Source organism: Micromonospora sp. NPDC051543 (assembly GCF_044454415.1).
Classification (GTDB): domain Bacteria; phylum Actinomycetota; class Actinomycetes; order Mycobacteriales; family Micromonosporaceae; genus Micromonospora.
In genome coordinates this window covers 155,505-213,175 of record NZ_JBITDT010000009.1, presented here as the reverse complement: position 1 = coordinate 213,175, position 57,671 = coordinate 155,505, and the positions used below count along the sequence as shown (strand labels likewise).

The following is a 57,671-nucleotide window of genomic DNA, read 5'->3' as shown; positions in this document are numbered from 1 at the left end:
AGCCGTCGGTGGCGTCGTGCCCGGCGAGTTCGCTGATGGTGTCCCGGATCGGGTCGTACCCGACGGGCTGCCGGGCGCCCGCCACCGTCCAACCGCCCACCAGCAGCACCGGCGCGGCCACCGCCGTGGCGACGCCCCAGTTCGGTACGGCGCGCATCAGGCCACGTTAACCGCCGTCACGCCCCGGCGAGCCGGGTTCGCCGGCTCGCCCACCAGCGAATCACCCGGGCCTGACGGGTGCCCCCCAGCGGGACCGGCCACCCCTGACACAATGCGGGTGAGGACTGTTCCACGATGAGGAGTTGCCAGCCGTGATCCGTACCCACAATGCCGGAAGCCTGCGCGCCGCGGACGCCGGCTCGACGGTGACGCTCGCCGGGTGGGTGGCCCGCCGGCGCGACCACGGCGGTGTCATCTTCGTCGACCTGCGCGACGGCTCCGGCGTCGTGCAGGTGGTGTTCCGCGAGGAGGACGCGCACGCGCTGCGCAACGAGTTCTGCGTGAAGGTCACCGGCGAGGTGACCCGCCGCCCCGAGGGCAACGAGAACCTCGACCTGCCCACCGGCGAGGTCGAGGTGACCGCCGCCGCGCTGGAGGTGCTCTCCGAGGCCGCGCCGCTGCCACTCCCGGTGGACGACCAGGTCGAGGCCGGTGACGACATCCGGCTCAAGTACCGCTACCTGGACCTGCGCCGCAGCGGCCCGGCGAATGCGCTGCGGCTGCGCTCGCGCGCCAGCCAGCTCGCCCGGGGCGTGCTGCACGAGCGGGACTTCCTGGAGATCGAGACGCCGACGCTGACCCGGTCGACCCCGGAGGGCGCCCGCGACTTCCTGGTGCCGGTGCGGTTGCAGCCCGGCAGCTGGTACGCGCTGCCGCAGTCGCCGCAGCTCTTCAAGCAGCTGCTGATGGTCGGCGGCATGGAGCGGTACTACCAGATCGCCCGCTGCTACCGCGACGAGGACTTCCGCGCCGACCGGCAGCCGGAGTTCACCCAGCTCGACATCGAGATGTCCTTCGTCACCGAGGACGACGTGATCGACCTCGGCGAGGCGATCGTCTCGGCGCTCTGGAAGGACCTGGCCGGGCACGAGATCACCCGACCGATCCCGCGGATCACCTGGCACGACGCGATGGCCCGGTACGGCTCGGACAAGCCGGACCTGCGCTACGGCGTCGAGCTGACCGAACTGACCGACTACCTGCGCGGCACCGAGTTCCGGGTGTTCGCCGGCGCGATCGACGCGGGCGGTTACGTGGGCGCGGTGGTGATGCCCGGTGGCGCGGCGCAGACCCGCAAGGAGCTGGACGGCTGGCAGGACTGGGCCAAGGCGCGCGGCGCGCGGGGCCTGGCGTACGTGGTGCTGGACGCCGAGACCGGCGAGGCGCGCGGCCCGGTGGCCAAGAACCTCTCCGCCGAGCACCTGGGCGGGCTCGCCGACGCGGTCGGCGCCAAGCCGGGCGACGCGGTCTTCTTCGCGGCGAGCACGACCACCCGCGAGGCGCAGGAGCTGCTCGGCGCGGCGCGGATCGAGATCGCCAAGCGCTCCGGCCTGATCGACGAGAGCGCCTGGGCGTTCTGCTGGGTGGTCGACGCGCCCATGTTCGAGAAGACGGACGAGGGCGGCTGGACCGCCGTGCACCACCCGTTCACCTCCCCGAACTCGGAGTGGGTGGACCGGTTCGAGGAGGCGCCGGACCGGGCCCTCGCCTACGCGTACGACATCGTCTGCAACGGCAACGAGATCGGCGGCGGCTCGATCCGTATCCACCGGGGTGATGTGCAGCAGCGGGTCTTCGACCTGCTGGGCATCACCCCGGAGGAGGCGCAGGACAAGTTCGGCTTCCTGCTGGAGGCGTTCAAGTACGGCGCACCGCCGCACGGCGGCATCGCGTTCGGCTGGGACCGGGTCTGCATGCTGCTGGCCGGCGCGGACTCCATCCGCGAGGTCATCGCGTTCCCGAAGACCCGGGGCGGCTTCGACCCGCTGACCGGCGCACCGACGCCGATCACGGGCCAGCAGCGCGCCGAGGCCGGCATCGACGCCAAGCCCAAGCCCGCGCCTGCGGCCCACACCGGCACCGCCGGCCCGGCCGCCCCGGTGGCCGACCCGGTCTAGCCCCACCCCGTTTTTGGTTGATCAAGAGGTTCGCGTCATCATCGCCCCGTGAGATGACGCGAACCTCTTGATCAACGGGGGAGTGGGCGGAGATGCGGGTACTTGTCGTCGGGGGTAGTGGGTTTCTCGGCCGGGAGGTTTGTCGGCGGGGTCTACGCGCGGGGCTATCGGTCGTCGGCACGTTCCACGGCGGTGACGTCGGTGTGCCGGGGGTCGCGGCGCGACGGTTGGACGTGACCGACCGCGCCGCCGTGCGCGCGCTGGTCGCCGAGGTGCGGCCGGACGCCGTGGTCTCGACCCCCTACCGGTACGACGACTGGACGGTCACCGCCGACGGCGCCGCCCACGTGGCCCTCGCCGCCGCCGAGGTGGGCGCACGCCTGGTGCACCTGTCCAGCGACGCGCTGCACGGCGGCCGGCCCCAGCCGTACGCCGACGACGATCCGCCCAGCCCGGTCAACGCGTACGGGGCCGCGAAGGCGGCGGCCGAGACCGCCGTGCGCGCGATCGATCCCGGCGCGGCGCTGGTGCGTACCTCGCTGATCCTGGGGGAGGGCAGCAAGCAGATCCAGCTCTGCCGCGACGCGCTCGCCGGGCGAGCCGTCCTGTTCACCGACGAGGTCCGGTGCCCGGTTGACGTCACCGACCTGGCCGACGCCGTGCTGGAGCTGGTCGGCTCGTCGTACGCCGGTCTGCTCAACGTGGCCGGCGCGGACGCCGTCAGCCGGGCCGAGCTGGGCCTGCTGGTCGCCGAGCGGTTCGGGCTGGACGCGACAGGGCTGAAGACCACCACGGCCGCCGCCGTCGGTGTGGTGCGCCCGAGCGACGTACGCCTCGACTTCACCCGCGCCGCCGGTCTGCTGCGGACGCGGTTGCGCGGGGTACGGGAACTGCTGGCCTGACATCCTGCACACTTCCTATGCACAACTCTTGTGCATAGGAAGTGTGCAGCGATAGTGTGCATGCATGGATGCCGACCCCAGTCCCGCGAACAAGCCGCCCGAGCCCCGGCAGGTCCACCTCGACAGCCGACAGGTCCGCACCCTGGCCCACCCACTGCGCATGCGCCTGCTGGGCTCGCTGCGGGTCGACGGCCCTGCGACCGCCACCGCACTGGCCGAGAAGCTGGGCACCAACACCGGCGCGACCAGCTACCACCTCCGGCAGCTCGCCGAGGTGGGTCTGGTGGCCGAGGACCCGGCGCGGGGCAGCGGCCGGCAGCGCTGGTGGCAGGCCGCGCACGACATCAGCAACTTCGAACCCACCGACTTCGACGACGACCCCGACGCCCGGGCCGCCGTGCAGTGGATTCAAGCCGACCAGGTGCGGGTGATGGCCGAACTGGCCGAGCGCTGGATGGGCGTCGAGCACCACCAGTCCCGCGAGTGGCGCGACGCCGCCGGCATGGGTGACCTGGTGTTGCCGCTCGATCCGGCCCGGCTGCGGGCGCTCAACGACGAGCTGTGGGCGGTGCTGATGCGCTACCGCGACCAGCCCGCCCCGGAGGGGGACGTCAAGCCGGTGCACATGTTCGTCGCCGGCTTCCCGCGGTTGGAGGAGCGCTGGTGAGTGAGCCGGGTTCGCGAGCCCCGCAGTCGCGAGCGCAGGTGGCGTCGTGAGCGCGCTGAGCGTACGCCAGGTCCGGCGTCGCTACCTCACGCTGTACGGCCTGCGCTGGCTGCCCACGGGCCTGCTGATCCCGGTGATGATCCTGCTGATGCAGGAGCGCGGCCTGTCGCTGCCGCAGATCGGCCTGGTCACCACCGCACAGGGACTGCTGGTGCTCGCGCTGGAACTGCCCACCGGTGGCGTCGCCGACGCCCTCGGGCGCAAGCCGGTCCTGCTCGCCGCCGGAGTCTTCAACCTCGCCGCCCTCGCGGTGTTCGCGGTGGCCGACTCTTTCGCGCTGTTCTTCCTGGTCTGGGCCCTGCAGGGCGTCTACCGGGCGCTCGACAGCGGCCCCCTCGAGTCCTGGTACGTCGACGCCACGCTGGCCGCCGACCCGCGGGCCGAGTACGAGAAGGGCCTCGGGTACGCCGGCACCGTCATCGGCATCGCCATCGGCGGCGGGGCCCTGCTCAGTGGTGGACTCGTCGCGCTCGGGCCGCTCGGCCCGGTCAGCGCCCTCACCGTGCCGGTGCTGGCCGCGCTCGTCGCGCAGGCGGTGGCGCTCGGCGCGTTGCTGGTCCTGCTGGTCGAGGAGCGTCCGGCCACCGGTCTGGCGGCGGTGCGCGCGTCGGTGACGCAGGCGCCCCGCATGATCGGCCAGGCGGTTGGCCTGCTGCGCCGATCCCGGGTACTTCTCGCGTTGGTGGCGGTGGAGCTGTTCTGGGGCTTCGGCATGATCACCTTCGAATCGCTGCTGCCGGTCCGGCTCGCCGAGGTGGTCGGCGACCCGGAACGCGCCGCCGCGCTGCTCGGGCCGGCCAGCTCCGCCGCCTGGATCGCCAACGCCGCCGGCGCGGCGCTGACCCCGCTGCTGCTGCGCTGGCCCGGGGCGGCGCCGGGCGCGGCCCTGCTGCGCATCCTGCAGGGCGTCACGGTGGTCGGGATGGGCCTGTTCGCCGGCCCGGTCGGGGTGCTCGTCGCCTATCTGGCCTGCTACACCGTGCACGGCGCGTCGAACCCGCTGCACAGTGGCCTGCTGCACCGCCAGGTCGACGGCCCGTACCGCACCAGCGTGCTCTCCCTGAACTCGATGATGGGGCAACCGGCCGCCGCGCTCGGCGGAGTCGTGCTGACCGCGCTCGCGGCCAGCACCAGCGTGGGTACGGCGATGGTGGTCGGCGCGGTAGTGCTGGCCGTCGCCGCCCCGCTCTACCTGCCCGCCTGGCGGGCCGACCGGCGGGCCGTGTCGGACCCGGCCGGCCCCGGCGTTGCTGTGGATCCGCCCGGCCTGCCCGGCCCGCGCGGCGGTTTGGACCCCGCCGGCCCTGCCGGTGACGGCGCGGACCCGACGGGTGGTGGCGTGGCCCCGACGGGTGGTGGCGTGGCCCCCACGGGTGGTGGCGTGGACCCGGCCGTGGCGGCAGTGCCGGTCGAGCGGCCTTAAGAACTGGCTGGCCGGCCGGGACGGCGTACGGCGGCGTTGCGGTGGCGTCCGGATACGACACCGGTATCCGGACCTCACCTCGCCTTCGATCGCCGCCCCGGCTCGACCGCCCTTGTGAAACGGGCCCTAGCGCTCGGAACCGAGGCGGATCGAGGTGCGGGGCAGGGTGTTGGTGAAGCCGAGACGCCGGTAGAGCCGTACCGCCTGGACGTTGTCGGGGTAGACGCCGAGCGCGACGGTGTCGTGCCGGGACAGCAGCGCCCGGGTCATCCCGGCGGTCAGCGCCGCGCCCAGCCCTCGGCCCCGCTCGTCGGGGGCGACGGTCAGGCCCGCCAGGAAGCCGACGTCTCCCCGGCTGCGGTCCGCGCCGCACGCCACCACCCGGTCGCCGGACCGGATGCCGTACCAGTCGACGACCGTCGGGTCACCCGGCCGCGTGGTGGTGGTCGGGAACGCCTCGTCGACCAGCGCCTCCAGCTCCGGGCGGTCGGCGTCGGTCAGCCGAACGACCCGCTGCTCGTCGGGCTGCTCCGGCGGCGCGACGGTGGTCCAGTGGAAGTCCCAGTCGACGTGCTGTGCCACCGCCACCCGCCCGACCGCCAGGGCAGGGTCGAATCGGGGCAGGTGTAGCCGGTTCTCCGGCCGGAGCAGGCCCTCGGCGACCAGCGTGGCGCACAGGTCCAGTACCGGCCCGGCCGGACCCACGGCGTCGGCGCCGAAGCCGCGCTCGGGTGGCAACAACCACAGCACGGCGCCGTCGCGTTGCCAGCCACGCGCCGGAGTGCCCGGCGAGAGCGAGTGCCGGACGAACGGGTGCCCGCCCACGGCGGCCAGGATCGTGGCCCGGTCGTGAAGCGCCTGGGTCTCGATGATCACTCGGCCAGCCTAGGAGCCGGCGTGCCGGCGACCGCGCCAGGCCGGCGACGCGCCCCGCGCCCGTGCCGCGCCCCGCGCCCGCCCCGTGTCCGTGCCGCGTCCCGCGCCCGTGCCCGTGCCGCGCCCCGCGCCCGTGCCCGTGCCGCGCCCCGCGCCCGTGCCCGTGCCTCGACGCGCCCGCCCCGCGCCCAAGGTCCGCGCAACTTCGGGGATGTTGTTGCCTCAGCCGCGGCGGAAGCAGCAGCATCCCTGAAGTTGTGCGGATCTTGATGACGGTGCCCGGCCGACGCACGACCCGCGATGAACTAGCGGCGGCGAGCGCGAGGCGGCCGACCCGGGTCGAGGCCCACCCCCGCAAGATCGCGTTCGATCCTGGATCCAGTGGCATCGGCACGTCGAGGAGACAACTACATCCAGGATCCAGCGCGATCTTGCGATCGGCCCAGCCCGCAGGTGAGCGGCGACCGGCCGGCGGTGTATGGACCCGATCCACGGTGGAGATTGGCGAGTCGACCGATTGGGTACATCACGCGCCGACCTACTGGGAACCCCCACCGGAGGACCGACATGCTCGCCATTCTCGCGGCCATCGTCTTTGGCTTCGCCCTGCTGATTGACCTGTTCGACACCAACTTCGGCGCGCCCGACCTGTTCAACTGGAACACCCTCGTGCTCATCGGCCTCTTCCTGCTCGCGCTCTACCTGGGCGGCGTCGGCAGCGGGCCGCGCGGCGGTGGCGGCGGTCGCTGGTACCGGGGTCGTCGTCCTGGTCGTGGCTGACCGAGACCGATCAGCGGTGGCCCGGCCCGTAGCGCGATTCCGGCGTCTCGGGTCGGGCCCGGTACTGTCTTCGTGATGGAGTCCGACGCTCTCTTCTCCCTCGGTGCCCCCACCGGGTCGCGTGGCGCGCCCGAGGGTCCCGCCGGTGTAGACGGCTTCACTCCGGTAGCGGACGATTCGCCCCTGCCTGTCCGCATGCGACCCGTGAGCCTGGACGAGCTGATCGGGCAGGACCACCTGCTCGCCCCCGGCGCGCCGCTGCGGCAACTGGTGTCCGGCGGTGCGCCGATGTCGGTCATCCTCTGGGGGCCGCCCGGCATTGGCAAGACGACAATCGCGCACCTGGTGGCCGGCGCGACCGACCGCCGTTTCGTCGCCATGTCGGCGCTGTCCGCCGGCGTCAAGGACGTCCGCGCGGTGATCGAGACGGCCCGTCGTCAGCGCCGTTCCGGCGGGCCGCAGACGGTGCTGTTCATCGACGAGGTGCACCGGTTCAGCAAGACCCAGCAGGATTCGCTGCTCTCCGCCGTCGAGGACCGGACGGTCACGCTCCTCGCGGCGACCACCGAGAACCCGTACTTCTCGGTCATCTCACCTCTGCTCTCGCGGTGCGTGCTGCTCACCCTGCAACCGCTCGACGACGACGCCGTACGCCTCCTGCTGCGCCGTGCGGTCGCCGACGAGCGCGGCCTGGGCGGCGCGCTCACCCTGGCCACGGATGCCGAGGACCACCTCGTCCGGCTCGCCGCCGGTGACGTCCGCAAGGCGTTGACCGCGCTGGAGGCGGCGGCGGCCTCCGCCACGGCCCTCGGCGTCGAGCGCATCGACCTGGCCACCGCCGAGCAGGCGGTCGACGTGGCGGCGGTGCGGTACGACCGCGACGGCGACGCCCACTACGACGTGATCAGCGCCTTCATCAAGAGCATGCGCGGCTCGGACGTCGACGCCGCGGTGCACTGGCTGGCCCGGATGCTGGTCGCCGGGGAGGATGCCCGGTTCATCGCCCGACGACTCGTCATCTTCGCGAGCGAGGACGTGGGCATGGCCGACCCCACCGCGCTGAGCGTGGCCACCGCCGCCGCGCACGCGGTGGAGTACGTCGGCCTGCCCGAGGCGCAGCTCAACTTGGCCCAGGCCGTGATCCACCTGGCCACCGCGCCGAAGTCGAACTCGGCCACCACCGCGATCGGCGCCGCCATCGCCGACGTACGGGCCGGGCGGGGCGGGGCGGTGCCCCGGGGTCTGCGCGACGCGCACTACGCCGGCGCCCGCGGGTTGGGCCACGGCACCGGATACCGCTACCCGCACGACGACCAGCGCGGTGTGGTCACCCAGCAGTACGTCCCCGACGACCTGGTGGGCGTCGACTACTACCAGCCCGGCCCGCACGGGGCGGAACGGTCCGTGGCGACGCGGCTGCCGCTGCTGCGCCGGATCGTACGCGGGCTGCCGGTCCCACCGGCCCGCCCGGAAAGCCCGGCCGCCAGGGCGACCGAGGCCGCTGAACCGCCCGCGACAGCCGCTCCGGCCGCCGGGGGACCGGTAACGCCGCAGCCGGCGACGGCGCTTGCTGGTCGGAACGGCCGGGCGGTCACGGGTGTGGACGGTGCCGCTACGACGCAGGACGGCGGCACGAACGCCGCAGGAGAGGGTCAACAGTGAGATCGCGTGGTGCCGACCGCCCCGACGAGGGCCCGGACGAGCGGCGTGATCCCCGCGCCAAGGGCCGCCGCTGGGGTCGAGGCCGAGCCGAGGCCGAGCCGGAGGAACCGGTAGCCGGCGAGGAGTTCGGCTGGATCGACGACCTGCGTTCGGCTAAGCAGCAACGGGGCGAGCTGGGCCCGGACGGGGTTCCGGTCGAGCCGGTGCCCCCGCGTGCCGGCATGCCGACACCCCCGGACGCGCCCCCCGGCCCGCGCCGGCCGGACAGCGAGGCCGCCGGGGCGCGTCGAGGTGTCGACGGACCCTGGCCCGGCGAGACGCCCCCGCCCGGTCGTCGCCCGGACACCCGCCCGCCCGCCGACCGGGCGCCGGTCGAGCGCCCGCGTGAGCCCGGGCCGGGCGGCGTCTCCGGTCCGCCGTCGCCGCGCGGCAATCAACCGGCTCCCGGTGTCGACCCGCGCGCCGCGGGCCCGCGTACGCCGCCGGCCGTCCGCCCGGGCGGCGGTGACCCGGCCGACCCCGCCGGCCCCCGACCGAGGGGCGGCGCTCCCACCGGCCCCGCGCGAGGGCGTCCGACGGTGGGGCCGTCCGGCCCGCCCCTGGGTCCACCGGCCGTGGGCGCTCCGACCGGCCCCCGTCCCGAGGTCGCGCCCACCGGCCGGGCGGAGGCCGTGCCGCCACTGCGCCGGCCCGACGCCGTGCCGCCGGGCCGTCGACCCGCGCCCGAGCCGGGCGCCGGCGGCCGGCCGCTCAGCGGTGACGGCCCGCCGTCCGGACGACGTACGCCCGAACCGGCGCGGCCCGCCGGTGGCGCTGCCCGCTTCGACGGACCCGTGACCGGTGTCGCTCCGCAGGTCGCCGACGGACTGCGACCCGACCCCGCGATCGCCGACGACCCGCGTACGGCCCGGCGTCGTCCCGGGCCGGTCGACCCGGGCGCGCCGGAGCCACCCCGCCCCGCCGGGGGTGGCCGCCGTCGTGCCGCCGAACCGGACGAGCCGGCGGTTCCCCGCTCGGGCAACGCCCCGCCGCTGCCCGACGCGTCGCCAAGTGGCGCTGCCCCCGCCGGCGGCACGGCCACCGACGGCACCGGTCGTCGTCGGGCGGTCCCCGACGAGCAGGACCGACGCACGGCGACCGGCGGTGAGCCGCAGCCGGAACGCCGGGACCGTCCGGAGCGGCCGGCGGACTGGCTTCGTCAGGCCGGCCGACTGCCGCACACCGACCCGGGACTGCCCGTGGTGAACCGTCGAGGGGGCGGCGGGCAGCCCGCGGAGCGGCCCGTCGGCCGCCGTACCGGCCCACCGTCCGCCGGGGACCTGAACGACCGCTCCGGTGCTCCACTCGCCGTACCCGATCCGGGCGCGGAGCGTGCCACCGGCCGCCGGGCCGCCGGACCGCCCGCCGACCCGGGCGCGGACGCTCCCACCGGTCGCCGGGCCGCCCGCGCCTCGGAAACCACCGGTGAGCACCCGAGCGGTCCCGTGCCGCAGCCGCCCGTCCCGGGGGAGCGCCCGGTCGGCCGTCGGAGTGCTCCGGGTACCGCCCCGGACCCGATCAACCGTCGCCGCCGCCCGTCGGCCGAGCCGGCTGCCGAGGGGCGGCCCGGCCCGGCGGGCGAGCGCGGTGACGACCCGTACGTCGGTCCGCCCGGTGGCGGACGACCCGGGCCCGGTGCACCCGTGCGCGGCGCCCGCTCCGGCCCACCCGGTGGCCGGGCCCGGCTCGCGCCCGGCGACGCGCCGGTCTCCGGCGCCGGCCGCCGGGGGCCCGACGGTCCACCCCGGCCCGGCGTGGCCCGCCCTGACGGACCGGCGCGCGCGGCGGTGCCGCCGGGCGTCGGTCCCGGCAGCCCGCCCGGTCCACGCGTGGACGGCCCGCCCCGGTCCCGCCCCGAGGGTCCGGGCCGCGCGGCGGTGCCGCCGAACGCCGATGGTTCCGCTCGCGCGGCGACGCCCCCGGGCATGGGTCCGGACGCTGCGGCCCGCGCCGCTGTCCCACCCGGCGTCGATCCGCAGGGTGCGGCTCGTGCGGTGGTACGGCCCGGCGTCGGTCCGGACGCGCCACCCCGACCCGGTACGGCCCGGCCCCGCCCGGATGGTCCGGCTCGTGCGGCGGTCCCGCCGGGCGTCGGTCCGGACGCGCCGCCCCGACCGGATGGTCCGGCGCGCGCCGCCGTCCGCCCCCCGGGCGTCGCCCAGCCACCCGGTGGCGACGTCCGGACGGGCGCCGAGCAGACCGGCCCCGGATCACCCGTGACCGCGCGTGCCGCCGCCCCGCGTCCGGCGGACCGCGCCGCGGGCCGGGCGCTGCCGCCGCCCCGCGAGGGCGGCCGTCCCGAGCCCGGCGGTGTCGCCCCGGTGCCGCCGTCCGGTCGTGCCGGCGAACCGGTCGCCCGTGCCGCCGTCGTGCCACCGGGCGCGGCTGGCCCGGTGGACCGGCCACCCTCCGAACCGGTCGACGAGCCGGCGCTGCGCGCGGCCGGCGGGGACGTCGCCGACGACGAGGACGCGGCCCCGGGCGCCCGGTCCGAGCAGCACCGGCAGTCGCGTGAACGACGCAGGCTGCGGGTTGCCGTCCTGGCGCTGGTCAGCATCGTGCTGCTCGGCGCGGTGCCGCTCTTCTTCGGCCTCCGCACCCTCAGCAGGGACCCGGTGTTCGACAACCTGGACCAGCTCAGCGTGCCCGCGTGGGCCGCGACGAAGACGGTCGACGACGTCAGCGGCAGCCGCTGGTGCCTGCTCGACTGCCGGCTGCGCGAGCGCACCGTCACCTCCGAGAAGTCGCCGGAAGAGACGGCGAAGGTCTACGAGGAGGCGCTGCGCGGCGACGGTTGGCGGCCGTGGAAGGTGGGCCGCTGCCCCGAGCAGGAGACCAAGGGCAGTTACACGTGCTGGCGTCAGGACGAGTTGACCCTCGACCTGTGGGTGCGCGCGCCGGCCTGCGTACCGCCGCCGGTCGACGGGGAGCCGGCGATCGTGCCGTCCCCCGAGCCGTCGGCCGCTGCGGGGGAGTGCGCCGGCTCGTTGGTGTCGGTGAAGGTGCGCAACGCGATCGACGACGAGCGGACCAGGCCGCAGCCCAGCACCGATCCGTCACTGACCGGGGAGGATCCGTTCCCGACCGTCAGCGGGGATCCGCTGGGCGATGTGACACCCTCACCGTCCTGAGCCGCTCTCCATCACGGACGGTAGGGTCTGGGGCTGGCGGACGCGCCGGCCGGCGACGGTGCGGTGGGTTCGGTGGGCACCACGGTTGTGCGTTCCGGGGACGTCGGGTCCGGCGGAAATCTGCTTGAGGAGGACACGCGTGGGCGACATTCTGGCGGTCGCGGCGCTGATCGCGGCGAGCGCGTTCGCGGTGCTGGTGCTCATCCTGACGCTGCCGATCCTTCGGCTGCGGCACACGGTGGACGCCACCACCCGGATGATCAACGACCTCAACGACCGGACGGGACCGCTGCTCGGCGACGTCAACACCACGGTGAAGAACGTCAACGTGGCGCTGGAGCAGGTGCAGACCTCGCTCGACGGTGTGAACCTGCAGTTGGCGAAGGTCGACACGATGACCAGTCACGCCCAGAACGTCACCGCCAACGTCGCCAACCTGGCGACGGTGGTCTCCGCCGCGGCCGCGAACCCGCTGGTCAAGGTGGCCGCTTTCGGCTACAGCGTGCGCCGGGCCGCCGCCAGCCGCCGGCACGCCGAGACCGAGCGCGAGGTGCGCGACACCATCAAGCAGCAGCGGCGGGCCGCCCGGCGCGGCAGCCGTTGACCGACCCGGCCACAGGAGGTAGCGCGACATGAAGCGGTTGTTCTGGCTCGGCATCGGCGTGGCCGTGGGCGTGGTGGTGGTCCGCAGGGCGACCCGGACCGCGCAGGCGTACACCCCGGCCGGCATCGCCAGCTCGTTGTCGGAATCCGCTGGCAGCCTCGTGGAGTCGGTGCGTAGCTTCGTGGAGGACGTGCGGGTCGGGATGGCCGAGCGCGAGCAGGAGATCCACCAGGCGTTCGTCCAGGGCGAGGCGTTCGACGACCAGTTCGCCGAGCTGCGGGAGTCCCCGCGGATCGGCGATAGAGAGATTTTTCCGGAGGAACACCAGCGATGAAGACGGCGGAGATCAAGCGGCGGTACCTCGCGCACTTCGAGGCGAACGGCCATGCCGTGGTGCCGTCCGCTCCGCTGCCCGCCATCAGCGATCCGAACCTGCTGTTCGTCAACGCCGGCATGGTGCAGTTCGTGCCGTACTTCCTGGGCCAGCAGACCCCGCCGTACCAGCGGGCGGTCAGCGTGCAGAAGTGCATCCGTACGCCGGACATCGACGAGGTCGGCAAGACGAGCCGGCACGGCACGTTCTTTCAGATGAACGGCAACTTCTCCTTCGGCGACTACTTCAAGGCCGGGGCGATTCCCCTGGCGTGGGAGTTGTCCACGAAGTCGATCGCCGAGGGTGGTTACGGGCTGGATCCGGAGCGGATCTGGCCGACGATCTACCTCGATGACGACGAGGCGTACGAGATCTGGCGGTCGGTGGGTGTGCCGGCCGAGCGGATCGTGCGTCGCGGCAAGGCGGACAACTTCTGGTCCATGGGCATTCCCGGGCCGTGCGGTCCGTCGTCGGAGCTGTTCTACGACCGGGGCCCGGAGTACGGTGCCGAGGGTGGTCCGGCGGTCGACGAGGACCGGTACATGGAGTACTGGAACCTCGTGTTCATGCAGTTCGAGCGGGGTCCGGGCACCAACAAGGAGGACTACCCGATCCTGGGTGACCTGCCGGCGAAGAACATCGACACCGGTATGGGCCTGGAGCGGATGGCCTCGATCCTGCAGGGCGTCGACAACCTGTACGAGATCGACGAGGTCCGGCCCATCCTGGCCCGGGCGGCCGAGCTGACCGGCAAGCGGTACGGCGCGCACTCCGGGCACGTGGCGAGTGAGTCGCACCCGGACGACGTCCGGCTGCGGGTGGTCGCGGATCACGTGCGGACCGCGCTGATGCTGATCGGCGACGGCGTGACCCCGTCGAACGAGGGCCGTGGGTACGTGCTGCGGCGGATCATGCGTCGGGCGATCCGGTCGATCCGGCTGCTGGGCTGGCAGGACCGGGCGCTGCCCGAGCTGCTGCCCGTCGCGCGGGACTGCATGGCCCCGTCGTACCCGGAGCTGGCGACCGACTTCGACCGCATCGCGCAGTACGCGTACGCGGAGGAGGAGGCGTTCCTGTCGACGCTGCGCGCCGGGACGACGATCCTGGACACGGCGATCGCCGAGACCCGCTCGGCGGGCGGCACGGCGCTGTCCGGGGCGAAGGCGTTCCAGCTGCACGACACGTACGGCTTCCCGATCGACCTGACCCTTGAGATCGCGGCCGAGCAGGGCCTGAAGGTCGACGACGAGGGTTTCCGCCGGCTGATGGCCGACCAGCGGACCCGGGCCAAGGCGGACGCGCAGGCGCGCAAGACCGGGCACACCGACGTGTCGGCGTACCGGTCGGTGCTCGACGAGGGTGGCCCGGTGACGTTCACCGGCTACAGCGAGGTGGCCCGCGAGTCGCGGGTGCGGGCACTGCTGGGCTCGGACGGCCCGCGCGCGGCGGCGACCGAGGGGGAGATGGTCGAGCTGGTGCTCGACACGACCCCGTTCTACGCCGAGGGCGGCGGCCAGCAGCCCGACCACGGCATCATCACCGTCGGGGACGGCCAGGTCGAGGTGCTCGACGTACAGCAGCCGGTGCCGGGCCTGATCGTGCACCGGGCCCGCGTCATCCGGGGTGAGGTTCACCCCGGCGACACCGGCTACGCCGAGATCGACACCACCCGGCGTCGGGCGATCTCCCGGTCGCACACGGCCACCCACCTGGTGCACCAGACCATGCGTAACTTCCTCGGCGAGTCGGCCACCCAGGCGGGTTCGTTGAACGCGCCGGGCCGGCTGCGGTTCGACTTCAACACCCCGACGGGTGTGTCGCCGACCGTCCTGCGCGACGTGGAGCAGCAGGTCAACGAGGTGTTGCTGGCCGACCTGGAGGTGCACGCCTTCATCACGTCGCTGGACGAGGCGCGGCGGATCGGCGCGATGGCGCTCTTCGGCGAGAAGTACGGCGAGGAGGTGCGGGTCGTCGAGGTGGGCGACTACGCCCGGGAGCTGTGCGGCGGAACGCACGTGGCCCGCTCGGCGCAGCTCGGCCTCGTGAAGATCCTCTCCGAGTCGTCGATCGGCTCCGGCGTGCGCCGGGTCGAGGCGCTGGTCGGCATGGACGCCTTCGGCTTCCTGGCCAAGGAGCACCTGCTGGTCTCCCGGCTGGCCGAGCTGTACCGGGTGCCCAACGACCAGGTCGCCGACCGGGTGGAGCAGACGGTCACCCAGCTCCGGGACGCGGAGAAGGAGCTGGAGAAGCTGCGCGCCCAGCTGGTGCTCGGTGGGGCGGGCGCGCTCGCCGCGCAGGCGAAGGACGTGCGCGGGGTGGCGTACGTGGGAACCGAGGCGCCGGAGGGCGCGGCCGGCAACGACGTACGGACCCTCGCCCAGGAGATTCGCGGCAAGATCGACCCGGCGCGGCCGGCGGTGGTCGCCGTGGCGGCCCGGTCGAACGGCAAGGCGTCGTTGGTGGTGGCGGTCAACGCGGCGGCCCGCAGCCGTGGCCTCACCGCGTCCGACCTGGTGAAGGCGGCCTTCTCCGGGCGCGGCGGGGGGAGCCCCGATCTGGCCCAGGGTGGCGGTCTGCCCGCGACCGAGGCGCCGAACCTGCTGCTCACCGTCGAGAAGGCGATCACCGAGGCGTGATGGACGGTCAGTGTCGACCAGGGCGGACCGAATGGTCCGCCCTGGTTCGTCGACAGCACAGGAGTGACCTAGGGTGAGCGGCTTCACACGCGGAGTTCGCCTCGGTGTGGACGTCGGTCAGGTGCGCGTCGGGGTGTCCCGCTCGGATCCGCACGGGGTGTTGGCCACGCCGCTGGTGACCCTCGCCCGCGATCTCACCGCCGCGCCGGAGGCGGTGCCGAGCGACATTGCCCAGCTCGCGGCCTTGGTGGCCGAGCACGAGGCGGTCGAGGTGGTCGTCGGGCTTCCGATCAATCTGGCCGGCAAACATGGCCCGGCCGCGCTCAGCGTCACGGCGTACGCTGACCGACTGATCAATGTGATAGCGCCGGTCCCGGTAACGCTCACCGACGAGAGGATGTCGACCGTGGTCGCTTCTCGTAGGCTTGCCGAGCGTGGCGTTCGTGGCAAGCGTCAACGTGCGGTTGTCGACCAGGCGGCCGCGGTGGAGATCCTGCAGAGCTGGCTGGACGCGCAGCGGAGGCGGACGTAATGATCGACGATCTGGACCTTGGGTTCGACGAGCCGGAGCGGGGTGAGAAGGGTCGGCACCGGCGCGGCTTCCGCAAGCGCAAGGGAGGCTCCGGCGGCGGCCGGGGCAAGACGTTCCTGGCGTTGTTGATGGCCCTGGTCCTGTTGGGCGCCATCGGTGGTGGCGCGTACTACGGGTTCGACCGGATCCAGAACTACTTCGTCACGCCCGACTACGACGGTGCCGGCTCGGGCGAGGTGCTGGTCGACGTCAAGGCCGGTGACAGCGCGACCGATGTCGGTGCCACGTTGTACGAGGCCGGTGTGGTCAAGAGCGTCAAGGCCTTCATCGAGGCGGCGGACGCAAACTCCCGCAGCAAGAACCTCCAGGTGGGTCGTTACAAGGTCAAGAAGGAGATGAAGGCGTCCGAGGCCCTGCTCCTGCTGCTCGATCCGAAGAGCCGGGTGGTGAACGGGGTGACCATCCCGGAGGGGATGATCACCTTGGCGATCTATGACGAGCTGGCCAAGGCGACGAAGATTCCGGTCGCCGACTTCAAGGCCGCCGCGAAGGACCCGGTCAAGCTGGGCGTGCCGGCCTTCTGGTTCAACCGGGGAGACGGCAAGAAGGGGCCGAAGAGCCTGGAGGGCTTCTTGTTCCCGGCGACGTACGAGCTTCCGCCGAAGGCGACTGCCGCGCAGATCCTGTCGCTGATGGTGGACAAGTTCCTCGAGGTGACCGACCAGATCAAGTTCGTCGACACCGTCCAGGACAAGCGGGGCATCTCCCCGTACGAAGCCTTGATCACCGCCTCCATCGCGCAGGCCGAGTCGGTCAACCACGTCGACTTCCCGAAGGTATCCCGAGTGATCTACAACCGGGTGTACACGGACAAGTACCACTGCAAGTGCCTGGAGATCGACAGTGCGATCAACTACTGGTTGCGGTTGCAGGGCAAGGACCCGAAGGACTCCGACGTCCTGAAGGCCAGCGAGCTCAACGATCCGAAGAACCCGTACCGCACCCATGGCGCCAACGGCCTGACCATCACGCCGATCAGCAACCCGGGCGAGGACGCGCTCAAGGGCGCGATGGACCCGCCGGTGGGCAACTGGATCTACTTCATGACCGTCGACAAGAAGGGCACGATGGGCTACGGCTCCAACGATGCCGACTTCCGGGACCTGCAGCGACAGATGTGCCGCAACGGCGTGCTCAGCGGCGAGAACTGTTAGTGCGGGCCGCCGTGGTCGGTGCGCCGATCGCGCACTCCCTCTCTCCGGTGATCCACAACGCCGGGTACGCCGCCGCCGGGCTGACCGGGTGGTCGTACACCCGGATCGAGTGCGGGGCGGCGGAGCTGCCGGATCTGGTCACTGGCCTGGGCCCGGAGTGGGCCGGACTGTCGGTGACCATGCCGGGTAAGGAGGCGGCGCTCGCCGTGGCCGACGCCGCGTCGCCGGTCGCCGTCGCCGTCGGTGCGGCGAACACGTTGGTACGCCGTGCGGACGGCACGTGGTACGCGGACAACACCGACGTCGGTGGCATGGTGGACGTGCTCACCGAGGCCGGGGTGGTGGCCGGCGCGGCGGTGACGGTGCTCGGCGCGGGTGGAACGGCCCGCGCCGCTCTCGCCGCCGCCGCGCGGTTGGCCTGTTCGTCGGTCATCGTGGTGGCCCGTCGGGCCGAGGCGGTGGACGAGTTGCGGCCGGTGGCGGCGGCGCTGGGTGTCGCCCTGACCGCCGGTCGTTGGGCCGACGCGCAACGGCACGTCTCGGCCGCCGACGTGGTCGTGTCCACCGTGCCGAAGGGGGTCGCCGATCCGCTGGCCGGTGGTGCGACCTGGCGGCCTGGCGCGGTGTTCTTCGACGCGCTCTACGACCCGTGGCCGACGCCGATGGCGGCGTGCGCCCGCGCGGCCGGTCTGCGGGTGGTGTCCGGACTGGACCTGCTGCTGGCACAGGCGGTGGGTCAGTTCGAGCAGTTCACCGGCGTGACCGCGCCCTTCACGGCGATGCGGGAAGCTCTGGTGGCGGCCCGCCGCTGACATTCGTGGCGGGCCAATGGCGCAATTGCTGGAATTTCTTCGCACGTGCCGCGACTCGAATTCAGGCAGACTTCGGGCACTATTCAGGTACGGGGAAAATTGATGCCGGCGGCCCTCGAAAATCGATTGAGTCCATCCTAGCGGTCGGTGCGCTGGCGCGCTGCCCCGTATCGGCATCGTGGCGAATTCTCTTCGACGGTGGTCGGCATTCATGGCCGGGTCAGGCGCGCCGCCCCTGCTAGAGGTACGTACGCAACTCCATGGGAATCAGCTGGGAATCGCCTGAAATTGCGGAGACGGTGACCGGTCTGCCCCAACTGCGACGTATAGGCGACATTTTATAGGCGATTAATTGGGTAGCTAAACTGCCGATCACGCAACACAAATTAATGATTGACGCGCGGCAAGTATCTCTCCTACGGTTCGATCACTGTCGTTTTCGGACTTGGAGGTCCGTAGGTGAGTCATGCCTTTTTCCGACGTGGAACACGTACCACTCGACGATTAGCGGTCGCCGCTTCGCTGGCCTTGGTGGCCGGTACGCTGCCGACCCTGACCGGGCCGGCGGTCGCGGCCCCGGTCGCCGCCCCAGCGCCGGCGTCAGGTCCCGACACCAGCTGCGCCGACCAGCAGCCCGACGAGGCCGCCGCGGTGGACGCCGCGCGCCGGTGCGCCAAGCGGGTGGAGAACCTCGCTGCCCGCAGCGAGACACAGGATGTCTTCGTCAACCCCGATGGCACTTCGACCGCCCAGGTCTATTCCGGCCCGATCCGGATGCGGGACGCCGGGGGTCAGCTCGTTCCGATCGACCTCACCATGCGTGCGGAGGCGGATGGTTCGGTCGCACCGGTCGCCCACCCCAACGGTCTCAAGGTCTCCGGCGCGGTGGGCGCGGGTGAGCACGACCTGCTGAGCGTCGGAGTCGGCGCGCACCGGGCCGCGATCGGGTGGACCGGCGCGCTACCGAAGCCGGTGCTGGTCGCCAACCGCGCGACGTACCCGGAGGTTCGGCCGGGTGTCGACCTCGTGGTCGAGGCCAGCCGCACCGGCGTGCGGCAGTACCTGCTGGTCAAGAACCGGGCCGCCGCCGCCCAGGTGGCGTCGGTGCGGCTGCCGGTGCGGGCGAAGGGCCTGGTCACCACCGGCGACGGCGCCGGCGGTCTGCGCTTCGCCGATGACAAGGGCCGCATCGTGGCCACCTCGGCCACCCCCGAGATGTGGGACTCGTCCGTCGACCCGGCCACCGGCGGCCCGAAGCGGGTGGTCAAGATCGCCGCCAAGCAGACGGCGCGGGCCGGCGCGATGGACCTGGCGCTCACCCCCGACCAGGCGTTCCTCGCGGACCCCTCGACGGTCTACCCGGTGATCGTGGATCCGTCGATCAATCCGGTCTCGTCCACCTTCGCGACCTACGTCAAGTCTGACGACACGGTTGGCCGGTCCGGGGCCAACGACATCCAGATCGGTAAGGCGTCGGGGGAGAACCCCGGCGTCGCCCGAGGGTTCGTCCACTGGGGCACGACGGCGCTGCGCGGCAAGCAGATCACCTCGGCGACCGTCTATTTCTGGAACTGGTACTCCACGACCTGCTCCGCCAAGTCCTGGCAGATCTGGTCGACCGGGGCCGCCAGTTCCACCACGCGCTGGGCGAGCCAGCCGGCGTGGAACTACCAGGAGGCGACCTCCACCGCCACCAAGGGCCTGAACAGCACCTGTGACGACGGCTGGGTGAGCATCACCGGCACCAGCTTCTTCCAGCGGGCCGCCACGGCCAACCAGGCCACCGCCTACATGGGGATCCGGGCCACCAGCGAGACCGACCCGGACAGTTGGAAGCAGTTCCGCTCCGACGACGCGGACATCCAGAGCCAGGTCCCGTACGCGGTCGTGAACTACAACAGCTACCCCAACGCGCTGGACCCGACCAGGCTGCAACCGGGTGACGCGAGCGAGACCGAGACGCGGACGCCGACCATGAAGGGTGTCTTCAGCGACCCGGACGGCGGCAGCGGCCGGGTCGACTTCGAGATCTACGACCGCAGCGGGTCGACGCTCGAGGTCTCCGGTTCCGGTGGCAGCGTCACGAACGGCAGCGAGTCGAGCTGGACGGTGCCCTCCGGCGAACTCGTCGCCAACACCACGTACAAGTGGCGGGCTCGCGGCCACGACGGCAGCGTCGCCGGTCCGTGGTCGGGCTGGCGGTTCATGACCACCTCGGACGGCTCGCCCAACGGCGAGCAGGGCCGGTTCTCCTTCCAGGACCAGGACCTGACCGACCGGTTGCAGCTCAAGGTGAACGTCGCCAACGGCAACCTGCTGCTCAGGGATACCGACTTCAACATCCGTGGCACCGGCACCGACCTGGTGCTGGACCGTTACTACAACTCCCGGTCGACGGCCACGTCGACGCTTGGTAGGGGCTGGGTGCTCGGCACCGGGCAGGACGTGAAGCTGACGTTCTCCAAGACCGACCACGCCACCGCCGACATCACGTACCAGGCGCCCACGGGCTTCACCGCACGGTTCGTCAACGACGGCACCAACTCCTGGCGGACCCCGCCGAGTCTGGACGCCAAGTTGACCCGCAACACCAGCACCGGGGAACTGCGGCTGAAGTTCGACAAGAGCGAGGGCAGCTTCTACTTCGCCGACGCGACCGGCCGGCTGCTGCGCACCCAGGACAAGAACAACAACAAGATCACCTTTGGGTACGACGGCTCGGGGAACGTCACCACCGTCACCGACACCCAGAGCCGGGTGGTGACCCTGTCGTACACCTCGGGTCGGTTGACCTCGATGACCGACTCGACCGGACGCCGGGTGAGCTACACCTACAACTCGGACCAGAACCTGAACACGGTGACCGACACCGCCAACGGCGTCACGGTCTACGAATACACCGGCGATCGACTTACGAAGATCATCACGCCCGAGGGTCGGGTCACCAACCTCGGCTACGAGCCCGACACCTCCCGGATGCTCGACTACTTCGAGTTGACCAACCCGGGCGGCACGCCGGCCGAGGCACGGTGGCTGCTCACCTACTCCACTGGCAAGACCGAGGTGACGGACCCGAACGGCTACGCCACCGCCTCGACCACCGATGGCATCACCACCCACACCTACGAGACCCGCGACCGGGTCACCGAGGTGAAGGACGCCCTCGGCCACAAGCGGGCCAAGAAGTACAACGCCAACGACAACATCGAGACCACCACCGACGCACTGACCAACACCACCACCTTCGGGTACGACGCCAACACCAACAACATGACGTCGGTCGGCATCGCCACCGGGGCGAAGTCCACGATGACCTACAACGACACCTCGCACCCGAATTCGGTGAGCGGGTCGACGGATCCCCAGGGCAACACCAACGCCTACTCCTACGACTCTGCGGGCAACAAGACCGGCACCGAGAGCTCGCAGTATCCGGGGCAGAAGATCGACGAGGCGGAGCACAACTCGAACGGCACGGTCAAGTGGCGCGAGGACGGCAAGGACGTCCGCACCAACTACACCTACGACGCCAAGGGCAATCTGACCCTGGTGGACAACCCGGGGCCGCTGGGGGACACCACCATCCTGCCGGACGCGCTGTCGCGCATGCTCGAACACACCGACGGCAAGGGTCAGAAGACCCAGTACGTCTACGACCAACTGGACCGGGTCGACAAGATCACCTTCAAGGGCGCCGTCGTTGTCGACTACACCTACGACAAGGACGGCAACCTCACCCAGTTGGCCGATCCGACCGGTGTCACGACGTTCGGCTACGACAGGTTCGGCCGACCCAGCAGCAAGTCCGTGCCGGGGGCGGCACCGATCGGCTACGAGTACGACCGTAACGGGAACATGACCAAGTACACCGACGGCGGCGGCTCGGTCACCTATGGCTACAACGCCGTGAACCTGGTGACGTCGCTGCTGGAGCCGGGTGCGTCCAGCGCGGTGACCTTCACCTACGACGAGAACAACCGGCGGCGGTTCATGTACCTGCCGACGTCACCACGGATCACCGTGGAGATGAAGTACGACAAGTCCGGCCGGCAGACGTCGATCACGGCGACCAACGACAGCACGTCGGAGAAGCTGTCCTCCTTCACCTACGACTACAGCAAGACGGTCAACGGGGTCACGACCGACACCGCCCAGCGGCAGAAGCTCACCGATCTGTCCGGCACGACGACGTACACCTACGACAAGCTGAACCGTCTGACGGGTGCGTCGGGTGCGCTGTCGCGCAGCTACGACTACGACGAGAACTACAACCGCACCTCGAAGACGGAGAGCGGCACCACCACGTCGTACAGCTACAACGACGCCCACCAGTTGACGTCGGCGGGCTCGACGACGTACTCGTACGACGCCAACGGCAACACCACCGGCTCGTCGTCGGGCTGGTCGTTCTCCTACAACACGGTGAACAACCAGACCACCTCGATCACCAAGCCGGGCGGGACGGCGTTGACCCCGCTGACCTACGGCGGCGCGGACCAGACCGAGCGGCGGGGCGCGGGCTCGACCACGTACGTCAGCTCGGCCCTGGGTGTCGCCTCGGCCACGGCTCCGGCGGGCTCCGGTGGCACGGTGACCGCGAACTCGACGGACCCCGCGCCGGGGACCACCGACCACTACACCCGGGACAACACCGGTTCGCTGATCGGTTTGCGGGCCAACGGGGTGCGGTACTACTACCTCGTCGATGGCCTCGGCTCGGTGGTGGGTCTGGTGAACGGAAGCGCTACGAAGGTCAACTCCTACAGCTACGACCCGTACGGCATCCAGCTGTCGGCGTCGCAGCAGGTGTCGAACCCCTGGCGGTACGCGTCCGGTCAGCTCGACGGCGCGACCGGTCTGACCAAGTTCGGTGCCCGCTACTACGACCCGGGCCTGGGCCGGTTCACCCAGCGCGACCCGTCCGGTAAGGACTTGCCATACTCATACGGTGGCTGCAACCCCACCAACAACACCGATCCCACAGGGCTGTTGTTCACGCCCGAGTTCAACTGCGCCGTGGCCTCTGTGGCATTCGTCATCGCGATCGGAACTCTCACGGCGGCGACTTTCGGCTTCGGGTCCTTTCTTGGGGCAGCAATTGGCTATGGTCTCGGTGCGGTAGGATTCCTGGGAAGTTGCTACGACGGGGATGGCGATTCGGTCCTATAACTTATCCGCCAAGCCTTCGTGAATTGGAGTAGCTCATCATGAGGAACTCGCCGAAGATCTTCCTGTGGAGCCTGTTGGTGGCGATGATCCTCATAGTGGTGGCCGCCTTGGGAAGTGGCTTCAACCGGCCAGTAATGGTCATTGTCGGTGCTGGTGCAGCCCTCATGGCCGTGGTGTCCGCCTACGCCCTGTGGAGCCGGCGGGCCGGCCGCAGCGCTAGATAGCAGGAAGGTTCCCCGCTGCCACTGGCCGCCGATCGGCGGCCAGTGGCAGCGGCACGGTAGGGCCAGTATGAGGTGCGGTTGCCGCTCAGCTCGGTGAGATCCGACCATGGGCGGAATGCCGGAAAAATCGTCTATCAGTGACTCCAGGGGCGGATTTATGGCCAGTAGACCGGTGGTTGTCAAATGGGTGACGCTTATCGTGGCGCTCGGCGTGCTGGGTTTCTTTCTGATCGGCGGCGTAGACCGCCCGGTGGAAGCCGCCGCTGCAGTGCTGGCCGCGACTCTGGCGATATTCGCCGCAGTTGCCCTGTGGATCGAGCGACATCGGAAGGACCCGAACCGCTGAGAGCGCCGCGGCCTGGCTCGGCAAGGAGCTGTAAGGGGCGGCGCTCATCACAATTCAACGTAAGTCGGATCTTGGTAGACGGCTTCGGCGATGCCTTTGCGTTACTCGGCGGGGCTTCGGCTGGCATTGACGTCATGGTCCCTTCCGCCGGAGGCCTCGATGTCCGTCCTGGTGCTTCTCGCCATCGGCGCCCTCAGCGTCCTGGCGCTGGTCGCTGCGCTCGGATACGGCTCACTCGGCTGGTCCTTTGTGGCCGTCATGGCGGTGTTGGCCGCTGTCATGGTCGTGCAGGTCTGGAGGAAGGGCCGCTCCGGTGTGCCGCTGCCGCATGACGGTGGCAGACAGTATCTGCTGCTCGGCGGCTTGGTCACCGCGCTGTGGCTGGTGGGAGTGGTCTTGTACCTCACCTACGACCTGCCGGTGCCACGGTACGCACTGGCGCTGCTCCTCGTCCCGTGCGTGAGTCTTCTGACCGCCGGCCTCCTGCAACGCCGCAGCTGACGTCCCGGTGGGACTCTCAAGTGGAGGGTCCGGGCGCTATCCGCCGAGACTTCAGCCGAGCGAGTGGGATCCTGGTCAACCATAATCAGGAGGACTGGCTGGCTGAGGAACCGCCGGGCCGGGCACTGCGCGATGTTGAGAGGGGCTGGCTCTGACCCGTCATCCGATCAACGATCAGCCAGGGCATCTGAGAGGGTGATCGGGTGGCGGCACCAGGGAACGGCGCTCGACATCCTCAGTCGCGTGTGATGTTGGTGTTCGTGAGTGGCCTGGGCTGCTCGGTCGTCTTCCGGGTATTCACGTCGTCGTGGTCGCCGGCCGACCGGGCCCTCGTGGTGGCCGGCTTCAGCCTGACCGTCCTGGCGTCGCTCGTCGGGCTGGCCGCCTACAAGAGCCTGCAGAAGTGACGTCCGGAGGGCTTCCGACCTGGGCCGATCCGCCGAGGAGGACGCGACGGACAGTTCGATCCGCTCGGATCCTTAGCTGACGGTTAAGACGCGCTTACGGAAAACTGTCCTACCGACGACGTGCCCTGGTCATCGATACGCTGCTCACGGTTATCGCACCAGACACAGGGAGTTCTCCTTGACCAGGCACGGACTACACCGCATCACCCGGTTCCGCAACGGCCCCCGGCGCAAGGCGATCGCCATCGGCGTCGTCGGCGGCTCGGTGGTGGCCGGCATCGTGGCGACCATGATGCCCCTGTTGGCCAGCGACGACCTGTCGATCCGCGCGGTGGCGGACACCACCGCGACCATCGTCTCGCAGGACGGTGACAACTCCACCAAGGGGACCCTGGCGACCTGCCCGGCGCGCTGCGACGGCAACCCGCGCGGCGGCCGGGAGGCGGTCGTCGAGTTCGCGGTGACCACGCTTCCCGCCGCCGCCGTCAACGTCCGGGCGACCCTGCGCATGCACGCCTGGCAGCAGTTCGCCGCCACGGTGACCGCGCACGCCTCGTCGGTGAGCGCCCGCGAGGCGCGACCGGCCCCGGCGAAGGCGGGAACCGTGTTGGACTCGGTGACCGGTGTGGCCAAGGGCGTCAACGAGTGGGACGTCTCCAAGCTGGTCACCGGAAACGGCACCTGGACGGTGTCGCTGGCCCAGACCGGCCTGGAAACCCGCGTCTACTGGGCGTCGGTCGAGAACCGCAACGCCGACCTGCGGCCCAGCCTGGTGATCAGCTACGACCTGGGTAGCGGGCCGACGTCCGCGCCGACCACCCGACCCGCGCCGACGCCGACGGTCGCGCCGACCACCGCTGCGCCGCGGCCCACGCCGACGGTCGCGCCGACCCGTACGCCGACCCCGACGCAGAGCCCCACCCTCCCGTCCGGCAAGTGCGGCCAGGTGTCCGACACGCTGGTGCCCTCCTGTGGCGCCTGGTGGGGGATGTACTCACCCGCCAACGCCGGCACCGGCTGGGACCACGGCAAGGCGATCACCGATGTGGAGGCCCAGGTCGGGCGCAAGTTCGACATCGTGCACCGCTACCACGACTTCTCCAACGAAGGCAGCAACGGCGCGTTCCCGGACGCCTACGAGCAGGACCAGATGCGCCAGGGCCGGCTGATGTTCTTCGCCTGGGAGTCGCGCGACTTCTCCGCCGGTACGACGCTGAAGTGGTCCGACGTCTACAGCGGCCGGCAGGACGCCACCATCGACGCGGTCGCCGGTCGCATCCGGGCCGCCAAGGTGCCGGTGTTCATGGGCTTCGACCACGAGCCGGAGGACGAGCCGGGCAAGGGTAGCGACGCCGACTTCGTCCGCGCCTGGAAGTACGTGTACGAGCGGTTCGCCAAGGCGGGCGCGGACAACGCCGTTTGGGTGTGGACGATGATGGGCTGGTCCGGGCACTACTCGCGGTACGCCGGTCTCTACCCCGGCGACCGGTACGTCGACTGGGTCGCCTACGACCCGTACAACTTCCACGTCTGCAACGGCAGCACCGTGTGGAAGAGCCCGAGCACGACGATCGGCGGCTTCTACGACTGGCTCGACCAGAACGGCATCGGTGCGGGCAAGCCCCGGATGCTCGCCGAGTTCGGCACGAACTTCGACGCCAAGGACCCGGGCGCGAAGCAGCGCTGGTTCCAGGAGTTCCCGGCGGCCCTGAAGGCGCACCCGAAGATCAAGGCCGCCATTTACTTCAATTCGCCGGGCATGACCAGCCGCACGGCGACCTGTGACATGACGATGAACCACGACGCCTCCGCCGTGGCCGGGTTTTCCCAGGCCGGCAAGGACGCGTACCTGCGGCAGCCCACCGGAGGGAGCCGCTGACACGTTAGACGACACCGTGAAAACAGCCGCCGTTCATCGGAGATCTACCAGCTGATCTTCCGGCGTTCTGTCGGCTAGCAGATTCACGCACCGCCCAATCGGCGGATGCGCCTACCAGGCTGGGCGAGGCACGCTACCTCGGGTTCTCATCCATCTTGGAGGCGTAGCGTGCCCACACTCTCGCACTCATGGCGTTTGTCAGGACGACGTCGTACCCGGGCGGGGGTGGTCGCGCTTGCGGTCCTCGCCGCGGTGCTCAGCGCCCCCACGGCCTCCTCGGCGGCGGTGGTGCCGGTCCCCGGGACCGCGACCCTGGTGTCAGCGAATCCGGCCGACCTCACCCCGCACGCCCGCGACGGTGAGACCCGCGCCTTCGCGCAGGTCGGCAACACCGTGTTCGTCGGCGGCAGCTTCACCCAGCTCCGGCAGACCGCCACGTCCGCGTGGGTCACCCAGCGCTACCTTTTCGCGTACGACCGCACCACGGGCGCGATGTCCACCAGCTTCCTGCCGGTGCTCGACGGCGCGGTCAACACGCTGCTGGCGGGGCCCGGTGGCACGCTGATCGTCGGCGGCGCCTTCAAGAACGTCAACGGGGTCTCCCGCAAGAACCTGGTCGCGTTGAACCCGAGCACCGGCGCGATCATCGACAGTTGGGTGGGGCGCTCCGACGGCGGCACCGTCCGGGATGTGGCGCTGTCAGGCAACTGGCTCTACGTGGCCGGCGCTTTCAACTGGCTCAACGGCACCGCGCACGCCGGTCTCGGCCGGCTGAACGCGACCACCGGGGCGATCGACCCGACCTTCTCCATCGATGCCACCGTCGGACGGCACGGGACCACCTCGTACGTCTGGACCATCGACGTCGCCCCGGACGGCAACACCCTGGCCGTCGGCGGCAACTTCACGCTCCTCAACGACCTGCCGCGTAACCAGATCGCGCTCGTCGACGTGTCCGGCACTCCGGCGGTGCTGGACTGGAGCAGCGAGAAGTACGTCGCGCCGTGCGCCGCCCCGACGACCTTCGTGCACTACGTGCAGGACATCAAGTTCGGCGAGGACGGCACCTGGTTCGTGGTCGGCAGCAACGGCGGCGCCGGCTGGCCGAGCGCGTACTGCGACGCGCTGGTCCGGTTCGAGACCGCGGCCCGGGGCACCGGCCAGCTGGGCACCTGGGTCGACTTCACCGGCAACGACACCATCACCTCGGTCGAGGTGGCCGACAACGTCATCTACCTGGGTGGTCACTTCCGCTGGTTGAACAACCCGAACGCCAGCGACAACGCCGGCCCGGGCGCGATCGACCGGCTCGGTATCGGCGCGGTCACCCCGGCCACCGGTCTGCCGGTGAACTGGAACCCGCGCCGCAGCGGCAGCGCCTCGATGCCGTCCGGCACCACCGCCTGGGGTTCGGCGGTGCCGGTGCTCTGGCGCGGCTCGGACGGTCTCTACTTCGGCCACAACTCCGACGGCATGGGCGAGGAGTACCACGGGCGGCTCGGCATGTTCCCACTCGCCGGCGGTCGCACCTTCACGGCGAAGAACCCGCCGAGTGGCAGCAGTGGCAACCTCTACCTGGGCACCGGCGCGGGCGAGGTGTCGAAGGTGCCGTTCGACGGCGTGACGCTGGGTACCCCCACCACCGTCAGCCAGCCGGCCTACACCGCGTCCGGCGCGACCTGGCGGGTGGACGACCGGATCTACTGGTCGCACACGGTGGCGGGTACGCCCACCGGCAGCCGGATCGACGTCTCGCTGTTCAACGGCGGCGCGATCGGCTCGTCGTGGGAGGCGTCCGGCTACAACGACTGGTTCACCCCGGCGAACCTCACCGGCGCCTTCTACCTCGACGGTCGGCTCTACTACACCCGTACCGGCGCCAACAGCCTCTACTACCGCTACTTCGAGATCGACGGCAACTACCTCGGCGCGACCGAGTTCGCGCTGCCGACGAGCGGTGTCACCTGGTCGAGCGTGCGTGGCATGGCCTGGGTGGACGGTCGGATCGTCTACGGTGCCACAGACGGCGGGTTGCGCAGCGTCCCGTTCGACCCGACGGCCGCGCCGACAGCGGTGGTCAACGGCACCGCGACGACGCTCATCGCCGCAGCGACGCCCGAGTTGTCGTGGTCTGTCCCCTCGATGTTCTTCTCCGTACAGTGACGGTCAACCAAACGTAACGGAGGATCGGTAGATTGTTCACGTCGGGTCGGCGGCGGTACCACCGCCGCCGGCCCCGCGATGTGGGGAGGGGTCGTTGGTCGGCGGCGCTGGATTCCGTGCGAAACGCACGGTCCACCTGGTCTTCACGCTCAAACGTGCCTGGTACGGGTTGCGCTACCGGCGGCTGACCCTCGGACGGGACGTGCAGATCCGCGGCCGGATCCGGCTGCGTCGGGGCGTACGGGTCACCATCGGCGACCGCACCCGCATCAACAAGCTGGTCCGTTTCGCCGGCCCCGGCGAGGTACGCGTGGGCGCCGACTGTCTGCTCAACGCCACCTGGATCGGCACCTGGACGTCGGTGACGGTCGGCGACAGGTGCCTGTTGTCCGACTGCGAGCTGCTCGACAACGACTTCCACAACCTGCCGCCCGACCAACGGCACGCGCCGCCCGGCCCGGCCACCCGCGCTCCGATTGTGCTGGAGGACAACGTCTGGGTCGGCGCGCACGCCCTGGTGCTCAAGGGGGTCCGTGTCGGCCGCGACAGCGTCGTGGGCGCGGCCTCGGTGGTGCGTACCGATGTGCCGCCGGGTGTCGTCGTCGTGGGCAATCCTCAACAGACGGTGAAGAAGTTCCATGACTGATGCCGCGCCCGCTCCCTGGCCAACCGACCCGTCCAGCTCCGGCGGCACCCGGGTGGTGACGCTCTCCGACCTGGTGCGGGTGCCGATGCACCGGCTGCGGCTGGTGGTCGTGGTCGCCCTGGTCGGCCTGCTCGCCGCCCTCGGCTACGTGCTGCTGGTCCCGGCGGCGGTGACCGCCCGCGCGGTCGTGGCGGTCCGACCGGTGGTCACCGACGCCTTCACGCCCAGCGGCGCGGGCGCCGACCGCGCCGTCAACATGAACGTGGAGAGTGGCCTCGCCACCGGCACCGAGGTGGTTCAGCGGCTCGCCGACGCCGTCGGTGGCGAGCCGCGCGACGTCCGCAACGCCCTGGAGGTCGAGGTGCCGACCGGCGGGCAGATCCTGCGCTTCACCTACCAGACACACGACGCGCAGCGGGCGGTGCAGGGCGCCAACCTCGCCGCGCGGGCCTACCTCGACGTGCGGCGGGCCATGTACGAGCAGCAGCGCGCCGAGATGCTGCGCTCCTACGACGCGAGCATCGCCAAGGTCGTCGCCCAGCAGACGGCGGTGCAGAAGCGCGCGAGCAGCGCCAAGGGCACCGCCGCCGGTGACGCGGCGCTGGCCGAGCTGTCCGGCATCAACAACCAGCTCACCCAGCTCAACACGGCCCGCACCGAGATCGCCGCGGTCGACGTCAACCCCGGCTGGGTCACCCAGACCGCCGAGCGGGCGCTGGTGACCTCCTCCGGGCACCGCCCGCTCTACCTGGTCGCCGGCCTGCTCGGCGGCGCGCTGATCGGCGTCGTGCTGGCGTACGCGTGGGAGTCGGCGGACCGGCGGGTCCGCTCGGTCACCGACGGCCGGGACGCCACCGGCCTGCCGTTGCTCGGCACGGTACGTCGGCCACCCTTGCGGGGCAGTCCCCGGGCGGTCGACGCGGACGTCCGCTATGTGGCGATGGCGGTCGCCGAGCGGGTACGCCAGCCGGCCCGGGTCGCGCTTGTCACCTCCCGCGAGGACGTCACGGCGCTCACCGCCGGGCTGGCCGTGGCGCTTGCCGCCGACGGTCGGGAGGTCTTCGTCGCCGACGACAGCGGCCGCGTCGAGCGCCTGCGTGCCGCCGTCCTCGCCGACCGTGGGCGGCTGCCCGTCGACCCGTCCCGCCCGCTGGTGCCCAAGCCGCGTCCGGCCGGCACACCGACGGCGGGCGGTGCTCCCGCCGATACGCCGGCGACTCGGCGGCCCTCCCCGCACCCGCCCGGCAGCCGTCCGTCCACCGACCCGGACGTGACGCTCACCCTGCCGCGGGTGGCGTCCGCCCGGACCGACAACGGCCGTCCAGCGTCGCCGGACGAGGTGACCGTGGGGGTGGGCAGCGTCCGCTTCGGCACCTGGCGGCAGGGCGCCGACCACGGTCTGGTGCTGTTCAACGCGCCACCGGCCGAGTCCGACGAGCGCGGCGTCGCGGTCGCCCGACAGGGCAGCGCGGTGGTGGTCGTCGAGCGGGACCGTAGCCGGCAGAGCGACCTGCGGCGGCTCGTGGAGCGGCTGCGCGCCGCCGGGGTCACCCCGCTGGGCTTCGTCCTCACCCGCAACGGCCGGGCCTGATCGGTGTCGGTCACCCGCGCCCCGGCGACCGAGCCGCCACCCGGTGACACACCGGCCGCCGCCGCAGTGACGCCGCCGACACCGCCACCCGCGCGGCTGCCGCTCTGGCCCCTGGCGTTGATGTTCGGCCTCGTGCCGCTCTGGTGGGCGCTCGGCGCGTTCTACCTGGGCTGGTCCCTGCTGGGCGCGCTGCTGCTGGCGGTGCTGCTCACCCGGGGCCGGGTGCCGCTGCCCCCGATGGCCGGCATCTGGCTGCTGTTCCTGGCGATCGTGGTCGTCAGCGCCACCCAACTTTCCTCACCGGCGTCGCTGCTGACGTTCGCCCTGCGCCTCGCCTTCTACCTGACGGCGCTGGTGGTCGGCGTCTACGTCTACGCCGCCGCCCGGGAACGTGCCGACCTGGTGGCGGTGCTCACCCCGCTCTGCGCGTTCTGGTTCGCGCTGGTGGTGCTGGGCTGGCTCGGGGTGCTCGTACCCCGGTTCGCGCTGGCCACCCCGATGGAGGTGCTGCTGCCCGCCGGCGTCGCCCGTACGCCGTTCATCCAGGACATGGTGCACCTGACCACCGCGGAATACAGCCCTCGCTCGCTCAACCCGATCTACCGGCCCGCCGCGCCGTTCGCGTACACCAACAACTACGGCAGCGCGTACGCGATGACGTTGCCCTGCGTGGTGGCGTACACCATGTTGCGCCGTCGCGGGCTGCTGCGGTGGGCGCTGCTGGCGTCGCTGCCGCTGTCGCTGGCCCCCGCCTTCCTCACCCTGAACCGGGCGATGTTCCTGAGCCTCGGCGCGGGGCTCGCCGTGCTCGGAGTGCGGGCCAGCCTGCGGGGCAACATCCGCGTCGCCGCCTCCATCGTCGGCGTGGTGGTGACCGGGGCGGTGGCCACGCTCTTCATCCCCATCACCGAGTTGATCAACAACCGGGTCGACTCCAGCGACACCAACAGCGATCGGTTGTCGCTCTACTCGGAGGTGATCCGCCGCGTACAGGACTCGCCGTGGCTGGGCTACGGCGCTCCGGTGAACGTGGACACCGTCTCCGCCGACGCGCCGATCGGCACGCAGGGGCAACTGTGGATGGTGCTGTTCAGTCACGGCGTACCGGCGCTGCTCTGTTTCCTGGGTTGGTTCGTGGCCGCCGCGGTGGTCTGCGCGCGGGCGACCTCGGCGGCCGGTCAGTGGTTGGCCGTCGTGCCGGTGGTCTGCCTCGTGCAGATCCCGTTCTACGGCATGGCCAACCAGAACCTGGCTGTCGCGTTCTTCGCGGTCGGCTTCGCCATGGCGCTCACCGAACGCGAACGCGCGCCCCGCCCGTACCGGTGGCATCCGCCGCTCGTCTCCACCACGGCGGTGCCGGCATGACCGCCGCCACCCGACCGCCGGCCGACGCCGGCCGGGACGGCCCGCCGAGCGCGGCCGCGGATACCAGCGCGGCCGAGACGCGCCGCAGCGCCCGCAGCGGGGTGGCCGGGTTGCTCGGCGCGGCCGTCAGCGGCCTGTTCGGGTTCGTGCTGGCCGTGGTGATCACCCGGGGGTACGGGACAGCCGGCGCGGGTGCGTTCTTCGCCGCGATCGGCGTGGTCACCGTGGCCACCGCGGTCTGCACGCTCGGCGCGGAGACCGGGCTCATGTGGGCCGTGCCCCGAAGGCGTCTCGGCGTCCGGGGTGACGCGGCCCGGGTGCTTCCAGTGGCGCTGATCCCACCGCTGCTGGCCGGGCTCGCCGTCGCCGTCGCGGGAGCGCTGAGCGCCGACGCGCTCGCCCCCCGCCTGCTGCGCGGCTCGGGCGACGCGGCCCACGGGTTGCTGACGCTGACCTTCGCCGCCGTGCCGGTGGTGGTGGCGATGACCCTGCTGCTGGCCGCGTTGCGCTGCGTACGGCCCATCCGCGCGTACGTCGGCGTGCAGTTCCTCCTGCTGCCGGTGGCCCGCCCGGCGCTGGTCGGCGCCGCCGCGCTGGCAAGCGGCGGGCTGCTCGCCGGCATGACCGGCTGGCTGGTGCCGGCGACCCTGGCGTTGCTGGCCTGCCTGGTGCTGGTGGCCGGGCCGCTCGGGGTGGGTCGGGGCGCGGCGCTCCGGCCGACCAGGTCCGACTGGTCGACGTTCTGGCGCTTCGCCCTGCCCCGGGCCGCCTCGGCGGCCATCGACGCCGGCAGCATGTGGGTGGGGGTGCTGCTGACGTCGGTGCTGGCCGGACCGGCCGACGCGGGCGTGTTCGGCGCGGTCGGCCGCTACGTGCTGGCCGGTCAGCTCGCCATGCAGGGCCTGCGGGTCGCGGTGTCACCGCAGCTGTCCCGGCTGCTCGGGCGTGGTGAGCGGGCCGCCGCGGCGGCCGTGCACCGGCAGTTGACCATCTGGGGGCTGGTGCTGTCCTGGCCGGTGTACCTGCTGCTGGCGGTGTTCGCGCTCGCGTTCCTGCAGTTGTTCGGCCGGGAGTTCACCGCCGGCGTGCCGGCGATGACGGTGTTGGCGCTGGCGATGTTGGTGAACACCGGTGTGGGCAACGTGCAGAGCCTGCTGCTGATGGGCGGACGCAGCGGCCTGCACCTGGTCTCCACGCTGGCCGGGCTCACCGTGACCGTCTCGCTCGGACTCTGGCTGATCCCCGGTCACGGCGCGACGGGCGCGGCGCTGGCGTGGGCCGCCGGCATCGCCACCGAGAACCTCACCGCCGCCGGCTTCGCCCGGTCGGTGGTCGGCGAACCGCTTGCCGGCAGGGCGACGCTGCGCGCTGCGGCGGCCACCGTCGGCGGTGTGGGCGTCGCGGCGGCGGTCGGCGTGCTCGCCGGGGGGCGTGGCCTGCCCGGCCTGGCGGTGGCGCTCGCCGTGCTGGTGGCCGGCTGCGTCGGCTTGTTGACGTTGCCCCGGGTGCGCGCCGGCATCCGGGTGACCATGAGGCAGATCCGTGGATCCGACGAGGCGGCCACGGCCGCCCGGCCGGCCCCGGCATCGACGAGAGGTAGGTGAGGGCCGTCGTGGCGTCCATCCGTGACCGGGTCAAGCAGTTGGTGCCGACCCAGGTGACCACCCGGGTGAAGGATTCCCTGGTCGACTACGGGGTGCGCACCAGTGACCGGCGACCCCTGCCGGACTTCTTGATCATCGGCACCAAACGGGGTGGCACCACCTCGCTGTGGAACTACCTCATCCAGCACCCGCTGGTGCCCCGGCTCTTCCCCGCGTGGAACACCAAGTCCGCGCACTACTTCGAGGAGCACTGGGGTCGCGGCGAGGCGTGGTACCGCTCGCACTTCCCGACCGAACGGCAGCGCGAGGCCCTCGCGAAGCGGCACGGCGGGCCGGTCCGGGTCGGCGAGGCCGCGCCGCTGTACATGTTCCACCCGCTCGCCGCGCAGCGGGTCGCCTCGCTGATGCCGACCGTGAAGCTGATCGTGCTGCTGCGTGATCCGGTCGAGCGGGCGTACTCGCACTGGAAGGAGCGCCGTACGCACGGCATCGAGCCGCTGGACTTCGCGGACGCGCTGGCCGCCGAGCCGGCGCGTACGGCGGGGGAGCGGGAGCGGCTCATCGCCGAGCCGGAGGCGTTCAGCGAGGCGTACGACTGGTACACGTACCGGGCGCGCGGGCGTTACCTGGAGCACCTGGAGCCGTGGCTGGACCGCTTCGACCCGGCCCAGATCCTCTTTCTGCCCAGCGAGGACCTGTACCGCGACTCCCGGGCCACCTACCGACGCACCCTCGACTTCCTCGGGCTGCCCGCGTACGACCTGCCGAACTTCAAGGTCTACAACGACCGGCGCTCGGCCCCGCTGGAGCCGGCGGTCCGCGCCGAGCTGACCGACTACTACCGCCCGTACAACGACGCGCTGCGCGAACGGCTCGGGTTGGACCTCGACTGGGCGGACCGGGCGGCGTGACGACCGGGGTCACCCCGGCCACGGACCCCCGTTCGCGGACGGACGGGCTGGGCTGGGTCAGTCGTGCGGTGTTTCCGGACGACCGGGTCCACCTGACGGTGGGCGGCGCGGTGCCGGCCGGGCAGCGGGCGGTCGCCCGGTACGCCGTGGTGCCGTCGGTGGCGCGGGCGCGGTTCCTGGTGCCGCTGGGTGCGCCCCGGGCCGGCGCGGCGTCGCTGCTGGCGTACAACGCGTTGCGGCCGCCGAAGGTGCGCGCGTTCCGGGCGGCGCTCGGTGGGCTGGCCCGACTGGGCGGGGCGGGCCTGGCGCCGTTTCCGACGCTGACCGTGTCGGTGCCGGTGGGGGCGCCGGTGGCCGATCTGGTGCTGAGCGAGCGGCTCGCGGCCGCGTTGGGCGGTGCGCCCCTGCTGGCCGCGTGCGGCGTTCGTCCGCCGGACCCGAACGCCAAGCCCACGCTGCAACTGTTCACCGTCGACGGTCGTCCCCGCGGCTACGCGAAGATCGGCTGGAACGACGCCACCCGTGCCCTGGTCACCGCCGAGGCCGCCGCGCTGCGGGCGCTGCGCGTCGTGGCCGGTGTGCCCGACCACCCGGCGCCGCCCGGGCTGCTCACCGAGACGGCGTGGGCCGGTCAGGCCGTCGCGGTGATCGAGCCGCTGCCGCCGGACGTACGGGGAGTGCCGGCCGACGACCCGCCGCGGATCGCGGCGTTGCTCGCGGTCGCCCGGCGGGGCGGTGAGCCCGGTGTGCCGCGCCCGTTGGCCTCGTCGACGTTCCTGGCTCGAATGGTCGCGCAGGCGCAGCGGGCCGCCGTGGCCGGGTCCGCCGGGGCGCGGGCGGTGGCGGCGATCGCCGCGCTGACCCGCCGACACGGCGACACGACCGTCGAGTTCGGTCACTGGCACGGCGACTGGGTGCCGTGGAACCTGGGCACGCACGACGGCCGCCTGGTCGCCTGGGACTGGGAGCACAGCGGCCCGGACGTGCCGGTCGGCTTCGACCTCGCGCACGACGCGTTCCAGCGGTCGCTGGTGCTGCGTGGCGAATCGGCCGAGGTGGCCGCCGCGGCCGTGGACGCGTGCCTGGGGCGACACGGTGGGCGGCTCGGCCTCGACGCGGCGCGGTGCGCGCTGGTGGCCGACGCGTACCTGCTGGAGATGTGGCTACGTACGTGGCGGCTCGCCGACGCCGGCGCCGGGTGGAACCCGGCGCTGCATCCCGCACTGTTGGACGTCATTGAGAAACGACATAGCGAGTGAACAGGAGAATTCCCGACGCCGGGGACGCGTCATAGAGTGATTACATAATGGCAGGTCGTGACGGTGATCGATGGGCTGTGGGGTCGACAGTGGGCCTGAGCATGCCGAAGGGAGATCGTCGCCTCGTCCGGTCGCGCTATTCAACGACCGGAAAACCTGTGATCTGCTTCTGCCTTGCGTGAATCGGAATTCCAAGCGGACTTGTGGGGAGTCGCGTGGACACGAACATCGACGACGAGTCGCCGGTGCTGCTGCTGGTCGGATCCAGCGGTGGTCATCTGGCCCAACTTCTCGCCCTGCGGCCCTGGTACGAACGGTGGCGGCGCTGCTGGGTCACCTTCGACACCCCGGAGGCGGTGTCGCTGCTGACCGGTGAGGACCTGGTGCCGGCGCACCATCCGACCACCCGGAACGTACCGAATCTGCTGCGCAACGCGCGGCTGGCCTGGCGGGTGCTGCGGCGTCGGCGGGTCGCCGCCGTGGTCACCACCGGCGCGGGCGTCGCCGTGCCGTTCGTGGTGCTGGCCCGCCTCCGTCGCATCCCGACGGTCTACATCGAGGTGTACGACCGGATCGACACCCCGACGCTGACCGCTCGGCTCTGCCGCCCGTTCCTGTCCGCGATGCTCGTGCAGTGGGACGAGCAGCGCCGGCAGTACCCGGAGGCCACCGTCGTGGGGACGCTGCTGTGAGCGGGGAGACGGGCACCGCCCGCCGCGCCCAGTCGCCCCGGGCCGACGCCGCCGCCGAGCCGTCGCGGCTGCCGCGCCAGCGCGACACGACGCCCGTCGAGCGGCCCCTGCTGCTCGTCGCCGTCGGTACCGACAAGCATCCCTTCGACCGGCTCGTGGACTGGCTGGCGCAGTGGCACGCGCAGGCCGGCCCGGTCGGGCTGACCCTGCAGCACGGGCACACGGTCGCGCCGTCCCTGCCGGGCGCGGTGCCCTTCCTCGGCCACGACGCCCTGCAACAGGCGATGGCCGACGCCGACCTGGTGGTGTGTCACGGAGGGCCGGCGACGATCCTGGAGGCCCGCCGGCACGGCCACCTGCCCATCGTGGTGCCCCGGGACCCGTCGCGCGGCGAGCACGTCGACGACCATCAGCAGCTCTTCGCGCGCCGCCTCGGCGCGGCGGGTCTGGTGGTGCTCTGCGAGACCCGCGAGGAACTGCACGACGCGCTCGCCGCCGGCCAGGCCGACCCTTCCCGGTACGCGGTCCGGGCCGACCCGGCCGCGCACGAGGCCCGCCGCGCGGCCGTGGCCAGGGTCGGGCAGATCGTGGACGACCTGGTGGCGCGCTCGAACCGGCGCCGACCCCGCTGGCGGACCTGGACCCGCACGGGCCAGCCGACGAAGGAGACCCGATGACCCGGCAGCCGAGCGTCAGCGTGGTGGTGCCCACCCGGGACCGCCCCGAGCTGCTGCGCGCGGCCCTCGCCGCGATCCTCGCCCAGGAGTACCCGGGCACGATCGAGGCCGTGGTCGTGTTCGACCAGTCCACGCCGGACGAGTCGCTGACCGCCCTGGGCGGTCCGGGCCGGACGGTCCGGGTGATCGCGAACGGGCGCACGCCCGGGCTGGCCGGCGCGCGCAACAGCGGCACCCTCGCCGCCGAGGGTGACCTGGTCGCGTTCTGCGACGACGACGACGAGTGGCTGCCCGGCAAACTGGCGGCCCAGGTGGAGGCGTTGGCCGCCGACCCGGGCGCGGAGTTCGTCTGCTGCGGCATCCGGGTCAGCTACGACGGGCACACCGTCGACCGGGTGCTCGACAAGGACCGGATCACCCTCGACGACCTCCTGCGCGACCGGCTGACGGAGCTGCACCCGTCCACCTTCCTGATCCGGGCGACGGCGCTGCGCGACGGCTTCGGCCTGGTCGACGAGGAGATCCCGGGCAGCTACGCGGAGGACTACGAGTTCCTGCTGCGCGCCGCCCGCAGCGCGCCGCTGATCAACCTGCGGACGCCGTCGGTGCTGGTGCGCTGGCACAAGCGGTCGTACTTCGCGCAGCGCTGGGACACCATCTCCGAGGCGTTGCAGTGGCTGCTGCGGCGCTACCCGGAGTTCGCCGGGCAACCGGCCGGCGAGGCCCGGGTCACCGGGCAGATCGCCTTCGCGCGGGCCGCCTCCGGCGACCGGCGCGGGGCCCTGCGCTGGGCCCGGCACACGCTGCGCCGCAATCCTCGCGAGCCACGCGCCTACCTGGCGCTGGCGGTCGCCGGCCGGGTGGTCCGGGCCGACTCGGTGCTGCGCACGCTGCACAAGCGCGGTCGGGGCATCTGATCCGTCCCGCCCTGCGGACGGTCCTCGCCGTCCGCAGGGCGGGACGCGACGGGCAGCGCGACGTGCCCGTCGCGCGCCGTGACAGACTGACCGCTGTGTTGCGCTGGTTGACTGCAGGTGAATCGCACGGTCCCGCCCTCGTCGCGCTGCTGGAGGGGGTGCCGGCCGGCATCGAGGTGAGCACCGCCGAGATCGCGGGCGAGCTGGCCCGCCGCCGGCTGGGCTATGGCCGCGGCGCCCGGATGTCGTTCGAGCGGGACGAGGTCGAGGTGATCGGCGGACTGCGGCACGGCCGCACGCTGGGCAGCCCGGTGGCGATCCGGGTCGGCAACTCCGAGTGGCCCAAGTGGCAGACGGTGATGGCCGCCGACCCGGTCGATCCCGACGAGCTGGCCCGGCAGGCCCGCAATGCGCCGCTGACCCGCCCCCGGCCCGGCCACGCCGACCTGGCCGGCATGCAGAAGTACGGCCACACCGACGCGCGCCCGATCCTGGAGCGCGCCAGCGCCCGGGAGACCGCCGCCCGGGTGGCCGTCGGCACGGTCGCCAAGGCGTTGATCCGGCAGGCGCTCGGCATCGAGATCGTCTCGCACGTGGTCGAGTTGGGTCCGGTGGCCGCGAAGCCCGGGCTGCGTCCGACCCCGCAGGACGCCGACCGCATCGACGCCGACCCGCTGCGCTGCCTCGACCCGGACGCCAGCGCCCTGATGGTCGCCGAGGTCGACGCCGCGAAGAAGGCCGCCGACACGCTCGGCGGCGTGGTGGAGGTGCTGGCGTACGGGGTGCCGCCGGGCCTGGGCAGTCACGTGCAGTGGGACCGCAAGCTCGACGCCCGACTGGCCACCGCGCTGATGTCCATCCAGGCGATCAAGGGCGTCGAGATCGGCGACGGGTGGCAGCAGGCACGCTCCCGTGGCTCCGAGGCGCACGACGAGATCATTCCGTCCGCCACCGGCGTCCGCCGCGTCACCGACCGGGCCGGAGGGCTGGAGGGTGGCATCACCACCGGCGAGCCGTTGCGGGTGCGCGCCGCCATGAAGCCGATCTCGTCGCTCAACCGGGCGCTGGCCACCGTGGATGTCGTCACCGGCGAGCCGGCGACCGCCATCAACCAGCGCTCCGACGTCTGCGCCGTGCCCGCCGCCGCGATCGTCGCCGAGGCGATGGTGGCCCTCGTGCTCGCCGAGGCGGCCACCGAGAAGTTCGGTGGCGACTCGGTCGTCGAGATCCGCCGCAACGTGGCCGGCTACCTCGACGCGCTGGTCATCCGCTGATGGCGCCGGTCGTCGTTCTGGTCGGGGTGCCCGGCTGCGGCAAGACCACCGTGGGGCAGGCGCTCGCCGCCTCCCTCGGGGTGGAGTTCCGGGACACCGACGCCGACATCGAACAGATGGCCGGCAAGAGCATCCCGGAGATCTTCATCGACGAGGGCGAGGAGCACTTCCGGGCCCTGGAGAGGGCGGCCGTGGCGGCGGCGCTCGCGTCCGGCACGGGTGTGCTCGCCCTGGGTGGCGGCGCCGTCCTGGCCGAGGAGAACCGGGCCGCCCTGGTGGGGCATCGGGTCGTCCACCTGTCGGTGGAGCTGCCCGACGCGGTGAAGCGGGTGGGGCTCGGCGCGGGCCGACCGCTGCTGGCGATCAACCCGCGAGCCACCCTCAAGCACCTGATGGACCAGCGCAAGCCACTGTACGCCGAGGTGGCGACCGACACGGTGGTCACCGACGGCCGCACCCCGGCGGCCGTCGTCGCCGACGTCGCCGCCCTGCTCCCACGCTGACGCCGCCCGGGCCGCCCCCGCCCCGCCGCGCGATCTTGCAGTTGCTGCGCCGACGTACCGGGGCATTTCCGGTATCTCGACAACCACAACCGCAAGATCGGCGCGGTGTCAGGCTCGGGCGATCAGGTCGAGGACGTCGGCCAGCGCCTTCGGCTCACTGAGCATCGGCCAGTGCCCGGTGGGCAGCTCGTACAACGGGCCGTCGGCCAGGCCGGTGAAGAACGGGTGCCGTTGGGCGATCATCTCGCGCACCACGGTCAGCGGGAAGGTGCTCGCGACCAGCGCGGTCGGCACCGGGCGGCCACCCGTGCGGCGTACCGGGTCGGTCGCCGTCCGCAGCGGCTGCCCGGTGGAACGCTCACGCAGGAGGGACAGCGTCGACTCGTCCAGGCCGGCCAGGTTGGTCGGGTCGGCCGCCGGGTCCCAGGCCGGCGGTGGCAGCAGGTGGCCGTCGCCGATCGCCGCGCGCAGCCGCTGCTGCTCCTGCGGCGGCACCGTGTCGAACTGCGCCGTACCGTCCGGGAGCGGGCCACTCTCCACGTAGATCACGCGGGCGATTCGGTCCGGCACGAGGTCGGCCGCCTGGGTCACCGGCATACCGCCGCCCGAGTGCCCGACCAGCAGCACGTCGCGCAGATCCTCGACCTCGATCAACCGGACGATGTCGGTGGTGTGCGTCCCCAGGGTCACCTGCGGCCCGGCGAGGTGGTGGCGCTCGGCCACCCCGGTCAACGTCAGTGGGTGCACGTCGTGCCCCTGCGCACGCAGCAGGCCGGTCACCTCCCGCCACGCCCAGGCGCCCAACCAGAACCCCGGCACCAGTACGAACGTCGCCATCTGTCACTCCTTCTCTCGGCTACCGACCGACCGTACGATCGAAACCGGACAGGATCCGCCCGGTTTGAAGGAGTGGCCCGTGTCTCATCCCGCCGGTCGGGTGCTGGCCCTGCTCGAGCTGCTCCAGGCCCGGCACCGGGCGACGGCCGGTGACCTCGCGAGCCGGCTCGGTGTGGACGAACGGACCGTGCGCCGCTATGCGGCCACCCTGGTCGAGCTGGGCATCCCGGTGCTCGCCGACCGGGGCCGCCACGGCGGCTACCGGCTGCATCCCGGGTACAAGCTGCCGCCGCTGATGCTCACCGACGACGAGGCGGTGGCCGTGCTGCTCGGCCTGGTCCTCGCCGAACGGGTGGGACTGGCCACCGAACTGCCGGCCACGGCGACCGCGCTGGCGAAGATTGACCGGGTGCTGCCGGCGGCGCTCGCCGACCGGCTCACCGCTGTGCGGGAGCACCTCGGCTTCACACTGCGGCGGCCCGAGCCCCAGGCGCGACCGGCGTCGGGCACCCTGCTGGCTCTGGCCACGGCCGCCCGGCGGCGGCAGCGGGTGAGCCTGGACTACCGCTCGTGGCGCGGTGAGCGGTCGCATCGTGACCTCGACCCGTACGGGCTGGTCTTCCACGCCGGCCGTTGGTACGTCACCGGTCACGACCACCGGCGCGGCGAGGTGCGCACGTTTCGACTGGACCGGATCGGCGCCGTCACGCCCGGCACGGCGACGTTCACGGTGCCGGACGGCTTCGACGCGGTGGCGTGGCTGACCCGGTCGCTGGCCGGCGTGCCGTACCGGCACGAGGTCGAGGTGCTGCTGGAGACCGATCTGGTCGCCGCCCGGCGGCGCATCCCGGGCAGTGTGGCCGAGCTGACCCCCAGCGGCGACGGCGTGCTGCTGCGCGCCCGTGCCGAGAGCCTGCCCGGCATGGCCGCGCTGCTCGCCGGCCTGGGCTGCCCGTTCACCGTGCGCCACCCGGACGCGTTGCGCACCGCCGTGGCCGAGCACGCCCGTCTGCTGGCCGACTGGGCCGCCCGGCCAGCAGGTGGACAGACGCCCTCGCCACGCCGTCCGCTGGACTAGGCTGCCGGCGATGGACGAGGTGACCCGGATTCCGGTCGGCGGCGAACGACCGTACGACGTGCTGGTAGGACGCGACCTGCTGGGCGCGCTGCCGGGGCTGCTGCCCGGCGCGACCCGGGCGGCGGTGCTGCACACGCCCCCGCTCAAGGCCCTGGCCGACGCGCTCGGTGAACGGCTGCGCGCGGCGGGCGTCGAGCCGCTGCCGATCGAGGTGCCCGACGCGGAGTCGGGCAAGCAGATCGACGTGGCGGCCGCCTGCTGGGACCGGCTCGGCGCGGCCGGTTTCACGCGTACCGACGCGGTGGTCGGGGTCGGCGGCGGCGCGGTGACCGACCTGGCCGGGTTCGTCGCGGCCTGCTGGCTGCGCGGGGTGCGCTGGGTGCCGGTCGCCACCTCCCTGCTGGGCATGGTGGACGCGGCCGTGGGCGGCAAGACGGGGATCAACACCGCCGCCGGCAAGAACCTGGTGGGCGCGTTCCACCCGCCGGTCGGTGTGCTCGCCGACCTGGCCACCCTCGACAGCCTGCCCGCCGTCGACCTGGCGGCCGGGTTGGCCGAGGTGGTCAAGTGCGGGTTCATCGCCGACCCGGTGATCCTGGATCTTGTCGAGCGTGACCCGGCGGCGGCGACCGACCCGCGCGGGCCGGTGACCCGGGAGCTGATCGAGCGGGCGATCCGGGTCAAGGCCGACGTGGTGGCCGGCGACCTGCGTGAGTCGGGCGTCCGGGAGGTGCTCAACTACGGCCACACGCTGGCGCACGCGATCGAGCAGAACGAGGGCTACCGCTGGCGGCACGGTCTAGCGGTCGCGGTCGGCCTGGTGTACGCCGCCACGCTGGCCCGGCTCGCCGGCCGGCTGGACGCCCCGACCGCCGACCGGCACCGGAGCACCCTGACGGCGCTCGGCCTGCCGGTGAGCTACCCCGCCGAGGCCTGGCCGCGGCTGCTGGCCACGATGCGGGTCGACAAGAAGGCCCGGGGCGCCCGGCTGCGGTTCGTGGTGCTGGACGGGCTGGCCCGGCCGGCGATGCTGGAGGGCCCGGATGACGCCCTGCTCGAAGCCGCCTACCGCGAGCTGGCCACTGCATGAGGGTGTACGTGCTGAACGGGCCGAACCTGGGTCGGCTGGGCACCCGGGAGCCCGCCGTGTACGGCTCGACGACCTACGCCGACCTGGTGGCGCTGTGCGAGGCCACCGGTCGGGAGCTGGGACTCGACGTCACGGTCCGGCAGACCGACGCCGAGCACGAGCTGCTCGGCTGGCTGCACGACGCCGCCGACGAGGGCGCGGCCGTGGTGCTCAACCCGGCCGCCTGGTCGCACTACTCGTACGCGGTGCGCGACGCGTGCGCCATGCTGCGTGGGCCGCTGGTGGAGGTGCACATCTCGAACATCCACACCCGCGAGGAGTTCCGGCACCATTCGGTGGTCTCCGCCGTGGCGACCGGGGTGATCTGCGGTCTCGGCATTGACGGCTACCGTCTCGCGCTGCACCACCTCGCCACCCGCACCGCCTGAACGGCAACTGCGTCTCCTGCCCCCCGCCGCGTCGAATCACGCTGCGTAACGACGCTGCTGGACGTGGGCCGTCACTGGCTGTCGCTGACTGTCGGCCGCGCTCCGGCGGTCGCCCCGGTCGTCGCGTCCTTTGCTCTGCTTCAATCACGGAAACACCTGCGGTGAGCTGCGCATAGTCGGTGTCGAGGCAGACGGCTCTCCCTGTCGAATGCCACTCAGGGTGACTGTTGCCTGGGGTGAAGCAGAGCAAAGGCTGCGGGAGTGGTGCGGCCGGGGGCGGCCGGTCGGTAACGGCTTGTAACCAATCTCGGGGTGTTGGCGGCACGGCGGACGTGCACCGGTCGTTCTCGGGGCATCGTGGTCGCGGACGGCCGACCACGGCGGGTAACACATCTCGGCGCAGCTTGTAGACTTGCCAGGTCTGTCCGCCAATTGATGATCAAGGCAGGAAATGGCCTCCACCAACGACCTCAAAAACGGCCTGGTACTCAACCTTGACGGCGAGCTCTGGTCCGTCGTCGAGTTCCAGCACGTCAAGCCCGGTAAGGGTGGTGCGTTCGTCCGCACCACGCTGAAGAACGTGCTGTCCGGGAAGGTGGTCGACAAGACCTTCAACGCGGGCACCAAGGTCGAGACCGCGACCGTGGACAAGCGCACGATGCAGTACCTGTACGCCGACGGTGAGGACTTCGTCTTCATGGATCTGGAGACCTTCGACCAGATCACCGTGCCCGGCGGCACCGTCGGGGAGGCAGCCAACTATCTGCTGCCCGAGGCGGAGGCGACCGTCGCCACCCACGAGGATGTGCCGCTCTACATCGAGCTGCCCACCAGCGTCGTGCTCGAGGTGACCTACACCGAGCCGGGTCTGCAGGGTGACCGCTCGACCGGTGGCACCAAGCCGGCGACCGTCGAGACCGGGGCGACCGTGCCGGTTCCGCTGTTCATCACCACCGGTGAGAAGATCAAGGTCGACACCCGCGACGGCCGTTACCTCGGCCGCGCCTGATGGCTGAGGGTCCCAAGCAGCAGATGCCGGCGCGCCGCAAGGCGCGCAAGCGGGCGCTGGACGTCCTGTACGAGGCCGATCTGCGGGATCGTCCGCCCGTCGAGGTTCTGGCCGGTTACCTCCAGCGCATCGAACAGCCCCGCCCGGAGCACCTTGGCTACACCGTGGGGCTGGTCGAGGGGGTCGCCGAGCACCTTGATCGGATCGACGAGCTGATCGCCAGCTACGCCGAGGGCTGGACCCTCGACCGGATGCCGGTGGTCGACCGCAACCTGGCCCGGATCGCCGTCTACGAGCTGCTCTACGTCGACGAGATCGACGACGCGGTGGCGATCAGCGAGGCGGTCGAGCTGGCCCGGCAGATGTCGACCGATGATTCGCCGCGCTTCCTCAACGGTGTGCTCGGCCGCATCGCCGAGTACGCCACCCGCTGAGCCGACGCGAGCACCGAGCACCGCGAACGAGAAGGGGCCGTGCCAGCTGGCACGGGCCCTTCTCGTCGAACGGCAGATCAGTGAAGCGACAGCTCAGGAGGCGAAGAACGCCCGGGGGTCGGCCACCAGCACGCCGTGCTCGGTGAGCCGCTCGATCAGACCCGACGGTGAGGCGTCGTAGACGATGGCGAGCGCCCGGAGGTCGTCGGCGCGGATGGAGAGCACCCGGCCGTTGTAGTCACCGCGCTGCTGCTGGATCGCGCGGGCGTAGCGGGCGACGTAGGCCAGGTCCTCGGAGGCCTCGTCGTAGAGCCGCTCCAGGTCCAGGACGATCTTGCTGGTGGGCTCGTGCCGGACACCGCTGCCGTCGGGCAGCAGCTCCGAGACGGGGACACGGTAGAACTCGGCCAGCTCGGCCAGACGGGACACCGTCACGGCCCGGTCGCCACGCTCGTACGAGCCGACCACCACGGCCTTCCACCGCCCGTTCGACTTCTCCTCCACACCCTGCAGGGAGAGGCCCTGCTGCTGGCGGATGGAGCGCAGGCGGGCGCCCAGAGATTTGGCGTATTCAGAGGGCATTCGGACACTCCCAGTGCTGCTCGGGGTTCTCCCGTCGATCGCTACGGAGCGTGACGGTACGGGGAATGGGACACCTGGTCAAGTGGTCGTGACCTTACCGTTGGGGAGGGCCGAGGGGGTCAGCGGTGTTTCAGGGATCTGATCCGGTGGTCAGCGGCCGCTGTCGGTCGGCGCGGTGACCACTGGTAACGTGGCGTGAAGCCCCGGCCAGGGCGGCTCACGCTCCCCGGCCGGAGGTGCCCGACATCCTTTAACGACCCGTCCCGTGAGGCGGGGAAGGAGGTCCGCCGTGGCGTCCCCACAGGCTGCCCGCCCGTCACCACCGCGACAACCCTCGGTGAAGGTGATCCTCGCCAGCGCCGACGTGCAGCGGGTGGTCGACCGCATCGCCCACCAGATCCTGGAGAAGACCCAGGGAGCGGCCGACACCGTGCTGCTTGGGATTCCCACCCGCGGCGTCCCCCTCGCGCGGCGGCTCGCCGCCCGGATCAGCACCTTCGAGGACGTCGTCGTCCCGGTCGGTGTGCTCGACATCACGCTCTACCGCGACGACCTGCGCCGGCACGCCACCCGCGCGATCGGCCCGACCCAGGTGCCCAGCGGCGGCATCGACGGCAAGAGGGTGATCCTCGTCGACGACGTGCTCTTCTCCGGCCGCACCGTGCGGGCCGCGCTCGACGCGCTCAACGACGTCGGTCGGCCGGCGTCCGTGCAACTCGCCGTGCTGGTCGACCGCGGCCACCGCGAGCTGCCGATCCGCGCCGACTACGTCGGCAAGAACATCCCCACCGCGCTCGCCGAGAGCGTCAAGGTGACGCTCGCCGAGACCGACGGAACGGACGAGGTCAAGCTCTACGGGGGAGCTCACTCATGATCAGGCACCTGCTCTCCGGCGCGGACCTGGACGCCGACACCGCCACCGAGATCCTGGACACCGCCGCCGAGATGGCCACCGTCGCCGGCCGGGAGATCAAGAAGCTGCCCGCGCTGCGCGGCCGGACGGTGGTGAACCTCTTCTACGAGGACTCCACCCGGACCCGGATCTCGTTCGAGGCGGCGGCGAAGCGACTGAGCGCCGATGTGATCAACTTTTCCGCCAAGGGGTCCAGCGTCGCCAAGGGCGAGAGCCTGAAGGACACGGCGCTGACCCTGCAGGCGATGGGCGCGGACGCGGTCGTCGTACGGCACCCCGCCTCCGGCGCCCCGCACCGCCTGGCCAACTGGGTGGACGGGTCGGTCGTGAACGCGGGCGACGGCACGCACGAGCACCCGACCCAGGCGCTGCTCGACGCGTACACCATGCGGGCCCGGCTGGGCCGGCTCGCCGGCCTGTCGGTCGCGGTGGTCGGGGACGTGCTGCACTCCCGGGTGGCCCGCTCCAACGTGCTGCTCCTGTCGACCCTCGGCGCGAAGGTCACCCTGGTCGGCCCGCCCACGCTCATCCCCGTCGACATCGCCGGAGCGCTCGCCCCGGGCATCGACGTGTCGTACGACCTCGACTCGGTGCTGCCGAACGTGGACGCGGTGATGATGCTGCGCGTGCAGCGGGAGCGGATGCGGGACTCCTACTTCCCCTCCGCCCGCGAGTACGCCCGCCGCTACGGGCTGGACGGTCCCCGGATGCGTCGCCTGCCCGAGCACGCGATCGTCATGCACCCCGGTCCGATGAACCGCGGGATGGAGATCACCCCCGAGGTCGCCGACTCACCCCGCTCCACCATCGTCGAACAGGTCACCAACGGGGTCTCCGTCCGGATGGCTGTTCTGTACCTGCTGCTCGGAGGGAACAACCGGTGACCGCGTACCTCATCACCAGCGTGAGCATCGTCGGCGCCGCGCCGACCGACCTGCTGATCCGCGACGGCGTCGTCGCCGAGGTCGGTCCGGGGCTGTCCGCGCCGGACGCCACCGTCATCGACGGAACCGGCCTGGTGGCCCTGCCCGGCCTGGTCGACCTGCACACCCACCTGCGCGAACCCGGCCGGGAGGACGCCGAGACGGTCGAGTCCGGTTCCCGGGCGGCGGCGCTGGGCGGCTACACGGCGGTCTGCGCGATGGCCAACACGTCGCCGGTCGCGGACACCGCCGGCGTGGTCGAGCAGGTCTGGCGGCTCGGCCGGGAGGCCGGGATGGTCGACGTGCAGCCGATCGGGGCGGTCACCGTCGGGTTGGCCGGCGAGCGCCTCGCCGAGTTGGGGGCGATGGCCGACTCCGCCGCCCGGGTACGGATCTTCTCCGACGACGGGCACTGCGTCGCCGACCCGTTGCTGATGCGCCGGGCCCTGGAGTACGTCAAGGCGTTCGACGGGATCATCGCCCAGCATGCCGAGGAGCCCCGCCTCACCGAGGGCGCCCAGATGCACGAGGGTGAGGTCTCCACCCGGCTCGGGCTGATCGGCTGGCCGGCGGTCGCCGAGGAGGCGATCATCGCCCGGGACGTGCTGCTCGCCGAGCACGTGGGCAGCCGACTGCACGTCTGCCACGTCTCCACCGCCGGCAGCGTCGAGGTGCTGCGCCAGGCCAAGGCCCGCGGGGTGCGCGTCACCGCCGAGGTCACCCCGCACCACCTGTTGCTCACCGACGAGCGCGCGGAGAGCTACGACCCGGTCTTCAAGGTCAACCCGCCGTTGCGTACGGCCGCCGACGTCGCCGCGCTGCGCGCCGCGCTCGCCGACGGCGTGATCGACATCATCGCCACCGACCACGCCCCGCACGCCGTGGAGGACAAGGAGTGCGAGTGGGCGTACGCCCGGCCGGGGATGCTCGGCCTGGAGACGGCGCTGTCCATCGCGCTGGACGTGCTCGGTCCCGAGTGGGACCTGATCGCCGAGCGGATGTCCCGCGTCCCCGCCCGGATCGCCGGCCTGACCGGGCACGGCGTCGATCCCGCCCCGGGCGCCCCGGCCACCCTGACCCTGGTCGACCCGGCCGCCCGCCGCACCATCGAGCCGGCAGAGCTGGCCAGCCGCAGTCGCAACACCCCGTACGCCCGCATGACGCTGCCGGGTCGCATCGTGGCGACCTTCCTGCGCGGCGAGCCGACGGTCCTGGACGGAAAGGCAATCAAGTGACGCGTAGACGTTCCGCGATCCTCGTGCTCGAGGACGGGCGCACGTTCCCCGGTGAGGCGTACGGCAGCGTCGGGGAGACCTTCGGCGAGGCGGTCTTCACCACCGGCATGACCGGTTACCAGGAGACGCTGACCGACCCGTCCTACCACCGTCAGGTGGTCGTGCAGACCGCCCCGCACATCGGCAACACCGGCGTCAACGGCGAGGACGACGAGTCCAGTCGAATCTGGGTGGCCGGGTACGTGGTCCGCGACCCGGCCCGGATCGGCTCGAACTGGCGGGCCACCGGCGGTCTCGAGGACCGCCTCGCCACCGAGGGCGTGGTGGGCATCAGCGGGGTGGACACCCGTGCGCTGACCCGGCACCTGCGCGATCGGGGTGCCATGCGGGTGGGCATCTCCAGTGTCGAGAAGGACCCGCAGAGCCTGCTGGCCCGGGTCCGGCAGTCACCGCAGATGGTCGGCGCGGACCTGTCCACCGAGGTGACCACTCCCGAGCCGTACGTCGTCGACGCGATCGGCGAGCACCGGTTCACGGTGGCCGCGCTCGACCTGGGGATCAAGCGCAACGTGCCGCGCCGGCTCGCCGCGCGCGGGGTGACCACCCACGTGCTGCCGGCCTCGTCGAGCATCGAGGACCTGCTCGCCACCGGCGCCGACGCGATCTTCCTATCGCCCGGACCCGGTGACCCGGCCACGGCCGACGGTCCGGTGGCGGTGGCCCGGGAGGCGCTGCGGCGGCAGGTGCCGCTGTTCGGCATCTGCTTCGGCAGCCAGATCCTCGGTCGGGCGCTCGGGTTCGGCACCTACAAGCTGGGCTACGGCCACCGGGGCATCAACCAGCCGGTGCTCGACCGGGCCACCGGCAAGGTCGAGGTCACCAGCCACAACCACGGCTTCGCGGTCGAGGTGCCGGGTGCCGGCGCGGTGGTTCCCGACCAGGTGATCGACACCGACTTCGGTGGTGTCCAGGTGTCGCACGTCTGCCTCAACGACAACGTGGTCGAGGGGCTGCGGGCCGTGGACGTCCCCGCCTTCACCGTCCAGTACCACCCGGAGGCGGCGGCCGGTCCCCACGACGCGGACTACCTCTTCGACCGCTTCGCCGAGTTGATCGGAAGCCGGAACCACAGCAAGGGGCGCAGCAATGCCTAAGCGGACCGATCTGAAGCACATCCTCGTCATCGGCTCCGGGCCGATCGTCATCGGCCAGGCCTGCGAGTTCGACTACTCCGGCACCCAGGCGTGCCGGGTGCTGCGCAGCGAGGGGATCCGGGTCAGCCTGGTCAACTCCAACCCGGCCACGATCATGACCGACCCGGAGTTCGCCGACGCGACGTACGTCGAGCCGATCACCCCGGAGTTCGTCGAGCTGGTCATCGCCAAGGAGCGCCCGGACGCGATCCTGGCGACCCTCGGCGGGCAGACCGCGCTGAACACCGCCGTCGCCCTGCACTCCAACGGCGTCCTGGAGAAGTACGGCGTCGAGCTGATCGGCGCGAACATCGACGCCATCAACCGGGGTGAGGACCGCCAGCTCTTCAAGGAGATCGTCGCGAAGGCCGGCGTACGCCTCGGCGTCGAGGACCCGGCCACGCTGGTGCCCCGTTCCCGGGTGTGCCACTCGATGGACGAGGTCGAGGCGACCGTCGCCGAGCTGGGCCTGCCGGTGGTGATCCGGCCGTCGTTCACGATGGGCGGCCTGGGCTCCGGCATGGCGCACACCCCGGAGGACCTGGCCCGCATCGCCGGCGACGGCCTGGCGGCCAGCCCGGTGCACGAGGTCCTGATCGAGGAGAGCGTGCTCGGCTGGAAGGAGTACGAGCTGGAGCTGATGCGCGACCGGCACGACAACGTGGTGGTCGTCTGCTCCATCGAGAACATCGACCCGATGGGCGTGCACACCGGCGACAGCGTCACCGTGGCCCCGGCCATGACGCTCACCGACCGGGAGTACCAGCACCTTCGTGACCTGGGTATCGCCGTGCTGCGCGAGGTCGGGGTGGACACCGGCGGCTGCAACATCCAGTTCGCGGTCAACCCGGTCGACGGCCGGATCGTCGTGATCGAGATGAACCCCCGGGTGTCGCGCTCCTCGGCGCTGGCTTCCAAGGCGACCGGTTTCCCGATCGCGAAGATCGCCGCGAAGCTGGCCATCGGCTACACGCTCGACGAGATCCCCAACGACATCACGCTGAAGACCCCGGCGGCGTTCGAGCCGACCCTGGACTACGTGGTGGTGAAGATCCCCCGGTTCGCGTTCGAGAAGTTCCCCGGCGCGGACCCGGAGCTGACCACCACGATGAAGTCGGTGGGCGAGGCCATGAGTCTCGGGCGCAACTTCAGCGAGGCGCTGAACAAGGCCATGCGGTCGATGGAAACCAAGGCGGTCGGCTTCTGGACCACTCCGGATCCGGCGGGCGTCACCCTGGCGGACACCCTCGCCGCGCTGCGCGTGCCGCACGACGGCCGGCTCTACACCGTGGAACGGGCGCTGCGTCTCGGCGCGTCGATCAGCGAGGTGAGCGAGGCGTCCGGCGGCATCGACCCCTGGTTCCTGGACCAGATCGCGGCGTTGATCGAGCTGCGGACCGAGATCGTCGACGCGCCGGTGCTCGACGCCGAGCTGCTGCGCCGTGCCAAGCGGGCCGGGCTCTCCGACCGGCAGCTCGCCGCGCTGCGTCCGGAGCTGGCGGCCGAGGACGGCGTACGCGCCCTGCGGCACCGCCTCGACGTCCGCCCGGTCTACAAGACCGTCGACACCTGCGCGGCCGAGTTCGAGGCCAGCACGCCCTACCACTACTCGTCGTACGACTCCGAGACCGAGGTCGTGCCGTCGGACCGGCCGAAGGTGCTGATCCTCGGCTCCGGCCCGAACCGGATCGGGCAGGGCATCGAGTTCGACTACTCGTGCGTGCACGCCGTGCAGGCGCTGCGGGCGGCCGGCTACGAGACCGTGATGGTCAACTGCAACCCGGAGACGGTGTCGACCGACTACGACACCGCCGACCGGCTCTACTTCGAGCCGCTGACCTTCGAGGACGTCCTGGAGGCCTGGCACGCGGAGGACTCCTCCGGGCGCGCGGCCGGAGGCCCGGGCGTGGTCGGTGTGGTCGTGCAGCTCGGCGGCCAGACCCCGCTGGGATTGGCGCAGCGGCTCAAGGACGCGGGCGTGCCGGTGGTCGGCACTTCGCCGGAGTCGATCCACCTGGCCGAGGAGCGGGGCGCGTTCGGCGCCGTTCTGGCCCGCGCCGGGCTGCGCGCGCCGGCACACGGCATGGCCACCTCGTACGACGAGGCCAAGACGATCGCCGACGAGATCGGCTACCCGGTACTGGTCCGTCCGTCCTACGTGCTCGGTGGGCGCGGCATGGAGATCGTGTACGACGACCCGACGCTGCGTGACTACATCGGCCGGGCCACCGACATCTCCGGCGACCACCCGGTGCTGGTGGACCGGTTCCTCGACGACGCCATCGAGATCGACGTGGACGCCCTGTGCGACGCCGACGGCGAGGTCTACATCGGCGGCGTGATGGAGCACATCGAAGAGGCCGGTATCCACTCCGGAGACTCGTCCTGCGCGTTGCCGCCGATCACCCTGGCGGGCTCGCACCTGGCCGAGGTCCGCCGGTACACCGAGGCCATCGCCCGGGGTGTCGGCGTGCGCGGTCTGCTCAACGTGCAGTACGCGCTCAAGGACGACGTGCTCTACGTGCTGGAGGCCAACCCGCGCGCGTCGCGGACGGTTCCGTTCGTCTCGAAGGCGACGGCGGTGCCGCTGGCCAAGGCGGCGGCCCGGATCGCGCTGGGCGCGACCATCGCCGAGCTGCGTGCCGAGGGTCTGCTCCCGGCGACGGGGGACGGTGGGACGATGCCCGCCGACGCGCCGATCGCGGTCAAGGAGGCGGTGCTGCCGTTCAAGCGCTTCCGTACCCGCGCGGGCAAGGGGATCGACTCGCTGCTCGGCCCGGAGATGAAGTCGACGGGTGAGGTGATGGGCATCGACACCAACTTCGGGCACGCCTTCGCCAAGAGCCAGTCGGCCGCGTACGGGTCGTTGCCGACCGCCGGGAAGATCTTCGTGTCGGTGGCCAACCGCGACAAGCGCGGCATGATCTTCCCGATCAAGCGGCTGGCCGACCTGGGCTTCGAGATCGTGGCGACCGCCGGTACCGCCGAGGTGCTGCGCCGGCACGGCATCGCCTGCGAGCAGATCCGCAAGCACTACCAGGCCGGCGAGGGCGACGACGCCGTGTCGCTGATCCTGCGCGGAGACGTGGCCCTGGTGATCAACACGCCGCAGGGCTCGGGCGCGAGCGCCCGCTCCGACGGGTACGAGATCCGCAGCGCGGCCGTCACCGCCGACATCCCGTGCATCACCACGGTCCCCGGCGCCGCCGCGGCCGTGATGGGGATCGAGGCACGTATCCGGGGCGACATGCGGGTGCGCCCGTTGCAGGATCTACACGCGACCCTGCGGGCGGCGCAGTGACGGTGTTCGAGCGGGTCGTCCGGCCCGGGTTGTTCCGGCTCGGCGGCGGGGACGCCGAGACGGCGCACGAGTGGACGCTGCGGCGGTTGGCCGCACTGTCGCGGCGTCCCGCTGCGCTGGCCGCGCTGCGGGCCCGGTACGTCGTCGAAGCGCCGCGCACGGTCTTCGGCGTGCGATTCCCCAACCCGGTCGGGTTGGCCGCCGGCATGGACAAGGACGGCGCCGCGCTGCCGGCCTGGCCGGCGCTCGGCTTCGGCTTCGTGGAGGTCGGCACGGTCACCGCGCACGCCCAGCCGGGCAATCCGCGGCCCCGGCTGTTCCGGCTGCCGGCCAGCGAGGCGGTGGTCAACCGGATGGGCTTCAACAACGCCGGCGCCGAGGCGTTGGCCGCCCGGCTGGCGGCGTTGCCCCGTCCACTCGGGGTGCCGTTGGGCATCTCGCTGGGCAAGTCCAAGGTGACTCCGCTCGACGAGGCGGTCGAGGACTACCTGGCCTCGTACCGGGCGCTGCGTGGGCACGGCGACTACTTCGCGGTGAACGTGTCGTCGCCGAACACGCCAGGTCTGCGGTCGTTGCAGGACCGTGCCCACCTGGACGCGCTGCTCGGCGCGCTGGTGGGGGAGAAGCCGGTGCTGGTGAAGATCGCGCCGGACCTGACCGAGGCGGCGATCGCCGAGTTGCTGGAGGTCTGCCTGGCCCGAGGCGCCGCCGGGGTGATCGCCACCAACACCACCCTGGCCCGCGACGGGCTGGCCGCCGTGGACACCGACCGTGGCGCAGAGGCCGGCGGCCTGTCCGGTCGGCCGCTGACCGGCCGTGCCCGGGACGTGGTGGCCTTCGTGCACCGCGAGACCGGCGGCCGGCTGCCCATCGTCGGGGTCGGCGGCGTGCTCGACCCGGACGACGCCACCCGGATGTTCGATGCCGGCGCCGCCCTCGTGCAGCTCTACACGGGCTTCATCTACCGGGGCCCGGCCCTGGTCCGGGCGGCGGCCCGCGCGAGCGCCACGGCGGCGACGCCGGATCCGGTCGCCGGCCGGTGACCAGCCGTCGGCCCGGCGGCACCGCCGGGTCCGTCCGTCGGTCGGCCGAGGACCCCGACCGGTCACTGCCGCCTTTGCTCTGCTTCAACCAAGGAGACAGTGGGCGTCCGGTATCCGGACACCAGGTGTCGCCTCCGCTGAAGCAGAGCAAAGGGGGCCGGGGGGAGGTGCGGTCCGGCCGTGCGGCCGTGCGCACGGCCGGCGCCGATCACGCCGGTCGGGCCGGTCGGCCCGGGCCGGTCCGGAAGGAGTACGGGTGACACCCGAGGAGATCCTGGCCGTCGACCGCGCGCACGTCTGGCATCCGTACGCCACGCTGCCGCCGACGAACGCGCCGTTCGTGGTCCGCAGCGCCGAGGGGGTACGGCTGACCCTTGCCGACGGCCGGGAGTTGGTGGACGGGATGTCGTCCTGGTGGGCGGCGGTCCACGGCTACCGGCACCCGGTGCTGGACGCGGCCGTGACCGACCAGCTCGGGCGGATGAGCCACGTGATGTTCGGCGGACTCACCCACGAGCCCGCCGTACGGCTCGCGCGGACGCTGGTCGAGCTGGCCCCGGAAGGGTTGGAGCACGTGTTCCTGGCCGACTCCGGGTCGGTCAGCGTCGAGGTGGCCGTGAAGATGTGCCTGCAGTACCAGCGGGCGGTCGGCCGGCCGGAACGGCGTCGGCTGGCCACCTGGCGGGGCGGGTACCACGGTGACACGTTCCATCCGATGAGCGTCTGCGACCCCGAGGGCGGGATGCACCACCTCTGGGGTGACGTGCTGCCCCGGCAGGTCTTCGCCCCGGTCCCGCCGGGTGGGTTCGCCGATCCGCCGGACGAGGCGTACGTGGCGGCGTTGGTGGACGCCGTCGAGCGGCACGCCCACGAACTGGCCGCGGTCATCGTGGAACCGGTGGTGCAGGGCGCGGGTGGGATGCGCTTCCACCATCCGGGTTACCTGCGGGCGCTGCGCGAGGTGACCCGCGCGCACGGGGTGCTGCTGATCTTCGACGAGATCGCGACCGGGTTCGGTCGTACCGGCACGATGTTCGCCGCCGAGCACGCCGGGGTGTCCCCGGACGTGATGTGCGTGGGCAAGGCGCTCACCGGCGGCTACCTGACCCTGGCCGCGGCGCTGTGCACCCCGGAGATCGCGCGTGGGATCTCCGCTGACGGCGTCCTGGCGCACGGTCCGACGTTCATGGGCAACCCGCTGGCCTGCGCGGTCGCCAACGCCTCCATCGGGCTGCTACGGACGGGCGACTGGGCGGCGCAGGTGTCCCGGATCGGCGCGGGGCTGCGCGCCGGCCTGGAGCCGCTGCGCGCCCTGCCGGGAGTGGCCGATGTGCGGGTGCTCGGGGCGATCGGCGTGGTCCAGCTCGACCACGACGTCGACCTCGGCGCGGCCACCATGGCCGCCGCCGACCGGGGCGTCTGGCTGCGGCCCTTCCGCGACCTGATCTACACGATGCCGCCGTACGTCACGGACGACGCCGACCTGGCCCGGATCGCGGCCGGGGTGGCGGCGGCCGTGGCGGCCGGCTGAGCGGGAACCGACAAGCATCCCGGGAGGCGGCCCGCCGCCCGGGCGACAAGAGGGGAAGTACGCCGATGGAGAGCTTCGGAACCCGGCTGCACCGGGCCGTCACCGAGCGTGGACCGCTCTGCGTGGGCATCGACCCGCATCCCGGGCTGCTGGCCCGCTGGGGTCTCGCCGACGACGTCGACGGTCTGGACCGGTTCGCCCGAACCGTGGTGGATGCGCTCGGTGACCGGGTTGCGGTTGTCAAGCCTCAGTCGGCCTTTTTCGAGCGATTCGGATCCCGCGGTGTGGCGATTCTTGAGTCAACTATCCGACAGTTACGAGAAGCCGGATCGCTCGTTCTGCTCGACGTCAAGCGCGGCGACATCGGCTCAACGGTCAGCGCGTACGCCTCCGCGTACCTGGATCCATCCAGTCCTCTGTATGTCGACGCGGTCACGGCCAGTCCCTACCTGGGAGTAGGTTCGCTGGCGCCGATGTTCGAGTTGGCCACCAAACACGGCGGCGGGGTCTTCGTGCTGGCCCTCACCTCGAACCCCGAGGGCGCGGCCGTGCAGCGGGCCCGGACGGCCGACGGACGCACCGTGGCGCAGACCGTGATCGACGAGATTTCCCAGCTCAACAGCGGTGCTGACCCCCTCGGCAGCTTCGGTCTGGTGGTCGGGGCCACCATCGGTGACACGGGTCATGACCTGTCCACCGTGGGTGGGCCGCTGCTCGCTCCGGGGCTCGGCGCGCAGGGTGCGGGCGCCGCCGATCTGCGTACCGTCTTCGGCTCCAGCCTCGCCGCGGTGCTCCCGTCGTACTCCCGTGAGGTCCTGTCGGCGGGACCGGACACCGACGCCCTGCGGGCCGCCGCCGACCGCGTGCTGGTCGAGTGTCGGGCCGTTCTGGCTGCCCGGTGACTGACTGACGGCTCGGTCACTTTGCGATGATCATCGCGCGCCCACGTTGCCGAAAGCTCCGTTGACCGCTAGTTTTCCCCGCGCTGGGAACCATGGACCCCTTGGTTCACAGCGACACCACGTTTCACAGATGCGGCGGTGCGCCCCGCCCGCCGCGATAGGGACCTGAGGAGAACTGGTGCCGCTCCCGTCACTGACCCCCGAACAGCGCGCTGCCGCGCTCGAGAAGGCCGCGGAGATCCGCAAGGCCCGTGCCGAGCTGAAGGAGCAGCTCAAGCAGGGCAAGACCACCCTTGGCGCCGTCCTCGAGCGCGCCGAGAGCGACGACGTCGTCGGCAAGCTCAAGGTTTCGGCCGTCCTGCAGGCGATGCCGGGCATCGGCAAGATCCGGGCTACCCAGATCATGGAGAAGCTCAAGATCGCCGACAGCCGTCGTCTGCGCGGCCTCGGCGAGCAGCAGCGCAAGGCACTGCTTGGAGAGTTCGCCGCCAACTGAACCTGGCAGCGTGTAGAAACAAGCAGTGAGCACGGATGACGAGGCGCGCCCGGCGGCTCGGCTCACTGTCCTGGCTGGACCTTCGGGTTCCGGCAGGGAGAGTGTCGTCGAGCTCGTCCGGGCGCGTTTCCCGTCCGTGTGGATCCCGGTGCCGGCAACGACCAGGCCGCGCCGGGAGCCGGAGACGGACGGGGAGCAACGGGTCTTTCTCGCCCCGGCCGAGTTCGAGCGCCGGGTGGCCGCCGGCGAGCTGCTGGAGTGGTCCCGGATCGGCGCGTACCGCCGGGGGACCCTGCACCCGCCGCTGCGCGCCCGGCTCGACGCCGGGCAGCAGGTCCTGCTTCCGCTCGACGTGACCGGGGCCCGGCTGGTGCGGCAACGACTGCCCGACGCGCGTCTGGTGCTGCTGATCCCGCCCGGACGCCGGCCCGACGCGGCCGTGGCGGCCGCCTTCGCGGACACCCTCACGCACGACCTCACCGATCGGGTGGCGGACGAGCTGGTAGGCTTACTCGGTTCAACTCATCCGGATCCGGCCTGGTCACGCCTGCGTGGCTGACGGCCGGCCGCCGTCGGGACTCAGCACCGCGTCCGCGCGGCTCGAAAGACGCAGAGGTTAATTCGTGGGATCCATCGCCAACCCCGAAGGCATCACCAACCCGCCGATCGACGAGCTCCTCGAGAAGACGACGTCGAAGTACGCGCTGGTCATCTTCGCCG

The 57,671-nt window shown here is 71.8% G+C and carries 50 protein-coding genes (2 of these 50 cut by a window edge); 46 read left to right on the top strand and 4 right to left on the bottom strand.

Annotated elements, in window-relative coordinates; all coding sequences use genetic code 11:
* On the bottom strand, nt 1-157 hold the start of the coding sequence (locus ACIA3K_RS18375) for a DUF998 domain-containing protein (protein WP_396802377.1). The gene continues 560 nt to the left of window position 1, outside the view; only the first 157 of its 717 coding nucleotides appear in the window; the start codon lies at nt 155-157; its stop codon lies off the left edge, out of view.
* Nucleotides 158-311: 154 nt separating this feature from the next.
* On the opposite strand from ACIA3K_RS18375, the gene aspS reads away from it, so the two are divergent.
* The 4 genes from aspS to ACIA3K_RS18355 all read left to right on the top strand — a co-directional run bounded on the left by aspS (nt 312) and on the right by ACIA3K_RS18355 (nt 5,169).
* On the top strand, nt 312-2,117 hold the full coding sequence (aspS, locus tag ACIA3K_RS18370) for an aspartate--tRNA ligase (protein WP_396802375.1): 1,806 nt from the start codon (nt 312-314) through the stop codon (nt 2,115-2,117).
* A gap of 92 nt (nt 2,118-2,209) precedes the next feature.
* On the top strand, nt 2,210-3,019 hold the full coding sequence (locus ACIA3K_RS18365; RefSeq protein ID WP_396802373.1) for an SDR family oxidoreductase: 810 nt from the start codon (nt 2,210-2,212) through the stop codon (nt 3,017-3,019).
* A gap of 64 nt (nt 3,020-3,083) precedes the next feature.
* A complete protein-coding gene (locus tag ACIA3K_RS18360) occupies nt 3,084-3,686 on the top strand; it encodes an ArsR/SmtB family transcription factor (RefSeq protein WP_396802372.1) in 603 nt (200 codons plus the stop codon).
* Between the two features lie 46 nt (nt 3,687-3,732).
* Nucleotides 3,733-5,169, top strand: coding sequence for an MFS transporter (locus ACIA3K_RS18355; protein ID WP_396802370.1), 1,437 nt, complete (start codon nt 3,733-3,735; stop codon nt 5,167-5,169).
* A gap of 126 nt (nt 5,170-5,295) precedes the next feature.
* Here ACIA3K_RS18355 and ACIA3K_RS18350 read toward each other — a convergent pair whose 3' ends face one another.
* Entirely contained in the window at nt 5,296-6,045 is a 750-nt protein-coding gene (locus ACIA3K_RS18350; protein WP_396802369.1) for a GNAT family N-acetyltransferase, read from the bottom strand.
* A gap of 567 nt (nt 6,046-6,612) precedes the next feature.
* On the opposite strand from ACIA3K_RS18350, the gene ACIA3K_RS18345 reads away from it, so the two are divergent.
* From ACIA3K_RS18345 to ACIA3K_RS18220, 26 genes are all read left to right on the top strand, one after another.
* Complete coding sequence (locus ACIA3K_RS18345; RefSeq protein WP_357133491.1) at nt 6,613-6,825, top strand: hypothetical protein; 213 nt, start codon at nt 6,613-6,615, stop codon at nt 6,823-6,825.
* Between the two features lie 75 nt (nt 6,826-6,900).
* Entirely contained in the window at nt 6,901-8,487 is a 1,587-nt protein-coding gene (locus ACIA3K_RS18340; RefSeq protein WP_396802367.1) for a replication-associated recombination protein A, read from the top strand.
* A 2,471-nt stretch (nt 8,488-10,958) separates the two neighbouring features.
* Nucleotides 10,959-11,657: a hypothetical protein gene (locus ACIA3K_RS18335; RefSeq protein WP_396802525.1), complete on the top strand. Its 699-nt coding sequence runs from the start codon at nt 10,959-10,961 to the stop codon at nt 11,655-11,657.
* Nucleotides 11,658-11,796: 139 nt separating this feature from the next.
* Nucleotides 11,797-12,261 carry a DUF948 domain-containing protein gene (locus ACIA3K_RS18330; RefSeq protein ID WP_396802365.1) on the top strand — a complete coding sequence of 155 codons (465 nt, stop codon included), beginning with the start codon at nt 11,797-11,799 and terminating at the stop codon, nt 12,259-12,261.
* Nucleotides 12,262-12,289: 28 nt separating this feature from the next.
* Nucleotides 12,290-12,595: a hypothetical protein gene (locus ACIA3K_RS18325; RefSeq protein WP_355053621.1), complete on the top strand. Its 306-nt coding sequence runs from the start codon at nt 12,290-12,292 to the stop codon at nt 12,593-12,595.
* Nucleotides 12,592-15,270, top strand: a complete 2,679-nt coding sequence (alaS, locus tag ACIA3K_RS18320; protein ID WP_396802364.1) for an alanine--tRNA ligase — start codon at nt 12,592-12,594, stop codon at nt 15,268-15,270. Before ACIA3K_RS18325 ends, alaS begins: the two co-directional genes overlap by 4 nt.
* 73 nt (nt 15,271-15,343) lie before the next feature.
* Nucleotides 15,344-15,802: a Holliday junction resolvase RuvX gene (ruvX, locus tag ACIA3K_RS18315; protein WP_396802363.1), complete on the top strand. Its 459-nt coding sequence runs from the start codon at nt 15,344-15,346 to the stop codon at nt 15,800-15,802.
* Entirely contained in the window at nt 15,802-17,016 is a 1,215-nt protein-coding gene (gene mltG, locus ACIA3K_RS18310; protein ID WP_396802361.1) for an endolytic transglycosylase MltG, read from the top strand. Before ruvX ends, mltG begins: the two co-directional genes overlap by 1 nt.
* On the top strand, nt 17,016-17,828 hold the full coding sequence (locus ACIA3K_RS18305) for a shikimate dehydrogenase (protein ID WP_396802360.1): 813 nt from the start codon (nt 17,016-17,018) through the stop codon (nt 17,826-17,828). The genes mltG and ACIA3K_RS18305 overlap by 1 nt, the downstream gene beginning before the upstream one ends.
* 531 nt (nt 17,829-18,359) lie before the next feature.
* A complete protein-coding gene (locus ACIA3K_RS18300) occupies nt 18,360-22,997 on the top strand; it encodes an RHS repeat-associated core domain-containing protein (protein WP_396802359.1) in 4,638 nt (1,545 codons plus the stop codon).
* A gap of 330 nt (nt 22,998-23,327) precedes the next feature.
* On the top strand, nt 23,328-23,567 hold the full coding sequence (locus ACIA3K_RS18295) for a hypothetical protein (protein WP_396802357.1): 240 nt from the start codon (nt 23,328-23,330) through the stop codon (nt 23,565-23,567).
* 159 nt (nt 23,568-23,726) lie between these two features.
* Entirely contained in the window at nt 23,727-24,068 is a 342-nt protein-coding gene (locus ACIA3K_RS18290; RefSeq protein ID WP_396802356.1) for a hypothetical protein, read from the top strand.
* A 248-nt stretch (nt 24,069-24,316) separates the two neighbouring features.
* Nucleotides 24,317-24,475, top strand: a complete 159-nt coding sequence (locus ACIA3K_RS18285; RefSeq protein ID WP_396802354.1) for a hypothetical protein — start codon at nt 24,317-24,319, stop codon at nt 24,473-24,475.
* 178 nt (nt 24,476-24,653) lie between these two features.
* Nucleotides 24,654-26,354: a glycosyl hydrolase gene (locus tag ACIA3K_RS18280; protein ID WP_396802352.1), complete on the top strand. Its 1,701-nt coding sequence runs from the start codon at nt 24,654-24,656 to the stop codon at nt 26,352-26,354.
* 225 nt (nt 26,355-26,579) lie between these two features.
* A complete protein-coding gene (locus ACIA3K_RS18275) occupies nt 26,580-28,517 on the top strand; it encodes a hypothetical protein (RefSeq protein ID WP_396802351.1) in 1,938 nt (645 codons plus the stop codon).
* Nucleotides 28,518-28,611: 94 nt separating this feature from the next.
* Nucleotides 28,612-29,163: an acyltransferase gene (locus ACIA3K_RS18270; RefSeq protein WP_396802350.1), complete on the top strand. Its 552-nt coding sequence runs from the start codon at nt 28,612-28,614 to the stop codon at nt 29,161-29,163.
* A complete protein-coding gene (locus ACIA3K_RS18265) occupies nt 29,156-30,754 on the top strand; it encodes a lipopolysaccharide biosynthesis protein (RefSeq protein WP_396802348.1) in 1,599 nt (532 codons plus the stop codon). Before ACIA3K_RS18270 ends, ACIA3K_RS18265 begins: the two co-directional genes overlap by 8 nt.
* A 120-nt stretch (nt 30,755-30,874) precedes the next feature.
* Nucleotides 30,875-32,119, top strand: coding sequence for an O-antigen ligase family protein (locus tag ACIA3K_RS18260; protein ID WP_396802523.1), 1,245 nt, complete (start codon nt 30,875-30,877; stop codon nt 32,117-32,119).
* A complete protein-coding gene (locus ACIA3K_RS18255) occupies nt 32,116-33,723 on the top strand; it encodes a lipopolysaccharide biosynthesis protein (protein WP_396802347.1) in 1,608 nt (535 codons plus the stop codon). Before ACIA3K_RS18260 ends, ACIA3K_RS18255 begins: the two co-directional genes overlap by 4 nt.
* 8 nt (nt 33,724-33,731) lie before the next feature.
* Complete coding sequence (locus ACIA3K_RS18250) at nt 33,732-34,634, top strand: sulfotransferase domain-containing protein (RefSeq protein ID WP_396802522.1); 903 nt, start codon at nt 33,732-33,734, stop codon at nt 34,632-34,634.
* Nucleotides 34,631-35,893, top strand: a complete 1,263-nt coding sequence (locus tag ACIA3K_RS18245) for a hypothetical protein (protein ID WP_396802346.1) — start codon at nt 34,631-34,633, stop codon at nt 35,891-35,893. Before ACIA3K_RS18250 ends, ACIA3K_RS18245 begins: the two co-directional genes overlap by 4 nt.
* A 215-nt stretch (nt 35,894-36,108) precedes the next feature.
* Nucleotides 36,109-36,585, top strand: coding sequence for a UDP-N-acetylglucosamine--LPS N-acetylglucosamine transferase (locus ACIA3K_RS18240; RefSeq protein WP_396802345.1), 477 nt, complete (start codon nt 36,109-36,111; stop codon nt 36,583-36,585).
* Nucleotides 36,586-36,695: 110 nt separating this feature from the next.
* Nucleotides 36,696-37,262 (top strand): glycosyltransferase, encoded by a 567-nt coding sequence (locus ACIA3K_RS18235; RefSeq protein ID WP_396802521.1) that lies wholly within the window; start codon nt 36,696-36,698, stop codon nt 37,260-37,262.
* A complete protein-coding gene (locus ACIA3K_RS18230; protein ID WP_396802343.1) occupies nt 37,259-38,179 on the top strand; it encodes a glycosyltransferase family 2 protein in 921 nt (306 codons plus the stop codon). The genes ACIA3K_RS18235 and ACIA3K_RS18230 overlap by 4 nt, the downstream gene beginning before the upstream one ends.
* Nucleotides 38,180-38,274: 95 nt before the next feature.
* A complete protein-coding gene (gene aroC / locus ACIA3K_RS18225) occupies nt 38,275-39,453 on the top strand; it encodes a chorismate synthase (RefSeq protein WP_396802341.1) in 1,179 nt (392 codons plus the stop codon).
* A complete protein-coding gene (locus tag ACIA3K_RS18220) occupies nt 39,453-39,956 on the top strand; it encodes a shikimate kinase (RefSeq protein ID WP_396802340.1) in 504 nt (167 codons plus the stop codon). The genes aroC and ACIA3K_RS18220 overlap by 1 nt, the downstream gene beginning before the upstream one ends.
* A gap of 108 nt (nt 39,957-40,064) precedes the next feature.
* Here the strand turns inward: ACIA3K_RS18220 and ACIA3K_RS18215 are convergent, their stop codons facing one another.
* On the bottom strand, nt 40,065-40,793 hold the full coding sequence (locus tag ACIA3K_RS18215) for an alpha/beta fold hydrolase (RefSeq protein WP_396802339.1): 729 nt from the start codon (nt 40,791-40,793) through the stop codon (nt 40,065-40,067).
* Between the two features lie 79 nt (nt 40,794-40,872).
* Here ACIA3K_RS18215 and ACIA3K_RS18210 point away from each other — a divergent pair, with 79 nt between their 5' ends.
* From ACIA3K_RS18210 to nusB, 5 genes are all read left to right on the top strand, one after another.
* Nucleotides 40,873-41,871: a helix-turn-helix transcriptional regulator gene (locus ACIA3K_RS18210; RefSeq protein ID WP_396802337.1), complete on the top strand. Its 999-nt coding sequence runs from the start codon at nt 40,873-40,875 to the stop codon at nt 41,869-41,871.
* A gap of 10 nt (nt 41,872-41,881) precedes the next feature.
* Entirely contained in the window at nt 41,882-42,961 is a 1,080-nt protein-coding gene (gene aroB / locus ACIA3K_RS18205) for a 3-dehydroquinate synthase (RefSeq protein WP_396802336.1), read from the top strand.
* Entirely contained in the window at nt 42,958-43,389 is a 432-nt protein-coding gene (aroQ, locus tag ACIA3K_RS18200) for a type II 3-dehydroquinate dehydratase (RefSeq protein ID WP_396802335.1), read from the top strand. Before aroB ends, aroQ begins: the two co-directional genes overlap by 4 nt.
* Nucleotides 43,390-43,840: 451 nt before the next feature.
* A complete protein-coding gene (gene efp / locus ACIA3K_RS18195) occupies nt 43,841-44,398 on the top strand; it encodes an elongation factor P (RefSeq protein WP_355053076.1) in 558 nt (185 codons plus the stop codon).
* 23 nt (nt 44,399-44,421) lie between these two features.
* On the top strand, nt 44,422-44,832 hold the full coding sequence (nusB, locus tag ACIA3K_RS18190) for a transcription antitermination factor NusB (protein WP_355053144.1): 411 nt from the start codon (nt 44,422-44,424) through the stop codon (nt 44,830-44,832).
* 93 nt (nt 44,833-44,925) lie between these two features.
* Here nusB and ACIA3K_RS18185 read toward each other — a convergent pair whose 3' ends face one another.
* Nucleotides 44,926-45,414, bottom strand: coding sequence for a transcriptional regulator (locus ACIA3K_RS18185; protein ID WP_007458348.1), 489 nt, complete (start codon nt 45,412-45,414; stop codon nt 44,926-44,928).
* A 289-nt stretch (nt 45,415-45,703) separates the two neighbouring features.
* Between ACIA3K_RS18185 and pyrR the strand changes: the two genes are divergently transcribed.
* From pyrR to rpoZ, 11 genes are all read left to right on the top strand, one after another.
* A complete protein-coding gene (gene pyrR / locus ACIA3K_RS18180; protein WP_396802334.1) occupies nt 45,704-46,288 on the top strand; it encodes a bifunctional pyr operon transcriptional regulator/uracil phosphoribosyltransferase PyrR in 585 nt (194 codons plus the stop codon).
* Complete coding sequence (locus ACIA3K_RS18175) at nt 46,285-47,211, top strand: aspartate carbamoyltransferase catalytic subunit (RefSeq protein WP_396802333.1); 927 nt, start codon at nt 46,285-46,287, stop codon at nt 47,209-47,211. The genes pyrR and ACIA3K_RS18175 overlap by 4 nt, the downstream gene beginning before the upstream one ends.
* Nucleotides 47,208-48,485 carry a dihydroorotase gene (locus ACIA3K_RS18170; RefSeq protein ID WP_355053079.1) on the top strand — a complete coding sequence of 426 codons (1,278 nt, stop codon included), beginning with the start codon at nt 47,208-47,210 and terminating at the stop codon, nt 48,483-48,485. Before ACIA3K_RS18175 ends, ACIA3K_RS18170 begins: the two co-directional genes overlap by 4 nt.
* Complete coding sequence (gene carA / locus ACIA3K_RS18165; protein WP_396802332.1) at nt 48,482-49,639, top strand: glutamine-hydrolyzing carbamoyl-phosphate synthase small subunit; 1,158 nt, start codon at nt 48,482-48,484, stop codon at nt 49,637-49,639. Before ACIA3K_RS18170 ends, carA begins: the two co-directional genes overlap by 4 nt.
* On the top strand, nt 49,632-52,979 hold the full coding sequence (gene carB, locus ACIA3K_RS18160) for a carbamoyl-phosphate synthase large subunit (protein ID WP_396802331.1): 3,348 nt from the start codon (nt 49,632-49,634) through the stop codon (nt 52,977-52,979). The genes carA and carB overlap by 8 nt, the downstream gene beginning before the upstream one ends.
* Complete coding sequence (locus ACIA3K_RS18155; protein ID WP_396802330.1) at nt 52,976-54,022, top strand: quinone-dependent dihydroorotate dehydrogenase; 1,047 nt, start codon at nt 52,976-52,978, stop codon at nt 54,020-54,022. Before carB ends, ACIA3K_RS18155 begins: the two co-directional genes overlap by 4 nt.
* A 256-nt stretch (nt 54,023-54,278) precedes the next feature.
* Nucleotides 54,279-55,553 (top strand): adenosylmethionine--8-amino-7-oxononanoate transaminase, encoded by a 1,275-nt coding sequence (locus ACIA3K_RS18150; RefSeq protein WP_396802329.1) that lies wholly within the window; start codon nt 54,279-54,281, stop codon nt 55,551-55,553.
* Between the two features lie 65 nt (nt 55,554-55,618).
* Nucleotides 55,619-56,455, top strand: a complete 837-nt coding sequence (gene pyrF / locus ACIA3K_RS18145) for an orotidine-5'-phosphate decarboxylase (protein ID WP_396802328.1) — start codon at nt 55,619-55,621, stop codon at nt 56,453-56,455.
* A 178-nt stretch (nt 56,456-56,633) separates the two neighbouring features.
* A complete protein-coding gene (gene mihF / locus ACIA3K_RS18140) occupies nt 56,634-56,951 on the top strand; it encodes an integration host factor, actinobacterial type (protein ID WP_007458370.1) in 318 nt (105 codons plus the stop codon).
* 25 nt (nt 56,952-56,976) lie between these two features.
* Entirely contained in the window at nt 56,977-57,510 is a 534-nt protein-coding gene (locus tag ACIA3K_RS18135) for a guanylate kinase (protein WP_396802327.1), read from the top strand.
* 64 nt (nt 57,511-57,574) lie between these two features.
* A protein-coding gene (gene rpoZ, locus ACIA3K_RS18130) for a DNA-directed RNA polymerase subunit omega (protein ID WP_074318577.1) crosses the window boundary here: on the top strand, nt 57,575-57,671 show its 5' end (the start). 167 nt of this gene lie beyond the right edge of the window; 97 of the gene's 264 nt are visible here — the first part of the coding sequence; its start codon is at nt 57,575-57,577; the stop codon falls past the right edge of the window.

Coding starts and splice junctions, on each gene's coding strand:
- ACIA3K_RS18345 (WP_357133491.1), top strand. CDS start 6,613: ATGCTCGCCATTCTCGCGGCCATCGTCTTTGGCTTCGCCCTGCTGATT.
- ACIA3K_RS18325 (WP_355053621.1), top strand. CDS start 12,290: ATGAAGCGGTTGTTCTGGCTCGGCATCGGCGTGGCCGTGGGCGTGGTG.
- ACIA3K_RS18175 (WP_396802333.1), top strand. CDS start 46,285: ATGATCAGGCACCTGCTCTCCGGCGCGGACCTGGACGCCGACACCGCC.
- ACIA3K_RS18265 (WP_396802348.1), top strand. CDS start 29,156: ATGACTGATGCCGCGCCCGCTCCCTGGCCAACCGACCCGTCCAGCTCC.
- ACIA3K_RS18230 (WP_396802343.1), top strand. CDS start 37,259: ATGACCCGGCAGCCGAGCGTCAGCGTGGTGGTGCCCACCCGGGACCGC.
- ACIA3K_RS18255 (WP_396802347.1), top strand. CDS start 32,116: ATGACCGCCGCCACCCGACCGCCGGCCGACGCCGGCCGGGACGGCCCG.
- ACIA3K_RS18220 (WP_396802340.1), top strand. CDS start 39,453: ATGGCGCCGGTCGTCGTTCTGGTCGGGGTGCCCGGCTGCGGCAAGACC.
- ACIA3K_RS18285 (WP_396802354.1), top strand. CDS start 24,317: ATGTTGGTGTTCGTGAGTGGCCTGGGCTGCTCGGTCGTCTTCCGGGTA.
- ACIA3K_RS18340 (WP_396802367.1), top strand. CDS start 6,901: ATGGAGTCCGACGCTCTCTTCTCCCTCGGTGCCCCCACCGGGTCGCGT.
- carB (WP_396802331.1), top strand. CDS start 49,632: ATGCCTAAGCGGACCGATCTGAAGCACATCCTCGTCATCGGCTCCGGG.
- ACIA3K_RS18360 (WP_396802372.1), top strand. CDS start 3,084: ATGGATGCCGACCCCAGTCCCGCGAACAAGCCGCCCGAGCCCCGGCAG.
- efp (WP_355053076.1), top strand. CDS start 43,841: ATGGCCTCCACCAACGACCTCAAAAACGGCCTGGTACTCAACCTTGAC.
- aroQ (WP_396802335.1), top strand. CDS start 42,958: ATGAGGGTGTACGTGCTGAACGGGCCGAACCTGGGTCGGCTGGGCACC.
- alaS (WP_396802364.1), top strand. CDS start 12,592: ATGAAGACGGCGGAGATCAAGCGGCGGTACCTCGCGCACTTCGAGGCG.
- ACIA3K_RS18295 (WP_396802357.1), top strand. CDS start 23,328: ATGGGCGGAATGCCGGAAAAATCGTCTATCAGTGACTCCAGGGGCGGA.
- ACIA3K_RS18215 (WP_396802339.1), bottom strand. CDS start 40,793: ATGGCGACGTTCGTACTGGTGCCGGGGTTCTGGTTGGGCGCCTGGGCG.
- aroB (WP_396802336.1), top strand. CDS start 41,882: ATGGACGAGGTGACCCGGATTCCGGTCGGCGGCGAACGACCGTACGAC.
- nusB (WP_355053144.1), top strand. CDS start 44,422: ATGCCGGCGCGCCGCAAGGCGCGCAAGCGGGCGCTGGACGTCCTGTAC.
- ACIA3K_RS18260 (WP_396802523.1), top strand. CDS start 30,875: ATGTTCGGCCTCGTGCCGCTCTGGTGGGCGCTCGGCGCGTTCTACCTG.
- pyrF (WP_396802328.1), top strand. CDS start 55,619: ATGGAGAGCTTCGGAACCCGGCTGCACCGGGCCGTCACCGAGCGTGGA.
- ACIA3K_RS18185 (WP_007458348.1), bottom strand. CDS start 45,414: ATGCCCTCTGAATACGCCAAATCTCTGGGCGCCCGCCTGCGCTCCATC.
- ACIA3K_RS18290 (WP_396802356.1), top strand. CDS start 23,727: ATGTCCGTCCTGGTGCTTCTCGCCATCGGCGCCCTCAGCGTCCTGGCG.
- mltG (WP_396802361.1), top strand. CDS start 15,802: ATGATCGACGATCTGGACCTTGGGTTCGACGAGCCGGAGCGGGGTGAG.
- ACIA3K_RS18365 (WP_396802373.1), top strand. CDS start 2,210: ATGCGGGTACTTGTCGTCGGGGGTAGTGGGTTTCTCGGCCGGGAGGTT.